Origin of the sequence: Clostridium fessum, assembly GCF_003024715.1 — a bacterium.
In the GTDB taxonomy this organism is placed as follows: Bacteria; Bacillota; Clostridia; order Lachnospirales; family Lachnospiraceae; genus Otoolea; species Otoolea fessa.
The window spans coordinates 115,343-173,013 of sequence record NZ_PYLO01000005.1; the positions used below are offsets into that span (position 1 = coordinate 115,343).

Below are 57,671 nucleotides of genomic sequence, written 5' to 3' on the forward strand. Positions count from 1 at the left end.
GATCTGTCCGCGCTCGTCTGTGTAAACCGTCTGGATACGGTTCCGGGTCGTCTGCGGCTTCTCAGATGTGATCGCGATCTTCTGTCCGATCAGGTGGTTCATCAGCGTGGATTTGCCGACATTCGGACGCCCGATCAGGGTCACAAAGCCAGATTTAAACTCTTTTGTATCTGTATTTGCCATCTTGTTTCCTTTCACTTACATTTTGTTTAGTTAAACAGATTCTTCACCGTCTTAAACAGATCCTGATTTGCCTTGACTTTCTCTGCATTTCCAATCGCACAGATGCTCTGCTCACTGAGCACTGCCCTGATAATCGGCGCCAGCTCCCGGATATCCTCCGGGGTAACTGCCAGGATCTCGTCTCTCTCTTTCTGGATCATCGCATCCGTCACGCCGGTAAACCAGGCCGCGTCGGCGCGAATGCCTTTGTACGGCGGCAGAAGCGGCGCATCAAGGTCGCTGATGGTTCCAATCACGAATTTCGTCATATCACGCTCGTCTGCCTCAAACTGCTCCAGATACGGCACGATGCCCTCGTAAACCTCATTCGTCTCGCGCAGGTTCGGATCGCGGTAGGAAACGAAATAGCTGTCGCCAAACCGTCCGGCTCCATTCATGACGCCGTAAGCGCCGCCCTTGACACGGACATTGATCCACAGATAATCATATCCGAGAATGACTTTCAGCGTCCGCAGCGTGCCCTTGTATGCCAGCCCTTTCTCCACGAAATTGCCGCAGCGCGCCAGATAATTGACCTGGGAGGAGGTCATGAATCCCTCGTTTAAGTTCTCTTTTTTCCACTCAAACGGATAAACGGTTCCATCGCCCTGTGGAAGACGTTCTTTTAAGAGCGGAAGTGCTGCTTCAAGCCCTGCCTGATCGCCAGCTGCTGCCGTGTAGCTTATCAGCATATTTTCTTTCGTAAACAGGCGTGCCGCCGTCTCTTTTAATTTCGCGATCACCTCGCCCTTTTTCTCATCAAAGTGCTTTGCCGTCTCTTCAAGGAACTGGTAAAATCCGATTCCGCCCGTGCAGTCGTCAAATGCCGATTCTGCCGAAAAATAGGAGCTGGCTCTCATCACTGCCGCTGAATGTGCCGCCTGATTTAAACGCATCTGGCTCTTCGATTTCGTCTCCGCCACAATCTCGCCGAGACGTTTCTCATCATCAAGGATTGAATCAAGCAGAATCTCCGCGATCGCTGAAAATCCGAAGTCCAGCTTCTCGCACAGCACCCGGGCACTCGCGGTAAAAATACCGGTAAACGCGCCCTGTTCCCGACTGTCCGCATAGGAGCTGACGCTGAGCGTGATACCGCCGGTATTTAAGTTGATCTCATCCGACAAATCGCTGTATGTGTGTTTCGTCGTATCGACAAATCCAAGCACTGCTTTCAAAAGTCCCACATACGGCAGAGCCCTGGATGGTACACGGTCGGTACGGAACATCACGCGCAGATAACCGATGCCTGAGGTAAAGAGCTCATGTGCCAGCACCTTGGTTCCGCTAATCTCGCGCTCGGTCAGGATAAATTTTTCCGCCTCTTTGCGGATATCTGACCGTTTCAACAGCGGAATCTTCTCTAAATCTTCCTTCGGGGACGGGGTGTCCTGATACTCTTTCAGCTCTTTCGTGCCATCCACGATCGCCTGAATCTCCTCCGCGCCCAGGCTCTTCTTATATGCTTCCAGCTTTTCACGCAGCTTTTCATCCTCGATCGCCGTCAGTCCCCGCTTCGGACTGACCGTGATCACCGCCTCAAACGGGTTATCTAAGAGATATTTGCGGATCAGTTCCTCAAAATATCCCTCTTTTGCCGCTTTTTTGAGGAATGCAAATGTCTCCTCATATTCCAGGTGCATCAGCGGATCGCCGCCGTACAGCCAGCTGTCTAAGCACTGCAAGCCGTACATCAATCCTTTCGGCGCGTTGCCGAAATCTGCCTCGCGGCTGCGGAATTCATAGTAGTTGATGCCCGCCAGCAGGCTCTTCTGGTTGATGCCATCATCTGCCAGCTTCTTAAGCGTTCCCTTGACGGTCTTTAAAAATGCCTCTTTCTGGCTGCCATCCGCATTTTTCGCGATGACGGAAAAATATGGCTGTAAAATACCATTTTCATAGCTTCCCAGGATATCCTGACCAATCCCGGCGCTGATGAGTTCTTTCTTTAAAATGGCGCCCGGCGCGTCCAAAAGCACATACTCCAGGATTTGAAATGCCATGTATAAAATCGGGTCGAGATCGTCGCCCACCACCGTATTAACCGACAGGTAGGTTGCGTGATCCTCCGGCTCATCCTCAGTGATCGGATAGAAGATCTCGCGGTCCTTCGGCGCGTCAAACGGCTTCTGGTAGTGAATTTCAGAATCCACCGGCTGACGGTCATAGTGGCTTAAATACTCACGATCCAGCCAGTCCAGCTTCTCTGCCATATCCATATTTCCGTACAGATAGATAAAGCTGTTGGACGGATGGTAGAATTTGCGGTGGAAATTCAGGAAATCCTCATAGGTCAGCTCCGGGATAACCTCCGGGGCGCCGCCGGACTCATGCGTATAGCAGATATCCGGGTAAAGCGTGTTCTGCGTGTAGCGGTCAAGCACGCCCTCCGGGGAGGAAAATGCACCCTTCATCTCATTGTAAACGACACCGTTTACCGTGATCGGGCTGTCCGCCGACTCCATCTCGTAATGCCAGCCCTCCTGGCGGAAAATCTTCTCTTCTTTATAGATATTCGGATGCAGAACCGCGTCCATATAGACGTCCATCAGGTTCTGGAAATCTTTGTCGTTGCAGCTTGCAACCGGGTATACCGTCTTATCCGGGTAGGTCATCGCGTTTAAGAAGGTATTTAAGGAGCCCTTTACCAGCTCTACAAACGGATCCTTGACTGGAAATTTCGCCGAACCGCACAAAACGCTGTGCTCCATGATATGCGGCACACCCGTGCTGTCAGATGGCGGGGTACGGAATCCGATGCAGAATACCTTGTTCTCATCGTCATTCGAGAGCAGGAACACTCTCGCTCCCGTCTTCTTATGTTCCAGAAGAATCCCATCAGAATTCAGCTCTTTTACGTGTTTTTCATTCAGGATCTGATAGCTCTTCAAATCTTTTACTGTCATGCTGTCTTTCCTTTCTCTGAAACGATTCCACAGTGCATACAGACATCTGTTGAATCGTTACTGTTCACGCATACGTGAACAGTAACGTTGAATCGCACCTTTTTTTCTTTTTTTTACAGTCTTCCCATAAATTTGTCTTTTAGTACGGCAAATGCCTCCCGCAGCCACAGGTGCACCGCCAGCACCGGGTCGCACGCAGCTGCCACGCCGACCGGCTCAATCTCCTGTCTGCGCGCGATCGCCTCCGCCCGGAACACATGGTAATTGCTCGTCAGAATCCCGATCCGGATGGTATCGCCGTCCGGGCGCTCACGGTAAAACTCCATCAGGTGTGCCCGCGCCGCCTGCGCCTTGTTGTATTCCTGCCGGTCGATCACCGTCCGGCTGAACTCGATGTTCTGCACCGTGTCGGAAGACTGGTCTTCAATCAGCAGCTTATCCTCCGGAATCCCGTTGTACTGTAAATATTCGTACATCGCCCGCGCCTCGCTGATCTCCTCGCCCGGACCTTTTCCGCCGGAAAGCACCAGAACCGTGTTCGGATATTCCTCCGAATACTCGATCGCCCGATCCAGACGCTGCTTTAGGGAATTGCTGATCTTGGTGCCGCGCACACGTGCTCCCAGCACGATCACATAGTCCGCCGGCTGTCCCGTCGCCGTAATGGCGCTCCAGCCGATCAAAACCTCCGTGATCACCAGAATCAGAAATCCCGCCGCACATACTGTCCCGACGGAAACGCCGATCCACACGGGGATTCTGCCCTCATGCTGGCTGCCAAACCACCATCCAGCCGCCAGAAGTCCCAAAAAGATCGCCAAGCAGGGCCAGATCAAGGCAAACGAAGTCGAAACACCTGAATAAATAACAATTATGATATAATATAACAGGCACAGGACCGCCGTTCCTCCTAAAAACCAAACCATCTGTCATCCTCCTGATGTCCATCCAGCCGCACCTTTACAAATCCAGCGCTTCGTCCTCACGCCGCAGGATATCCTGCGGCTCCGCTATACCGCCTAAGTCTACCCAGAGCTGCTGCTTCGGGTGCGGTGCGCTCTCCTGCGCGGTTCCATCCTCAGTAAAGATGCCTTTCACTTCCACACGCAGGTTACGTCCGTCCGGCTTCATGATCTCGATCGTCTCTCCCACGCTGAATTTATTCTTCTGCTCCAGATGAACCAGGCCATCCCCGCGCACAGCGCCGACCGTTCCCAGATAGGTGTACGGTTTTACATAAGTATTGCTTCCGTATACCTGCGACTCGGTACCCGGTTTATGGAAATAAAATCCGGTGATGTATTCCCGGTGGGTACATTTGCGGATCTCACTCTTATACCACTCCATCTTGGACTGGTATTTTTCCGGGCTTTCCAGATAATCGTCGATTGCGATTCGGTAGGTTCTCGCCACGGTTGCCACATAGAGTGCTGTCTTCATGCGTCCCTCGATCTTGAAGCTGTCGATTCCTGCTTCGACCATCTCCGGAATGTGCTCAATCATGCACAGGTCGCGGGAGTTGAAAATATAGCTGCCGCGCTCATTTTCATAGACCGGCATCCACTCGCCCGGTCTTGTCTCCTCCGCCACCGCATATTTCCAGCGGCACGGATGAGTACAGGCGCCCTGGTTCGCGTCGCGCCCCGTCAGAAAATTGCTGAGAAGACATCGTCCTGAATAGGAAATGCACATCGCTCCGTGGATGAAGCTCTCGATCTCCATATCCTCCGGAATATGTTCGCGGATCTCGCGAATCTCCTTCAAGGACAGCTCCCGTGCCGTTACCACGCGCTTCGCGCCCTGTTTATACCAGAAAAGGAACGTCCCGTAGTTTGTATTATTTGCCTGTGTGCTGATATGGATCTCCATCTCCGGGAGAATGCGTCTGGCAATCTCAAAAACACCCGGATCGGAAATAATCAGCGCATCCGGCTTGATTTCTTTCAGTTCTGTGAAATATTCTTCCACACCGGCTAAATCATCATTATGTGCAAAAATATTTGCTGTAATATATACTTTGACGCCGCGCTCATGGGCGAACGCAATGCCCTCTTTGATCTCTTCGTTCGTAAAATTCTTCGCCTTTGCCCGCAGACCAAACGCCTCGCCGCCCAGATAGACCGCATCGGCTCCGTAAAGGACCGCCGTCTTGAGGACGTCCAGGCTGCCCGCCGGGATTAAAAGTTCCAGTTTTCTCATGTTTTTCCTTTCTTTTATCGCTTTACACTTAACGCCACGCCATCCCCGATCGGAATGACAGACGTCTCAAATTCTTTCATGTGTGTCAGTTCATATAAATAATCGCGCATCCGCGTGTGGATCGTCCGGTTGCGGCGCTCGACCGCATAGCGGGATTCCACGATATCGCCGTCCTGTAAGACATTGTCCGACAGAAGAACGCCGCCGGACGGCAGCAGACGCAAAATCTGAGGCAGCCAGTGCATATACTGCCCCTTAGCCGCATCCATAAATATAAAATCATAAGGGCCGGAAAGCGTCCCCAGTATCTCTTCCGCATCGCCTTCCAGTAAAGTAATGCACGGCTCTTTTCCTGCCCTTTCAAAATTGCGCTTGGCAATCGGTATTCTTTTTTCGTACTTCTCAATCGTCGTGATCCGGCAGTTTTCCGGCATCACACGGCTCATCAGTAAAGCCGAATAGCCCACAGCCGTTCCTACCTCCAGAATCGACTGCGGGCGCTTGAGAGCAATCAGTGTTTTCAGAAATGCGGAGGTCTCCCTGCGGATGATCGGCACGCAGTCAGCCAGCGCTTCTTCCTCTATCGAGTCGAGCAGCGGTCCGTTTCCCGCGTCCAACGACTGGATATAGGCGGTAATTCTGTCATTTACTATCACTTTTATCCTCCTCCGGGCTGGCGGCAGAAGCTGCCGCCTCATCCATCTCCTTCAGCATCTCCAGAGAAGTCTGGGCGGTGCTGAACTGATAGGTTCCCGGATATATCTTGTATTCATAAATCTTTGCCTGCAGCACAAAGACCACGCGGCTCCTAATCAAACCGACGCGTTCCAGCGCTTCGCCTGCCTCGGAGGTGCTTTCGCTTTCCTCGATGGTAACCGTTCTCATTCTTCCCGGCTCTGCCTCAACTGCGGTCGGGTTAAATATCTCATGCCCCAGCCAGTAACCCTTCGTTGCGCCCTCATAGAGCAGAAACAGTGTCAGTACCAGAAAAACGATCCGGAACACACTGTCCAGAATTGATACTGCGATATGGGGTTCCCCAGATCTCCGGCTCATATTCCACCTCCGTGCTGCTTTTGCAGTCTTCTACACTTCCATGATGATCGGAAGAATCATCGGATTTCTCTTCATCTTCTTCCATAGGAAATCACTCAGGCTGTCGCGGATAATGTTCTTGATCTTGCCCCAGTCGCTCACGTGCTTCTCAAGACAGCCTTGTACGGCTTCATCCACGATTCTCTGTGCCTCTTCCATCAGATCCTCGGACTCACGCACATAGACGAAACCTCGGGACACGATATCCGGTCCCGCTAAGAGCTGGTTGCTGTATTTCTCCAACGTCAGTACCACAATAATGATACCATTCTGTGCCAGGTTCTGGCGGTCGCGCAGAACGATATTTCCGACATCACCGATGCCCAGACCATCGACCAGGATGCCGCCCGCCTGTACATGGTCGGCAACACGGTAGCCTTCGTCCCCGATCTCGATCACATCACCTGAGCGCATCAGGATGACATTTTCCTTCGGAATGCCCATTGAAATTGCCAGGTTGCGCTGCGCCATCAGGTGGCGGTATTCACCGTGTACCGGAATCGAGAATTTCGGACGAACTAAGGAGTACATCAGCTTGATCTCCTCCTGGCAGGCATGTCCGGATACGTGGGTATCCTGGTTGATAACCTCTGCGCCCTTCATCGACAGCTCGTTGATAACTCTTGCAACGGCTTTCTCATTGCCCGGAATCGGGGTGGAACTTAAAATAACCACGTCGCCCGGCATAATCGAAACCTTCTTGTGCAGGTCTGCCGCCATACGGGACAGTGCAGCCAGAGACTCGCCCTGGCTGCCGGTCGTGATAAGGACGGTATCCTCTTTCTTATAATTTTTCAGATGTTCAATGTCGATCAGTGTATTTTCCGGAATATTAATGTATCCAAGTTCGCTCGCCGTGCCGATGACATTGACCATGCTTCGGCCCTCGACCACTACCTTACGTCCATAGTGGTATGCCGTATTGATGATCTGCTGGACACGGTCTACGTTGGAAGCAAACGTCGCAACGATGATCCGGTTGTTCTTGTGCTCTGCAAAAATCGAATCAAAGGTCTTGCCGACGGTGCGCTCCGACATCGTAAATCCCGGACGGATCGCGTTGGTACTGTCGCACATCAGCGCCAGCACGCCTTTCTTTCCAAGCTCGGCAAAACGCTGCAGATCCGCCGGTTCGCCGAATACCGGTGTGTAATCGATCTTGAAGTCGCCGGTGTGGACGATAATGCCAGCCGGGGAGAAGATCGCAAGCGCCGATGCATCTGCGATACTGTGGTTCGTCTTGATGAACTCAATCCGAAAACATCCGAGATTGATGGACTGTCCGTGCTTTACGACCTTGCGGCGGACGGTCTTCATCATATTATGCTCTTTTAATTTATTCTCAATCAGTCCGATCGTCAGTTTAGTGCCGTATACCGGTGCCGGAACATCGCGGAGTACATACGGCAGCGCGCCGATATGGTCCTCATGTCCGTGCGTGATCACAAAGCCCTTGACTTTGTCAATGTTGTTCTTTAAATAGGATACATCCGGGATAACCAGATCGATTCCCAGCATATCGTCGCTCGGGAATGCCATACCGCAGTCTACTACAATAATGCTGTCTTCATATTCGAAGGCAGTCATATTCATACCGATCTGTTCCAGACCACCGAGCGGTATGATCTTTACCTTATTATGATTTGTTTCCTTTTTCAATCAATGCACCTCCAAAAATTCGATTTTTAGATTTTTATTCGATATCAACGCCCAGATCGCTCATCAGCTCCGCAAACACCTTGGACATGTACTCCAGTTCTCCGTCATCGTCCACAAATTCGTAAGCTGCTTCTGCATCCTCCGGCTTTGATGTATCTCTCAACAGATAGCACTCTCCATCGCCGTCCTTCGTATCACTTGCCAGCAGATAGGACTCGCCATTTAACTTTGTCTCTTCCAGGACATACAGCTTCACTTCCTCGCCGTTCTCATCCCTCAGCGTGATGCTGTTTTCCATATTATTCAGTTCATCTAACATTGAATCCAGGTTTCCCATTCTATGATTCTCCTTCTATTCTTTATTTTCAATCATTGATTTTTATCACTGATAATTTATTCTTCCGCTTTTCCTTGTGCCTGTAAATCCAAATATCCCTGCAAAATCAATACTGCCGCAATCTTATCAATCACGCTCTTCCGGTTTTCCCGGCGCACTCCACTCTCGATCAGGATCTGCTCCGCCGCATTCGTCGTCAGGCGCTCGTCCCACATAACGACCGGAAGGTTCGTCCGCCGTTCCAGCATCTCTTTAAATGCCAGCGTCTTTTCAACGCGCTCTCCCAGCGTATTATTCATATTTTTAGGATACCCCAAAACAATCGTCCCAACCTCGTATTCCCGGATCAGCTCTTCAATCCGGACGCAGGTCTGGCGAAGTTTGTTCTCATCCTTCCGTGTGATCGTCTCAATCCCCTGTGCTGTAATGCCTAACGGATCGCTGACTGCCACTCCCGTGGTCTTCGATCCAAAATCAAGCCCCATAATTCTCATATTCTATTTTCTCCATAACAAAACAAGCTGGCAGCCCGTCAGATATTGGACTGTTGTCGCCAGCTGTTTACTCTTCCGCTTTTTAATTGCCGTGCTGCATCCACTCTTTACTGAAGCTTCGTCTCAATATATACCTTCACAAGCTCTTCCAGAATTTCGTCACGCTCTACCTTCATAATCAGGCTTCTGGCACTCTTGTGGCTGGTAATATAAGTCGGATCTCCAGACATAATATATCCTACAATCTGATTGATCGGGTTGTAACCCTTCTCCGTCAGCGCTGTATATACCTGTTCCAGAACCTGGCTTGCCTCCAGCTTCTTCTCTTCCTGTACTGCTCTAAAAAACTGTGTATTGCTGATATCACCCATTTTGTCTTCACGTCCTTTTAAATACCCGCCGCGCTCTGTCACTCTGCAGATCCATGCGTGCAGGTAAACTACTCTTTTTTATTTTACTCTACTTTACCCCATTCGGCAAGTTATTTTTTATCATTATAATCATCCAGGAAATTGTACGTCCAATCGTCCTTGTGGTAACCGATCACAGTCTTTAAGTTGATATTGTGGACACTCTTAAAGATATTTTTCTCGATCACGTCGCTCTCCTTGCGGAAATGGGCGATCAATTCCTTCATCTCATCGCGCTTGGAACCACGTCCGCCTCCGCAGCTCACGCAATTTTCAGTAAAACGGCACGCGCACTGTATAAACTGCAGTCCGTTGTAATCACGCCACGCCTTGACCGCATCTTCCTTGATAAGGTACATCGGGCGGATCAGCTCCATGCCCTCGAAATTCTGGCTGTGCAGCTTCGGCATCATCGTCTCAATCTTGCCGCTGTACAGCATTCCCATGAGGATCGTCTCAATCACATCATCAAAATGATGCCCAAGCGCAATTTTATTGCAGCCCAGCGCTTTCGCCTGTGCATAGAGGTGACCGCGTCGCATTCTGGCACAAAGGTAGCACGGATTCTGTTCGATCGTCGCCACCGTGTCGAAAATATCGCTCTCAAATACCGTCAGCGGAATGCCGAGAAGTTTCGCATTGTCCTGGATGATCTTCCAGTTATCCGCATTGTAGCCCGGATTCATCACTAGAAAAACGGTTTCAAACTGGAATTTTCCATGTTTTTTCAATTCCTGGAAAAGTTTCGCCATCAGCATGGAATCCTTGCCGCCGGAGATACAGACTGCGATCTTGTCGCCCTCCTGAATCAGGTCGTAGGTGTTGAGTGCCCGCGTAAACGCCCGCCAGATCGGCTTGCGGAATTTTTTTATAATACTCTGCTCAATTCTCGCCCGTTTTTCCTCTCGATCCGCCTCGGATTCTCCGCCTACGAAGCGGGACAGGGAAAGGCGCAGCCACGCACGGTAACCACCCTCCACATTGACCGCGTCAAATCCGTCTCCGGTCAGACGACGCACCCACTCCTGGCTCTTCTCGCCGGTATGGCACATCACGTACACTGGATGCATTTTGTCTAACCTGGCTGTTTCTTCCTCATATTGCTCTTCCAGCCGGGACGCCGGGAGGCTTACCGCCCCCGGAAAAGTTCCGCGCATATACTGATCCTGCGGGCGGATGTCCACGATCGTCTTCTCCGCATCCTTTAACGCTTCCAGCTCCTCAATCGTAATCGTTTTCATTGTATATTCTCCTGTATCCGTTATCTGCAAAATCCTCTTTAAGAAAAAAATGTAAAAATGTGCCTACCCGTGTACAGTAACCACAATTCTCATGAAATGAAACAAAAGCACAGGATCCGCGCTGACAGTGCTCTGCCAAACAAACGGGTCCTGTGTTTTTCTGCTGTTTTGTTACCGTTCACGCGCACGTAACCAGTCACTCATTTTCTGTTAATTATAACACTCTCCCTGCATTCTGGGAAGTCCTATTTCTATAATTAGTCTCTTATAATTAGTCTCTTATAATTAGTCTCTTAGTCCTCTGTAAAGAGTGGTGTGGAATAATAGCGGTCACCGCTGTCCGGAAGAATCGCTACGATGGTTTTCCCCTTATTTTCCGGGCGTTTTGCCAGCTCAATCGCACCATGCAGGGCTGCGCCGGAGGAAATACCGACTAAGATGCCCTCTTTGTGTGCCAGCAGTTTTGCTGCCGCAAATGCATCCTCATTCTCCGCCTCGAAAATCTCATCATAAATCTTAGTGTTCAGTACATCCGGCACAAATCCGGCGCCGATACCCTGAATCTTGTGTGCGCCGCCCTTGCCTGTCTTTAATACCGGGGATGAAGCTGGCTCCAGCGCTACGACTTTCACATTCGGGTTCTGGGATTTTAAGTATTCGCCGGTACCTGTCAGAGTTCCGCCGGTACCAACACCTGCGATCAGGATATCAACCTTTCCGTCGGTATCATTCCAGATCTCCGGACCAGTGGTTGCTCTGTGAACCGCCGGATTGACCGGATTGACAAACTGACCGGCTAAGAAGCTGCCCGGTGTCTCTTTTGCCAGCTCTTCTGCCTTCTCGATCGCGCCCTTCATGCCCTTTGCGCCCTCAGTCAGGACAATCTCTGCACCGTACGCTTTCAGAATGTTGCGGCGCTCCACGCTCATCGTCTCCGGCATCGTCAGGATGATGCGATATCCCTTCGCTGCTGCGATAGACGCCAGACCGATACCGGTATTGCCGGAAGTCGGCTCGATGATGACAGAACCCTCTTTCAGGACACCTCTCTTCTCTGCATCCTCAATCATGCCTTTTGCAATACGATCCTTCACGCTTCCAGCCGGGTTTAAATACTCCAATTTTACCAGAACCGTTGCTTCCAGTCCCAGCGCTTTCTCAACATTCACAACCTCAACTAACGGTGTGTTTCCTACCAGCCCCAGTGTTCCCTTATAAATGTTTGCCATGATGATTTCCTCCTAATATCTGTGATGATTTTTATATTTTTTAATTTTTATAGATTTCTATAGATTCTTCTTTTTTCCAGAACTCATTTCCAATTTGAAAAACTCGCTCCAAAAGAAGTTTAAAATGCGAAAAGAGCCCATCCTCTATACACATTTCCCGCCCGTCCAATCCAGCTTTTCTGCCGCCTGTCCTGCTTGTTTTTCTGTGTACGCGGATGCGCTCTTTCTATATCCTTAACCCTTATGAATAAAAAGATTCACGAAACCCGTTTTCCCCGGAAGCCCCGCTTACCGAAGTCCAGCTTTCTGGTTTTCGCGTACACAAATGCGACAACAACATCGATCCATACAGGTACAAACATTGCTGCAACACATCGTATTCATCCAAAAACCATTGACTGCTTTCATGATCTTCACTCCTTTTCTTTTTCCTATCAGCTTAGTAGGCATATTATCACTTTATGCAATATCTGTCAACCTTTTTTTGCCCGTTGTTACTGTTCACGCACGCGTGCCCAGTAACGGAATTTGCCGTGGCTTCGCATTTAAATACGGCAAATTCCTGCTGCCACCACGTTTTCTTACGGCACTTTCGGTTCCAAAAGTGCCCACCCGTGAACAGTAACGATTATTTGCACACTTTGTTACGTTTCTTCATGTCTTTCTTGACAAACGCAGACCGCACCTTTACAATAAAATACCGAACTGATGGGTAAAAAACGTTCAGAAACAGAGCCTGCTATTATTTAGTATAGCACAGTTGTGACTGTGAAGCTACTGACAGAATATATTACAAGGGAGTATCATATGTTAAATTCATTTTCACGAACGGAACTTCTCCTCGGCAGGGATGCCATGGAGCGTTTATCAAAAGCACGCGTTGCCATCTTCGGCATCGGCGGAGTCGGCGGCTATGCGGTGGAGGCCCTCGCGCGCAGCGGCGTCGGCACGCTTGATCTCATCGACGATGACAAGGTCTGCTTAACCAACATCAACCGTCAGATCATCGCAACCACCTCCACCATCGGAAAGTACAAGGTCGATGTCGCTGAGGAACGCATCAAATCCATCAACCCGCATGCGGTTGTCCACACCTACAAGACATTCTACATGCCGGATACCGCGAAGGAATTTGATTTTTCCCAGTATGACTACGTGATCGACGCAATCGACACCGTAACGGGAAAACTGATGCTGGTAGAACAGGCAGAGGCAAGCCACACGCCGATCATCAGCTCGATGGGTGCCGGAAACAAGCTGGATCCGGCTGCCTTTGAGGTAACTGACATTTATAAGACTTCCGTCTGCCCGCTCGCGAAGGTCATGCGGCGTGAGCTAAAAAAACGCGGAATCAAGAAACTGAAAGTGGTTTATTCGAAAGAGAAACCGTTGACTCCGGGCGATGATATGGCAATCTCCTGCCGTTCCCACTGTGTCTGCCCGCCGGGAACCGCACGCAGCTGTACCGCCAGACGGCAGATTCCGGGGAGTATCTCTTTTGTGCCGTCCGTAGTGGGACTGATTATTGCTGGGGAAGTTATTAAGGATCTCGTTGGGGTTCATTGATTGCTTACTGATTAATTTGTTAAGCCGATATATTCTATTTATGTCATTTTTTTTAATTTTATATGTATGTAAAAAACCAATGAATCCCATCTTGGGGGTATCATTGGTTTTTTCGTTTCCTGTCTTTTATTCATTTTCCAGTAAAAGCACCTCTTCATTCAGTGCCTTCGTGAAGATTCCCTTCACCGTCTTATTTTTCAATCCTTCTTCGTATGGCACGGCACCTTTGACATACTGGCGGGTGTGTCCCATCATGTATTTGGTTCCGTCAATCTCGATTGGTTCTTCGAGAAGGATTTCTTCTTCGGTTCCGAGGAAGCGCCCGCGGTATTCTAAGGACTGCTGTTTTTCCAGTGCCAGCAGGATATCGCTGCGGACAGATTTGGTTCCTTCTGGTACCTGATCCGGCATATCGGCGGCGCGGGTGCCTGCGCGGCGGGAATATTTGAATATATGCATCTCGTAGAAATGGATCGTTTTTAAGAAGCGCTCTGTTTCAGCAAATTCTTCTTCGGTCTCACCCGGGAATCCTACGATGACATCGGTCGTGATCGCCGGATTGTCAAATTCTTCCCGCAGAATTTCACAGCACACCTGGTATTCAGCAGCATTGTAGCGGCGGTTCATGCGCTTTAAGGTCGCGTCGCAGCCACTCTGGAGTGACAGATGGAAGTGCGGGCAGATGGTCCGCAGACTCGCCAGCTCTTTGGCAAATTCGCGGGTTACGATACGTGGTTCAAGAGAACCAAGGCGCAGGCGCTCAATGCCCGGAATCTGATCGAGACGTTTGATTAAAGTCAGCAGATTTTCTTTCTGCTCATCCTTGAAATCGACGCCATATGAGCTTAAATGAATACCTGTCAAGACAATTTCCCTGTATCCGGCTTCCGCAATCCCGCGCACCTCGCGCTCGATGTCCTCCGGGCGGCGGCTGCGGACGCGTCCCCTCGTATATGGTATAATACAATAGCTGCAAAACTGGTTGCAGCCGTCCTGTACCTTGATAAAGGCACGCGTATGGTCAGCAATCCGGCGGATATGGAGTTCTTCGTATTCCTGTGAATGTCCGATATCCAGAATCTCACCGCTATTTTCGTGATCTGCAAAATAATCATCCAGAATCTGTACCAGATCTTTTTTCTGGTTATTGCCGACGATCAGATCGACCGCCTCATCTTTTTTTAGCTCCGCGCCTGCTGCCTGCACATAACAGCCGACCGCCACAACAGCCGCCGACGGGTTCATTTTCTTTGCCCGGTGCAGCATCTGGCGCGATTTCCGGTCGGCGACATTTGTCACGGAACACGTGTTGATAATATAAACATCCGCTCCTTCCCGGAACGGCACAATCTCATATCCTGCATCCTCTAAGAGCTGCTGCATGGCTTCCGTCTCATATGAGTTCACTTTGCAGCCCAGATTGTGGAATGCCGCTTTTCTCATTTTTATCTCCTTTAAATTGAATCCTCTCTTGACTTTTGTCAGATTACTTTGTAGTATAAAAGTATTATTGTAGATAGAGGAGGTTTTTTTCATGAAAACAGTTCGTATTTCTTTAAACTCGATCGATAAAGTTAAATCCTTCGTCAACGACTTAGCGAAGTTCGACGTAGATTTTGACCTTGTTTCCGGACGTTATGTGATTGATGCTAAATCCATCATGGGTATCTTCAGTCTGGATCTGTCCAAACCGATTGATTTAAACATCCATTCTGAGAACCAGATTGACGAGATCTTAACGACACTGGCTCCGTACATTGTATAGCAACCATTAGAACGATCGAGATGGTTCTGTTTGAAACGAAAAAAACCGCTGTTAAGCAACGCGCTTTGCAGCGGTTCTTTTTTAGATTTGGAAGAACGGCTCCAGCGGCTTCTCTGGATTATCGTTGTTCCTCCAAATCCTCTATTTTATATGACTAGCACCGGATAACCTCAACCGTATCGATCGCCTCTTTTACCAGCGCATCTATCTTCTCTTCCAGATTGCGCTCGGATTTTTCAATCAGGTGCAGGACCGGCTTGGTAACCGGGTGTTTGGCTACGAAGATGGTGCAGCAATCTTCATACGGCTCGATCGATGTCTCGTATGTACCAATTTTCAGGGAAATATCGACGATATCCTGTTTGTCGAAACCGATCAGCGGGCGGAATACCGGAAGTGTGCAGACTGCATTGGTAACCGCCAGGGAATGAACCGTCTGGGATGCTACCTGACCGATGCTCTCGCCGGTGATGAGTCCGAGACAGTCGTCTTTCTTCGCCAGCTCTTCCGCAATCTTCATCATGTAGCGGCGCATGATAATCGTCAGCTCCTCATGCGGGCACTGCTCGTAAATGTAGAGCTGGATGTCTGTGAAATTGACTACGTTTAACTTGATCGGACCTGCGTATTTTGCTACCTGTTTTGCCAGATCGACTACTTTCTGTTTTGCGCGGTCGCTGGTGTATGGCGGTGCATGGAAATAGGTTGCCTCAATAGTAACGCCGCGTTTTGCGATCATGTATCCGGCTACCGGGCTATCAATGCCGCCGGATAAAAGCAGCATCGCGCGTCCATTGGTTCCGACCGGCATACCGCCCGGTCCCGGAATCACCAGAGAGTATACGTTGATACGTTTTGCACGCAGTTCCACATTTAAAAGAACATCCGGATTGTGTACGTCTACCTTTGTCTCCGGGAATGTATCCAGGATGACCTCACCGAGATCGCGGTTGACTTCCTCGGAGGTATGCGGATACTGTTTGTTTGCACGGCGGGTGTTTACCTTGAACGTAAAGTGTTTATCCGGATATGCTTTGTCCACATACTCAACAATCTTCGCTTTCAGATCGTCGTAACCGTTGTCCTCTAACTGGACCATCGGACAGATCGCCGCAATACCGAATACCTTTTTCAGTGCGTCGATAACCTCATCGTAATCAAATTCTTCCGCTGCGGTCGCATAGATACGCCCTGCCTCCTTGGTTACGGTAAATTTTCCATCGAGACGTTTTAACGAGTGATGGATATGGGACACCAGCGCGTCCTCGAATACATAGCGGTTTTTACCTTTCAGGCCGATCTCCGCATATTTAATCAAAAATGTATGAAACATGGAATTTCCTTTCTACAGCAGGCTGTCATTCCTCTGCTTTCCCGCAAAAAAACTGAACAGCCATTCTTTAAACAGCCATTTTATTTCATCTGGTAACGGCGAAGTACCGGAAGCAGCTCTCCCAGAACGCCGATCGCATAGTCTACTTCTTCCTCAACATTCAGATCGCCCAGACTGAACCGAATCGTCGAATCGAGAAGTTCTTTTTTCACGCCGATTCCCTTTAAAGTACCGCTGATGCCCGGATGATTGGACGAGCAGGCGGAGCCGGACGATACATAAACCCCTTTGTCCTCCAGTGCATGAAGAAGTACCTCGCTGCGGACGCCCTCAAAGCTTGCGCTGACGATCTGCGGCGCGTTGGTGCGGTCCTCACTGCCGTTGATGGTAACGCCGCCGAGCAGTTTCAATCCCGCAATCAGGCGTTCCCGGAGTGTATACAGCTTTTCAATGCGCGCATCAAAATCTTTGTACGCCTCGCGCGCTGCCACGCCGAGTCCGACACACCCCGGCACATTTTCCGTACCGGAACGCATGCCCTTCTGCTGGCCGCCGCCAAACAGAATCGGGCGGATCTTGACACCGTCGCGGATATAGAGGAATCCGACGCCCTTCGGCGCATGGATTTTGTGTCCGCTGACAGAAAGCAGGTCTATTCCCTGTTTTTTCGGACGGATCTTATATTTTCCGTATGCCTGGATCGCATCAACATGGAACAATGTCTTCGGATTTTTCTTCTTAATGCACTGGCTGATCGCCTCGATCGGCTCTACTGCTCCGACCTCGTTATTGACGTACATCACAGATACCAGGATCGTGTCCTCGCGGATAGCTTTTTCCAGATCCTCCAGAGAAATATGTCCCAGATGATCGACCGGAAGATAGGTCACCTCAAAGCCCATCTCCTCCAGAAATGACATCGTATTGTAGATCGACGGATGTTCCACGCCGGTCGTGATAAGGTGTTTTCCGGCTCTGCGGTTTGCCAGCGCCGTGCCGATCAACGCCGTATTGTTCGACTCTGTTCCGCCGGAAGTAAAGAGAATCTCCTTCTCCTGCACTTTCAATGTATCCGCGATCGCCTTCTTTGCCTCGCGAATCAAATTTTCTGCTTCCACACCTTTTCTGTGCTTCGCCGCCGCGTTTCCGTAGTTGACACACATCGCATCAACGACCGCATCCTTCACGCAGTCCAGCACCTTGGTGGTCGCTGAATTATCAAAATAGGCTTCCATTTTTATCTCTATCTCCTTTGTAATTTTCCAATTACACTTCCAACTGCAGCATCAGCGCCGACAACATACACAATCCTGCCGTCTCCGTCCGCAAAATTCTCTTTCCGAGCGTTACGATCTCCGCCCTGTTTTCCCTGGCAAGCTCGACTTCTTCGTCCTCAAAACCGCCCTCTGGACCGATGAAAACGGCGATATCCGTGCCCGGTTTGACCGACGCCAACAGTTCCCGCGTTTTCCGGATGCCGTCCGCCGACTCATACGGCAGAAGAACCATATCGTACCCGGCTGCCTCTTTGACCGCCTCTTTGTAGGTCATAAGCGGCGCCACCTCCGGGATAAGGCTGCGCTTGGACTGCTTCGCGGCGCTCTCAGAAACCGCATTCCATCGTTTTCCCTTCGCATCCGCTTTTTTCGCATCCAGCTTGACAACCGAGCGCTTCATGCTGACCGGAATCACCCGGTACACGCCCAGCTCCACCGCCTTCTGGATGATCAGTTCCATCTTATCGCCCTTCGGAAGTCCCTGGAACAGGTGAATCCGCGCCGGAAGCTCATTGTTTTCCCGTTCTTCCAGAATCTTTGCCGAAACATACTCTGGTTCCAGTTCTTCCACACGGCAGAAATAGTCGCCGCCCTCACGGCTGCTGATCAGGATCTTCTCGCCCGGCTTCATCCGCAGGACATTGCGAATATGGTTGACATCCGCGCCCTCAATCCGGATTTCTTCCGCCCCGATCTGGTGCGGTTCCACAAAAAAATGGTACATGATTATTTCTTCCTCGCTGTGACAGAAACCCACTCGCCCTGATGGGTGATCTCTACAATCTCAAAGGCATCGTTCGCCTCAAATGCCGCCTTGACTGCCTCTTCCTTCATATCAATGATACCCGATGTGATGAAGATACCATTTTTCTTAATATGAACCGGGATCTCTTTCTGCAGCATGATGATAACGTCTGCCAGGATGTTGGCAACCGCAATGTCGTAATACTCGTATTTTACCTCGTCCTGCACTGCCTTATCGTCGATGATGTTGCCCTGTACGACCTTAAACTGCTCCGGTGCGATTCCGTTTGCTTCCAGATTCTCGCCAACGGCTGTGATCGCATTTTCATCCAGATCCGTTCCAAATACGTGTTTTGCGCCCAGTTTTAACGCCGTGATACCTAAGATACCGCTTCCGGTTCCGACATCAAGCACCTCTGAATCCGGTGTCACGTATTTCTCGAGCTGGCGGATGCAAAGCTGCGTTGTCTCATGCATGCCCGTACCAAACGCCGTACCCGGATCGATCTGAATCAGCAGCTTGTCTTTGTGCTCCTCCGGCACTGTCTCCCAGGTCGGCTTGATAAGGATGTGATCGACCGTAAACGGTTTGAAATACTGTTTCCAGTTGTTGATCCAGTCCTTATCCTCCGTCTCGGATTCTGCAAACGTGCAGGCGCCCAGATCGGTAAACGGCTTCAATTCTTCCAGCGCCTCTTTGACTTTCGCCATCATCGCCGGGATATCATCATCCTCATCGAGATAAAAACTTACCTTCGCCACGCCCTCATCCGGCGGAAGCTCCGGCAGAATGTCGATGAACATTCCCTTCGTCTCTTTCTCGGTCAGCGGGATATTGTCCTCAATCTCAATGCCCTCGATGCCGAGTTCATCCAATGTGTAGCTGATGAGATCCACCGCCTCTGTGGTGGTCGTCAGCGTAAATTTCTTCCATTTCATGTTCGTTACCTCTCTTTATTGAAACGACTTATCATCCAAACATTCACATTTCATCACGCAGCTATTTTTGCATCATTTTCACTGTAAATGTGTCAAACGTTACTGTTCACAGGTAGGCACTTTTGGAACCGAAAGTGCCGTAAGAAAACGTGGTGGCAGCAGGAATTTGCCGTATTTAAATGCGAAGCCACGGCAAATTCCGTTACTGGGCACGTATGCGTGAACAGTAACTGTCAAACGAATGAATCCGCCTAATCGTTCTAATTTTCTTTTCTAATTTCCCAATAAAATCTTCACAAACAGGATCGCCAGCACCACCAGAATCAGCGGGCGCACGATCTTCTGTCCATTTCCCAATACCAGGCCGGAACCGATATAATTTCCTAAAATACTGCAGATCGCCGCAGCCAGTCCCAGCGTGTAAATGATCTTGCCGTGAATCACAAATGTGACAAACGCCGCCACATTAGACGAAAGATTGATCGCCTTTGTCGTACCCGCCGCCTCTTTCATCGTATAGCGCGCCGCTCCTGTGAGCACCAGCAGCAGGAAAGTTCCGGTTCCCGGTCCGTAAAAACCATCATAAATACCGATGATCAGCGCGGATGCCAGCGCAATCAGGAATGATTTCCGCTCCGGCAGGGTGCCCGCCAGCGAATCATCGCCCATTTTCTTATTCCGCATAACATAAAATGCAACAATCGGAAGAATCACGATCATCATATACTGTAAAATCTTATCGCTGACTAACAGAGTCAGGTTCGAACCGATCGAAGAACCGATCAGCGCCGCCACGATAAACCAGACCACCTTCTTAAACTGTATGTAACCGTTTTTGGCAAACCGCCCGGTCGCGATTGCCGTTCCCATCATGGAACTCATTTTGTTGGTTCCGAGCGCCATATGGGTCGGAACCCCGGCGATCAGGTACGCCGGAAGTGAAATCAATCCGCCTCCCCCTGCGATCGCATCCACAAAGCCTGCCAGAAATACCATCGGGCAGACGATTATAAACTGCAGTATCGTGCAATCCATGCTACATCCTCCAAAATTTTCATGCACGCCCAAATTCCTCCTGCCGTCGCAAAACAGAAATCAAAAAGCACTCCGGGCATACATTTCTATTCTTATTGCAAAAACTCCGCCAGTGCATAGGTACTGACATCCAAGCCATATTCAGTCAGGCGGATATGGCTATCTGTCTGGACCGCTGCTTCCAACAATCCTTCTTTCAAAAGCCTCTCGATCACCTCACCGTACACCGCTTCCATCGCCACGCCAAACCGGCGTTCAAACTCTGCCGTCCGGACGCCGCCGGTCAGCCGCAGCCCCAGAAACATAAATTCTTCCATCCGCTCCTGACGGCTCAATTCGTGTATTTCCTCATACTGCGCGCCCGCTGCCAGCTCTTCTTTCGTAAACACCAGATAACGGTTCAAATCCGCCGTCACCTGAAAGCGTTTCCCGCCCACCAGCGAGGATGCCCCCAGACCAAGCCCCAGATACTCCACACCGGTCCAGTAACCGATGTTGTGGCGGCAGGCATAGCCCGGTCTGGCATAATTGGAAATCTCATACCGCTCATAGCCCAGCTTCGCCAGCGTTGTTTTCGTGTGGTGGTACATATTCCGGTCTGTCTCCTCATCCGGCAGACATTTGCAGCCTTCATACTTCGTCTGTAAACGCTTTGGCATAGAGGCATAATCGCCGTATTTCTCCAGATCCGCGCACATCTCCCCGTACTCTTCATATAACGGCGTGCCTTCTTCCACAATCAGGCTGTATGCGGAAATATGTTCCGGTTCAAGGTCGCAGACGAACCGCAGAGTCTCCTGCCAGCTCTCCTCCGACTGTCCCGGAAGCGCCGACATCAGATCGACATTGATATTGTCAAATCCAGCGTCCCGCGCAGCACGAAAACTCTGTAAAAACTGCTCCCGCGTATGAATCCGCCCTAAAAGCCGCAATTCCTCCTCCGAAGCCGACTGCAGCCCCAGACTCAGGCGGTTGACCCCTGCATTCCGGTAACCGGCTGCCGAATCCGGCGTCAATGTCCCCGGATTCGCCTCCATCGTGATCTCCGCATCCGGCTCTACCCGAAAGACCTGCCGGACGGCTGCCAGAATCCGCTCAATCGCCGATGGTGGAAGCAGGGACGGCGTTCCGCCGCCGATAAAGATCGTCTCCACCGTCCGCCCTGTCAGGTTTAGCCGCGGCGCCGCATTTTCAGGGCACTGCCCTGCATCCTCTTCCAGAATGCTTTCAATCTCCCGGATCAGCTGATCCACATATTTTTCCCGCACGCACGCATCGGACGCAAACGAAAGAAAATCACAGTAACGGCATTTGCGGACGCAGAACGGGATGTGTATATATAATTCCATTATTCCTCGTCCAGCTTCAGGACGCTCATAAATGCCTTCTGCGGAATCTCTACGTTTCCGATCTGACGCATACGTTTCTTTCCTTCCTTCTGCTTCTCCAGAAGTTTTCTCTTTCGGGAAATATCGCCGCCGTAGCATTTTGCCAGAACGTCCTTCCGCATTGCCTTGACCGTCTCGCGGGCAATGATCTTTCCACCGACCGCCGCCTGGATTGGAATTTCAAATAAATGACGCGGAATCTCATCCTTGAGCTTCTCGCACATTTTTCTGCCGCGCTCATATGCCGAACCTTCGAATACGATGAAAGAGAGCGCGTCCACTTCCTCGCGGTTGACGAGAATATCCAGTTTTACCAGCTTGGATTCCTCGTAGCCCTTTAACTCATAATCAAACGACGCGTAACCGCGGGAGCGCGATTTCAATGCATCGAAGAAATCATAAATAATCTCATTTAACGGAAGTTCATATTTCAGCAGCGCACGGCTCGCCTCAATATACTCCATTCCCAGGTAAACGCCGCGGCGCTCCTGGCACAGCGTCATGATCGCACCGACAAACTCGGTCGTAACCATGATCTCCGCCGACACGATCGGCTCTTCCATATAGGCAATCTCGGACGGATCCGGCAGGTTTGACGGGTTCGTCAGCTCAATCATATCGCCGTTCGTCTTGTGCACCCGGTATACAACGCCCGGCGCCGTTGTCACAAGATCCAGATTGTACTCGCGTTCCAAGCGTTCCTGGATAATATCCAGATGGAGAAGCCCCAGGAAACCACACCGGAAACCAAAGCCCAGCGCTACCGATGTCTCTGGCTCAAAATAGAGCGCTGCATCGTTGAGCTGCAATTTTTCCAGTGCGTCCCGCAGATCCGGATATTTCGCACCATCCGCCGGATAAAGACCGCAGTATACCATCGGCGTTACCTTCTTGTAACCCGGAAGCGGCTCTGCACATGGGTTGTCCAGATCGGTGATCGTATCGCCCACGCGGGTATCCTGCACATTTTTAATACTGGCAGTCACATAGCCAACCATACCGGCTGAAAGCTCTTCGCACGGAATAAACTGACCTGCGCCAAAATATCCGACCTCCACAACCTCGGCAGCCGCTCCGGTCGCCATCATTTTCATGCGTGTGCCTTTTTTGATCGTACCGTTCTTCACACGGCAGAATACGATAACGCCCTTGTAAGAATCATACAGAGAGTCGAAAATAAGCGCCTGCAGCGATGCCTCCGGATCGCCCGCCGGTGCCGGGATCTTCTGCACGATCTCCTCCAGAACTGCCTCGACATTTAAGCCGGTCTTCGCAGAAATGCGCGGTGCATCTGACGCCTCCAGACCGATCACATCCTCGATCTCCGCTGCCACGCGCTCCGGATCCGCACTCGGCAGATCGATCTTATTTAACACCGGAATGACCTCCAGATCATGATCCAGCGCCAGATATACATTCGCCAGCGTCTGCGCCTCGATTCCCTGTGCCGCATCCACAACCAGAATCGCGCCGTCGCACGCCGCCAGGCTTCGGGAAACCTCGTAGTTAAAGTCCACATGTCCAGGCGTGTCGATTAGATTAAAAATGTACTCCTGACCGTCTTTCGCCTTATATACCGTGCGGACTGCCTGCGACTTGATGGTAATACCTCTCTCCCGCTCCAGATCCATGTTATCAAGCACCTGCGCCTGCATCTCACGGCTCGTTAAAAGTCCCGTCATCTCAATAATACGATCTGCCAACGTTGATTTGCCGTGATCGATATGTGCAATGATGCAGAAATTTCTGATTTTGCTCTGATCTATAATTGCCATCCGTTCATTCCTCTCTCTGTATCACTTTGTTTGGCAGCAAAATGTTTGCTGCGATATCTTATTTTTTATTTAAAATCATCTTTTATAATAAATAACACCTGATCTAAATGAATATACCATTTTTTCAGGTACGCCGCAAGTCCTGAAATAGAAAAAGCCTTGACTAAAAGCCTTGCCATTAGCCTGTCAGCACCTGATCCAGAAGCTGCGCCAGCGGATCCATCGCATTGACCGCCTCTTCATATGTATTCGTCTGTGCCCCGACCTCAATCAACGCCGAGCGCGGGCGTAGATGTAGATTGTAACGAAGCCCCTTTAAATAAATCGTCCGCGTAAACCCAGGATATATCTGATCGGCATTCCACTTCATCTGAAAACTGAACGCCAGATTTTCCTTCCGGCAGGGATTTGCCAGATACTCGATCGGTCCGTCCGGCGTCTCGCTGGTACCGTTGAAAAACATGATCTGTGCCGTTGGTTTCCCTTCTATCTGCGTGACTAGATGCGTCTGCTCGCTGACACCGTCCCGGTGCACATCTAAAATCACCTGAATCGACGGGTATTTCTGCAAAAGGTTCGTGACACCCTCGCAGGCATATGTATAGGCACGGCTCCGGTCGAGATGCCCCGACTTCATATCATAGGCAGTTGTATCGTGCCAGACCTGATATCCTTTCGCCCGCAGCCGTTTTGCCAGCTCTTCCCCCAGAGACACTACCGCGCCCTTTCCGTCGCTTCCCGCATAATCTCTATAATTTTCCTGCGAATGGGTATGATAAATCAAGATCTGTGGTCCGTCCGCCTCGTCCTTCCTGATTGTCAGATCCATCGACAAAAATGTCTCTGCGTTCATCAGGCTCCGGTCAATCGACGCCGTCGGGTGGATTGTAAAAAAATGCTGGATCAGATAATCATAATCTTCCAGCTTTTTCCGCAGACGCGGGCTGTCCACCAGTGCGGCAGGATTTGCCCTCTCTGTCTTTTCTCCATTCTTTCCAACACTATACAGCCTCTCTTCGTCCGTCTCTCCGCCGCCCTGTCTCCCACTTTCATGAACAAGCCCGTTCCATTTTCCAAGTAAAGTTCCATCCACCAGCCTACTCCCGGAAAACTGTGCCAGGAAATCCATATACTCCTGCCGGACTTCCTGTTCTTCCAGATATTTATAATAGGACGGATCGGCTTCTCCCTGCGTCTGTTTCTTCCACCCGGCAAGTCTATGCCTTTTCCCCTCCTCCGAATCTGGTATATCCCGCAAATTAGTCCCCCAGACCGGATACCAGGACCTTACCACCGCATTCTGCACAGCTGTCCAGATGAATGCACGCATCTTCCAGCCGACTGTCAGCAAAAACAGAACCATCAGGAGCCCGGCTGCCCTCTGCCACCACCGCACCGCATTCATCTCCCTTCTTTCCTGTTCTATCCTATGCGATTAGCAAAGTGTAGTTTCCTGTTTGGTTCTGTTTTTCAATCTGGCATTTTTTTCAGTGTTATCTTTCTTCCTCCAGCCGTTCCACTGCCCGCCGGATCCCCTCGGCGATTGCTGCGCTCAGCTTGCAGATACGCTCGTCCATGTCCTGCGGGGTCACAAACATCGCTCCAAATTCAGGTTCCAGAAGTTCCCGGATCAGCTCATACTGGCTGTCCGAATCCAGTTCCCGGATGTATTCACCGAACCGGCTGCCCTCTTTTGAGGCGGTTAGTGTCCGCACTAACGCATTGACCGTCCCGTGAACGATCGCCGCCGCGCCCACAACCGTCGGAACGCCGATCGCGATTACCGGCACGCCGAGATTTTCCCGCGTCATTCCCCGGCGGTGGTTGCCGACGCCGGAACCCGGATGAATTCCTGTATCCGTCAGCTGAATGGTGCTTGCCAGACGGTGGACGTTTCGCGCCGCCAGCGCGTCGACCGCGATCACCAGATCCGGGCGGCTCTCCCGCACGACGCCGCGGACAATTTCTGCCGTCTCCATCCCTGTCTGTGCCATCACCCCCGGATGGATACCGCTGAGAACCGGATGCACCGTCCGCCCCGCTTTCTCAGCCGTATAGAGGTATGTGCCATTTCTTCTGCCTGGCTCCGTCCGCAGATGGCGGTTCATCGAAAGCCCATCCACCACGCGCGGTCCCAGCGAATCCGGCGTCACCTGCCGGTTTCCCAGTCCCGCTACCAGAATCGAAAGTCCGGCCATGGTTGAAGCACAGTTTTTCCGGATCAGGGACGCCAGCTGCCGTCCTAACTCCCCGGCAGCCGCCTCACAGTATACATCCTCTGTCTCCGACAGACCCGGATCTTCCATCGTCAGGTAGGTTCCCATCGGCTTTCCCATTGATTCCGCACCTTTTTCGTTCAAAATCGAGACTTCCGTCATCCGGATCGAACTGCCATGACAGCGCCATTCCCGCAGCGCCACACCGCCGATTTCGCCCCCATTCCCCTCAAAACTTTCTCTCTCCTCCAACGCCAGATCCGTCCGATTTTCAAACATGGCTGCTCCCTTCTATCTCACAACTCAATCACAACCCGCACCACCATAAGGCTTAAATTCCATCCTATCACTTTTTACTTCAAGATAGCCTTATTATTTTTCTCAATTCGTAACTGTTCAGTACCTTCACAGTCACGCGCAAAAATCCATTAAAACGCAGTAAATGCGCAGACCTACTGAACAGTTACCTCAATTTTTATATTTTCCAGAAATATATATTTTATTCTCTCAAAAAAACCTAACGCTTTTTTGTTTCATAGGACGCAATTTCCTGTGAAACAAAAAACTGCGCCACCCAGCCCAGATATTTGACATCGCCCGCAAGGATAGGCGCCGCCTGATATCCGGTCAGATACCGCAGTTTATACGTTTATTTTTCGAATTTTTCTAAAACTCTATTCTATTTCTCGCCGTCCGCACTCTCCACCGGCGTTACTGTTCACACACGTGTGCTCAGCAACGGGATTTTGCCGATGCTACGCATTCCAAATCGGCAAAATCTGCTGCCGGAACTGTATCGTACGGAATTTTCAGTTCAGAAAATTCCTACCTGTGAACAGTTACCCACCGACATCTATTCCCCCGGATGTTCCACCTTCCAGATCTCCGTCTCCAGATAGTTCCAGATCTCTTCTCTGCCCTGTTTTGTCTCGGCGGAGAACGGAATCATCATCACTTCGGTGCCGACTCCCAGACCTGTTCTGAGAATCTTTAACTGTTTCTGGAGCTGGCTGCGCTTGATCTTGTCAGCCTTGGTCGCAATCAGGATCGGCTGGAAGCCCTGGGAAACGATCCAGTCGTACATGAGTTTGTCGTTTGAAGACGGCTCATGACGGATATCAATCAGCAGGAAGACGCAGCGAAGCATCTGCGATTTGTGCAGATAATTCTCAATCATCTTGCCCCACTTTGCCTTGACCTCAACGCTCGCGCGCGCGTAGCCGTACCCTGGCAGATCGACGTAGTAAAACGCGTCGTTGATATGGTAAAAATTGATCGTCTGGGTCTTGCCCGGCTGCGAGGATGTTCTCGCATAGGATCGGCGGTTCATCAGCGCATTGATCAGGGACGATTTGCCGACGTTTGATTTGCCTGCAAACGCGAATTCAGGCTGTGTATTTGCCGGCAGCTTACTGGTGATACCGCAGACGGTTTCCAGATTTACATCTTTTATAATCATATTTTTTCTCCTACTAAACCGCTATTTCTCCGGTACAAATGCCTCTCGGATGACTTCGTTCATCTCCTTGATGTATACGATCTCCATTCCTTTCGTGATTTCCTTCGAAAGTTCCTTGACATCCGGCTGATTTTTCGCCGGTACCAGTACCTTTTCCACCTGCGCCATGCGGGCTGCGAGCAGTTTTTCTTTCAGACCGCCGATCATCAGCACATGACCGCGCAGCGTTACCTCGCCGGTCATCGCCACACGCGGCAGTACCTTCCGTCCTGTCACCGCCGACAGCATCGCCGTTGCCATCGTGATTCCGGCCGATGGACCATCCTTCGGCACCGCGCCCTCCGGGATATGCAGGTGAATATCGTGTTTCTCGAAATAGTTCTCCTTCACGCCGTAATCAGATGCAACCGAACGCACATAGGTCAGTGCAATCTGCGCCGACTCCTTCATAACATCGCCCATCTGACCCGTCATCTGCAGCACGCCTTTGCCCGGCATGACATTGACCTCGATCTGCAGTGTATCGCCGCCGACGCTCGTCCACGCCAGACCGCGCACGATACCGACCTGTGCCTCATTTCCGGCTGCATCGAAGAAGACTTTCTCGCGTCCCAGATAATGATCCAGATTCCGCTCTGTCACGCGGATCGACGGTTTCTTCTTCTCCAGCACCTCTCTGGCTGCCTTGCGGCAGATATCGCCAACCCGGCGCTCCAGATTCCTGACTCCAGCTTCCCTGGTGTAGCTGTGAATCATTTTCTCCAGCGCCGGACCCGTGATATTTAACTGTTCCTTCGAAAGACCATTCTTCTCCAGCTGTTTCGGAATCAGATAGTCTTTTGCAATGTGATATTTTTCATTTTCCGTGTAACTATTGACTTCAATCAGCTCCATACGGTCCAGCAGCGGTCCAGGGATCGTCTGCGTTGTATTCGCCGTCGCGATAAATAATACCTCCGACAGGTCAATCGGGATCTCCACATAATGGTCGCGGAATTTCACATTCTGCTCGCTGTCCAGCACCTCTAAGAGCGCCGAGGATGTATCTCCCTTATAATCGCTGCTGACTTTGTCGATCTCATCCAGCAGCATCAGCGGATTGGCAACCCCTGCCTGCTTGAGCCCTTCCACGATGCGTCCCGGCATCGCGCCGACGTAGGTCTTTCTGTGACCGCGGATCTCCGCCTCGTCGCGCACGCCGCCTAGGCTGATGCGGACATATTTGCGTCCCATCGCCTTCGCAATCGAGCGGGCGATCGAAGTTTTACCGGTTCCAGGCGGTCCCACCAGGCAAAGGATCGGGCTGGTGCCCTTCTTCGTCAGGATGCGGACTGCCAGGTATTCCAGCACGCGCTCTTTGACCTTTTCCAGACCATAATGGTCGGCTTCCAGAATCTCTTCCGCATGCTTCAGGCTCGCGTTATCCTTCGTCATTTTGTTCCACGGCAGTTCCAGCACCGTTTCCAGATATGTCCGGATCACATTCGCATCCTGGCTGCCAGCCGGCATATTCTGGAAACGGTTGATCTCCTTGCGGATCCGCTCCTTTACTTCCACGCTGGCTTTGATCTTCTTCAACTGTTCCTTCATCTCATCCGCATCAGAAACCGGATTTTCCTCTCCCAGCTCCTCCCGGATCACACGCAGCTGTTCCCGCAGAATATAATCACGCTGATTTTTATCCAGCGCCGCCTTTACCTTCGTCTGAAACTCGCGTTTCACGCGGTAAACCTCTAATTCCGTCAGCAGAAGCTGCAGCTCTGTCTCATACATCTCCGTCAGCGTCCGGCATTCCAGCACCGACTGGCGCGCTTCATAGTTCCACGGGAACTGGGCTGATATCTGATTCATTAATTCGGTCAGATCTGGCTGTGCGATCAACGGACTTAATACTTCACGTCCCGCTGCCACATTTAATTTTCCGTATTCTTCCAGCTTTTCTTTCAGAATCCGGAGCATCGCCTCTTTCTGAATCGTGTCCAGATCGTCCTCGACCGGATCCAGAATCTCCACGATCGCAGTGCAGCATGCCTCGCCCTTCTCCATCTCCAGAAGCTCGGCTCTCTCCTGCCCTTCCACCGTGACGCGCACCATGCCGCCCGGCATCTTGACAAGCTGTTTCACGTAGCCAATCGTTCCTACCTGAAAAATCCCGTCAATATCCGGGATCACCTCATCCGGCTGCTTCTGCGTCGCCAGAAATACTCGCTGATCGCCCACCATCGCCTGCTCCACCGCCGCGATGGATTTATCCCGGATGATATCGAAATTTACCGTCATCTGCGGCAGCACGGTCAGTCCGCGCAGCGCGATCATCGGCATTGTCAGTTTCTTATCTTCCATAACACCTTTATCTTTCTTAATCAAATGTATCGTTATTTCCTGTGAAAGAAAAACAGGGGTCTGCCTATGGCAGTTCGCCATCTCACAGACCCCATTAACAGCCGCCATTCTCAAGCTGCTGCATTTATTTTCCTTTACATTTACGCAATCTCGCCGGTTCTGTCTTTCTTAGAACGTCCTGTAAAAGACTTGCGGGGCACCGTATTGTCGCGATATACCAGCTCCGGCGCACTCTTTCCCTCGACTACGTCTTTGGTAATCGTGCAGATGCCGATCGTGGAATCGGACGGAATCTCATACATGGTATCCATCATCAGGGACTCCATGATAGAACGAAGTCCTCTGGCTCCCGTCTTTCTCTCGACTGCCATGTGGGCGATCGCCATCAGCGCATCATCCGTGAACTCCAGCTTCACGCCGTCCAGATCGAGAAGCGCCTGATACTGCTTGATCAGTGCATTCTTCGGCTCTCTTAAAATGCGGACCAGCGCCTCCTCATTGAGCGTCTGGAGCGATACCGTGATTGGCACACGACCGATAAACTCCGGAATCAGACCAAACTTCGTCAGATCCTGCGGCATTACCTGTTTCAGAAGCTCATCGATATCCTGATGCTTGCGATCCACAATATCGGAGTTAAATCCGATGGAACCGGCACCTAAACGGCTGTCGATGATCTTCTCCAGACCGTCAAATGCACCGCCGCAGATGAACAGGATGTTGGTCGTATCGATCTGAATCAGTTCCTGCTGCGGATGCTTTCTGCCGCCCTGCGGCGGAACACTGGCAATGGTTCCTTCCAGAATCTTTAAAAGCGCCTGCTGTACACCCTCGCCCGATACATCGCGGGTGATAGATACATTTTCAGACTTCTTCGTAATTTTATCAATCTCATCAATATAAATGATGCCGTACTCTGCCTTGCTGACGTCGTAATCAGCCGCCTGGATGATCTTCAAGAGAATGTTCTCTACATCCTCGCCGACATATCCAGCCTCGGTCAGAGTGGTCGCATCCGCGATGGCAAACGGTACATTTAAGAGCTTCGCCAGCGTCTGCGCCAGGTATGTCTTACCGGAACCGGTCGGTCCGAGCATCAGGATGTTGCTCTTCTGAAGCTCTACATCCTGCGTGGACTTGGACATAACTCTCTTGTAATGGTTATAAACCGCTACGGAGAGCACCTTCTTGGCGTCGTCCTGTCCGATGACATACTCATCGAGAAATTCTTTGATTTCCTTCGGCTTCAGCAGGTTGATTCCGCTGAAATCCGGTCCTTTTTCCTGATCGGCAAATTCCTCTTCCAGAATCTCCGAGCAGAGTTCGATACAGTCATCGCAGATATATACATTATCTGTGCCAGCGATCAGTTTTCTAACCTGATCCTGTGTCTTGCCGCAAAATGAGCAGCGTATTTTGTCGTCTGTTCTGCCTGGCATACTTCCACCTTGTTCCTTTCTATTATTCCATCCAGAAATCTAATTAGTGGTTGGTAATGACACAATCAATCAGACCATACTCTTTCGCCTGCTCTGCTGTCATGTAATTATCACGCTCTGTATCACGCACGATCACGTCATACGGCTGGCCTGTATTGGCTGCCAGAATCTCGTTTAATTTCTTCTTGGTACGAAGAATATTCTCCGCTACGATCTGGATCTCGGTTGCCTGTCCTCTCGCGCCGCCGGATGGCTGGTGAATCATCACTTCTGCGTTCGGAAGTGCATATCTCTTTCCTTTGGTACCGCCGGAAAGCAGGAATGCGCCCATGCTGGCTGCCATACCCAGACAGATGGTAGATACATCACATTTGATATAATTCATCGTGTCATAGATCGCCATACCTGCGGTAACAGAACCGCCCGGGCTGTTGATATATAAGCTGATATCCTTATTCGGATCCTCTGCCTCCAGGAACAGAAGCTGTGCTACAACCAGGCTGGCTGTCACATCATTTACTTCCTCTCCCAGGAAAATGATACGATCTTTAAGCAAACGGGAGTAAATGTCATACGTCCGCTCGCCGCGGCTGGTGGATTCAAGGACATAAGGTACTAAACTCATGATTCTTCCTCCTATAATTGAGAATGAATGTTTATGGCAAAAATTGTTACAGTTCACACGCGTGCAAACTGTAACAGGATTTTGCTGATGCTTCGCATTACAAATCAGCAAAATCTGCTGCCACTATGTTATCGCACGGCACTTTCGGTTCCAAAAGTGCCTGCCTGTGAACAGTAATACAAAATTCTATGATGCCTTAGGACACCATAGAATTCTGCCGTATTTCAGTATTCGCTTTTATCGGTTTGATTAAGCAAGCTTTGCCTGCTCTACCAGTAAATCGATCGCTGCCTGAACTTTCAGGTCCTCACGGATCTGCTCTTTCTCGCGCTCACCCATCATTTCTTTCAGCTTAGCGCCTTCCAGTTTATAGGATGCTGCGATCTCGTTGATCTGCTCGTCAAGCTTCTCATCGGAAACTTCTACGTTCTCAACTTCAACTACTTTCTCAAGAACCAGTCTGGTCTTGATTCTCTTCTCTGCTTCCGGACGCATCTGCTCCATCAGCTTCTCCGGTGTCATGCCGGTATATTTCATGTAATCGTTGATGTTTAAGCCCTGGCTCTGCAGACGGCGAGCGTAGTTCTCTACCATCTCTCTTGCCTGAGTGTCAACCATCGGCTGCGGCAGTTCCATCTGAGCGTTCTCAACTACTTTTTCGATTACGTTGTTCTCGTTCTCTACTTTAGCGTCCTGCTCTTTCTTCTCCTGCAGTTTCTTGCGGATGTCTGCTTTGTACTCATCCAGAGTATCGAAATCAGATACTTCGCTTGCGAACTCATCGTTCAGCTCCGGAAGCTCGTTTCTCTTAACTTCTTTGATGGTTACAACGAACTTAGCCGGTTTGCCAGCCAGCTCATCTGCATGGTACTCAGCCGGGAAAGTAACGTTTACGTCACAGGTCTCGCCTTTTTTCTTGCCGATTAACTGATCCTCAAAGCCCTCGATGAAGGAATGGGAACCGATTACCAGCGGATAATCTGTACCAGCGCCGCCGTCAAATGTCTTGTCATCAATGTAGCCGGTGAAGTCGATGATAGTGTTGTCGCCGTCCTCGATTGCGCCGTCTTCTACGTCGATCAGTCTGCCGTTTTTCTTACGTGCTGCAGTCAGCTCGTTCTCTACATCCTCGTCTGTCACAACAGCTTCTGCCTTCTTAACTTCTACGCCTTTGTACTCGCCCAGAGTTACTTCCGGTTTCAGAGCTACGGTTGCCTCGTAGATGAATGCCTTACCTTTTTCGATCTGAGTCACTTTGATCTCCGGAGTGGATACGATCTCTTCCTTGCTCTCCTCTGCTGCCTTCGGATAAGATGCGTCGATCACTTCGTTTGCTGCATCCTCATAGAAAATGCCAGCGCCATACATCTTCTCCAGCATAGCTAACGGTGCTTTACCTTTACGGAATCCCGGGATGCTGAATTTGTTTTTGTTCTTGTTGTACGCATTTTTGATTGCTGCATCAAACTCTTCAGCCGGAACTTCGATGGTCAGCTTTGCCATGTTCTTCTCTAATTTTTCTACCTGTAAACTCATTTTAAGGGGTCCTCCTTGCTTCTATATGTGAACCGCCATTCTACCGGGCGTTACACTTCAAGATAGCATTATAGCATATCTGCGTGCTAAATACTAGCGGAAAATATAATTTTGCGTTCACTTTTTGCGGGTTTATGAGTGGTTTTAGGTGGGTTTTATGCCATTTTTGATGTATTTTCTGTGTGTTTTTTAGTTGAAACTACACCTGGTCATACTGAATTGAATCTTTGACCTGTAATGCTACCGGGCGATCGACTAAGAGCGATGCCAGCTCAATTCCCAGATCCAGCGCATATCCAAGTCCACGCGCCGTTGTGATATTGCCGTCCGTCACAACGCCCGCACCCGTCAGCTTCGCACCGGTCAGGGCATCCTCAAAGCCCGGATAGCAGGTTGCCTTCTTGTCCTTCAAAAGCCCCAGCTGCCCCAGAATGCTCGGAGCCGCACAGATCGCTGCCAGGCGTTTTCCAGCAGCATCTGCCTGCACCAGTGCATCGCAGAGCGGTTTGCACGCCATCAGATTTTTCGTTCCCGGCATACCGCCCGGAAGGAACAGAAGATCCGCTTTCATCGGATCAATCTCATGCAGCAGGGTGTCTGCATGAATGCCAAATCCATGTGCGCCCTTCACCTCTTTTTTACCCGTAATCGAAACCAGTTTTACCTTCACACCCGCGCGGATCAGCACGTCCGCCGTTGCCAGACATTCCACTTCTTCCAGTCCATCTGCTAAAAATGCGTATACTACAGCCATGATTATTTCCTCCTGTTCTTTGTTTTTATAACACTTTTTATATTAATTTTTTTATTTTCCACAAAGCAATCATTTTTTCTTTTTAGATATCAGAAAATCATTGCAACTGTTCAATTCGTTCACTTTTTTATTCTTCATGAACCGCATTCGTTGTTTTTCCAGCTTTTCCTTTTGAAAATGCCTTTACTAGCACCCAGATATTTGCTGCCTCGTCAAGAATCAGGCTCAAAATCCAGCCACAAAGCACATCGACCAGCGAATGCTGTTTGATGAACATGGTTGAAAGACAAATCAGAATCGTGACAATCCACGAAAGTGTACGGATCGGTTTCTTGTTCCGCACACTTGCCGCGTGGCAGATCGTCAGATGCACCGCCACAGTGCTCGATACATGGATCGACGGGCAGACATTGTTCGGCGGATCCACCCTCCGCAGAAACCGCACAATCTGCGCGCAGAAATTCTGTGATGTGATCTCCTGCCGCAGATTTAAACCGTTTGGTGCCAGCAGGTAGACAAATAAGCAAAAGGTTGCTCCTGCAAACATCACAAAACAAAGCCGCAGATACGCCTCCCGGTCCCGAATCATAAAATAAAGCATAAACACCGGCACCCACGCGTACCACAGAAAATACGGCAGTACGAACCATTCATTAAACGGTATCAGGTCATCGACCGCACAGTGTATAATATGAACATCCGATGGTTCATGCAGCTCCAGCAGAAAAAATCCTGACAGAAACACCAGCATATAGAGTCCTACCAGACAGTAGCGGTGCGTTTTGATCCAATTCATTACTTGTTTTATCATTAATAATATACCTTTGTATTGTTCTTTCGTTTTTATTCTTTCGTTTTTAATACCAGTTTTTCCGCCAGCGCCAGACGGCTGTTCTGGTACTCGCCCGTAAACGTCACCTCGCGCCCGAACCATTCCGGCGGCACAAAGGCATGTGCGGCTTCCTCACTTGGAAATTCAACCTCCGCCAGCTTCAATCCCTCATATTCACCTAAAAAAATGTCCAGCTCAATCGTGTACTCCGTTCCTTCCATCGGAATCAGATAACGCTTTTTCGTCAGAATCCTGCCGTCAGCCTTCGAACGGAGATGCTCATAGGATTCCTTCGTCAGCGGCAGATTGTATTCCTCCCGCGCCATCAGTCCTTTGGATTTGTAGGTCAGATAATAGGTGTCATCCTCCTGACGGACACGCACAACCGGGGCAGTGCTTAGATATGCCTGCTCGATCTGGTGGAAGGGGTATCCGGCTATATCAAATGGAATGTGACTAATTAAATATTTGCGTTCGATTTCCATAAAATTAGTTGTCCTTTTTATATTTCTTAAAAAGTCTTAACAAAAGTACCGTATTTCTCCAAAATGAGAAAGCCATTTTTCTATAATTTCTTCACTGTTGGCCTCTATCACCCGAATCATACTGTTCAAAATTTGGGCTGATATTTTGGAAGAATTGTGGCTGAGCAATGCCTTGCCCGTACTGGTTATCCACACTTTTGTCGCATTTGAAGTTGCTCTTCCCTCTGCAATATGGACATGCACCGGTTCCAGCGGCTCATTTTCATTCGACCAAAAATATACAATATATGGTCCAATCCTAAAAATTTGCGGCACTCAGAATTCCTCCCTCTTGTGAAAACTCCATAATCAAGTGTGCATTTTCCCGAATCAGTTTCTTGAAATAACTCATTTCCATATCTGAATAACCATTTATATTCTCCCACTTGTAATCTGGCAAATAGCATATCGCATTGTGAAATCCATCTTTTTCATCGGGTGTTTCTATATAAACTTTAACCCTGCCATCTGCCCGCATTTCAGAATGGGTAATTTCCGTATCATCATTTAAGGTCATAAATGGGTACATCATCTTTCTTCCTCCTCTCATTTATCCTCAAAACAGTTTTAACCACGGCTGCTTTCTACTTATTCAGCATCCCCATCACCACAACCACCACAAACAGTACCACCATCACGCCGATAAAAATATCCATCGTCCGCACAGAGACATGCACATGGTCATAGATGCGCTCTTTGATGGTCTTTTCTTTCATGAGTTCCAGCTCCCGGCGGAGCTTTTCATTCTCCGCTTCCAGTTCCTCCAGAGTTTTATCTGCCGTCTCCTCTGCCGCTTCTTTCGCCGTCTCCAGTTTTTCGCTCACTGTTTCTTTTATCGTCTCATTCTTTTCCAGCATTTCGTTTTCGCTCATCCTTGTTCCTTTCAGAATATGGCTTGTTTTCTCTGCTGCTCACTCTGAAACAGCCTCTTCTCTTATTATATCCATAAAAATAAGTTCAGGCAATCCAAAAATATTTTTCCGTCACTGTCAAAGCAAGCGCTGGCACGCCATCTCGTCCACCATCCCCCTGCCGATTACAACTTTTCAGATTTATACAAGAAAAATCCTGCCCGTCAGGGCTGTTTATATAATAGGAGATTCCAACGGATTCTCCCATTATATAAAAAACTCCCCCGCCATGCATCCATGGAGAGGGAGTTTTGGATTTGTTTTCAATATTTATGTACGGTTCCCGACGACTTTTCATATGGTACATACATTCTCGTCAGAACACAGTTAATCTTATTACTTCTTCGCAATGTACTTACGGATATCCAGTGCAATCGCAACAACGATAACGATACCCTGTGCGATATACTGGTAGTTCGGGTCGATGCCAAGGAACTGCAGACAGGTCTTTAAGAACTCGAATACAAGTACACCGATGATAACACCGGAGATACGTCCGATACCACCGTTTACAGATACACCACCGATGGTACAAGCTGCAATAGCCTCCAGCTCGTAACCGTTACCGGTATTTACACCGGCACCACCAGATTTAGCTCCCAGAAGGAAACCTGCGATAGCATACAGTGCAGTAGCTGTTACATAGATGATGATCTTGGTTTTCTTAACATTTACACCAGCAACCTCTGCTGCTGCCTCGTTGCCGCCGATTGCATACATATATTTACCATGGCGGGTGTAGTTAAATACGAACCACATGATCGCGCCGATGACAAATGCAATGATGAACAGGTACGGAATACCGAAGAAGTTACCATTTGCAATGATGGTATACTCCTGACGATAACCGCCTAACGGAACGGATTTTGTGTAAACCAGGTTGATACCGTATACGATCATCTGCATACCCAGGGTACCGATGAAAGCCGGTACATTCAGGTAAGCAACTACGATACCATTGATAAGACCAAATACACAGCAGATAGCAATACAGATAAGGAGAATCAGCCATACGTTCTGCTCGCCAAATCCTTTGGTAAGTTCAAAATGTCCGCTGTAATCACTCTTCTGGAGCAGAGTACCTGCCAGGCAGGCAGAAAGTCCAACCAGACGTCCTGCAGAAAGGTCGGTACCTTTCGTAATCAGACAGCCGGATACGCCGACTGCGATGATGAAACGGCATGCTACGTTGATGGAAATGTTGCTAAAGTTGCTTCTGCTGAAGAAGTTCTGTTTTGTCACACCAACAAAGAGAACCATCAACAGGATCAGAATAACGATACCGTTATTGATCAATATATCTTTTACATTCAGTTGTTTCTTATCCATTCTCTCTTCCTCCTTTAGAACTTAGTCGCGTAGCTCATGATACGCTCCTGAGTTGCTTCCTCACCCTGTACCTCACCGGTAATGTGACCATTACACATGACAAGGATACGGTTCGACATACCAATCAGCTCCGGCATCTCAGATGAAATCATGATGATACCTTTGCCCTGCTTTGCCAGGTCAATCATGATCTGGTAGATCTCGTACTTGGCACCAACGTCGATACCACGGGTCGGCTCATCCATGATGAGGATATCCGGGTTGTTGGCCAGCCAGCGGGAAATCAGAACCTTCTGCTGGTTACCGCCTGAAAGTGACTGAATCAGTGTCTTACTGCTCGGCGTCTTGATTGAAAGCTTTGCCACGTTATCCTTGACAAGCTGCTCAATCTTCTTCTTATTCAGTTTGATACCATAGTGTAAATACTGATCCAGGGAGGAAATTGATACATTATCTGCAATGGACAGACATCCCAGAATACCAGTTCCGCGTCGGTCCTCGGTAATCATACCGATACCGCCCCGGATTGCATCCTGCGGACGCTTAATGTTCATTTTCTTACCCTTAATATAAACTTCTCCGGATTTAATATGACGCATACCGAAGATACCTTCCATCAGTTCCGTTCTCTGAGCACCTACCAGGCCGCCGAATCCAAGAATCTCGCCTCTTCTAAGGGTGAAGGAGCAATCCTGGAAGGAACGATCATGGATACTGGAATATCCTCTGACATCCAGCAGTACCTCGCCGGCTTTTGTATCATTCTTCGGAGGATAGATATTGGTCAGCTCACGACCAACCATCTGTTTGACGATCTCATCATCCGAAATCTCGTCCATATGCCAGGAACCAACATAGGTGCCGTCTCGCATGATGGTAATATCATCACAAATCTCACGAATCTCCGCCATCTTATGGGAAATATAGATGAGGGATACGCCTCGTGATTTCAGGTCACGGACAATGCGGAAAAGCGCCTCTACCTCATTATCCGTCAAGGAGGAAGTCGGCTCGTCCAGAATTACAACTCTGGCATTTAAGGATACAGCCTTGGCAATCTCGACAGACTGCATCTGGGCGATGGACATGGTTCCCAGTTTTGCCTTCGGGTTATACGGCATCTTAACATCGTCCAGCCATTTTGCTGTCTCTTCAAACATCTTTTTATGGTCGATGACCTGAATCGGACCAAATTTCTTGGTTGGATAACGACCGGTGTACATATTCTCTGCTACCGTTCTCTCAGGTATCGGCTGCAGCTCCTGATGTACCATGGCCAGTCCTCTGTGAAGGGCTTCATCCGGATTGTGGATCTCCACTTTTTCTCCATCCAGATATACCTCACCTTCATCCATATGATAAATACCAAAGAGACATTTCATCAAGGTGGATTTACCAGCGCCGTTTTCTCCCATCAGTGCATGGACGGTGCCGGGACGTACTTTGAGGTTTATCTTGTCCAGAGCTTTTACGCCAGGGAAGCTTTTCGATACCCCGCGCATCTCCAATCTGTACTCTGCCATCCCATTCTCTCCTTTCATAAAATCGGGTGTGCCATCTGCACACCCGACACTTTATTCACTCCCCTGCAGGGGAGTGATATGTTCATAACCGTCCTTCTCTGAACAGCTACAATTATTTAATCATTTCCAGAATATCGCCAGCGTTCTCAGTTGTAACCTTTACATAGTCTACCATGTATACGTTGTCAACATCTTTGCCGTTTACGAAATCAAGAGCTTTGTCAGCTGCTGTATGAGCCTGTCCGAAGTAATCGTTGAATACGGTACCGGTCATCTTGTCGTTCATAACGTTCTCAACAACCTCAACCAGAGCATCAACACCTACCAGGTAGATATCTTTGTTTACAGTTCTTCCAGCTGCCTCGATAGCCTGCAGAGCACCAAGAGCCATAGCATCGTTGTTGCAGAATACAACATCGATCTTGTCGCCGTACTGGGACAGAGCGTTAGCAGTGATCTCCTGACCCTTTGTCTGATCCCAATCACCACGCTGCTTGGTCAGCTCTTCAACCTCTACGCCAGCTGCCTTTAAAGCCTCAACGGATTTCTCAGTTCTGTACTGAGCATCTACGTTCTCCGGATCTCCCTGAACCATGATGTAACGAACAACGCCGTCGCCGTCTGCATCACCCTTGTTCTCAAGCTCAGCGATCTCTTCACCCTGATATGTACCGGACTGTCTAGCATCAGCACCTACATAAGTAGCTTTGATGCCGTCGTCAACCCAAGCCTGCTCTCTCTCAGCATCCGGCTCACGGTTGATGTAAACAACCGGGATACCTGCTTCGTTGCAGATGTTGGTTACATCCGGCTCAGAAGAAGCCTGAACCAGGTTGATGATCATAACATCAAATCCCTGGGTAACGAAGTTACGGATCTGGTTCATCTGCTCGGACTGGTCATTCTTACCATCCATGATGGAGATGTTCTCTGCCTTTAAGCCAAGCTCATCTACTAAATATTTCTGAAGTTCGTTTCTATACAGTGTCATGAAGTTATCAGCGAACTGGTAAATAGAAATACCAACTTTAACTTCTGCCGGATCTTTTCCTTCGATTGCTTCTTTAACAGTCTCTGCTGCGTCAGCTGCTGCTGTTGTCTCTTCTGCCGCTGCAGTTGTCTCTGCCGGTTTGCTGGAGCAAGCAGTTACGGAAAATGCCATTGCAGTTGCCAAACCAAGTGCTGCTACTTTTTTCAGTTTCATAATGTTTGTCCTCCCTTAAACTTGCGTATCCGTTTGCGCTGTCCGGATCCACCGAACAGTTAAATTTTCCGCATACACACATTATACAGTTTCGCCGATTCGTCATTTTTTCTTATCGACACCATTATTATACGGATCGTTTGTACACTTTTCCATATAATTTTCTTGGTTCTTATATAAAATTTTTTTAGATCCTTTGTGATTTTATTCACATATTCTTGTTTTTCCGGTGTGAAACTGTGTGATTTTATGGTAAATCAGCAACAGTCAACGCTTTCTGACTGCATTGATAATAGGTTCCTTCCTCTAATTCGACCTTTTCCTGTACATTTTGACCAAGTGCCTCAGAGGCAGCTATCTCAAAAATCACTTCTGCATACTCGTCGCTGTCACACTGGACTGTTCCATACAGTTTTCCGCTCTTAAGCCCCTCGATTCCCTGCGGGGTTCCGTCGATGCCGACCACCTTGACGCCCCTTGTGTCACCGGCGCGTTCAAGCGCCTCGGCAGCTCCGAGCGCCATCTCATCGTTGTTGCCGATCACCACCTCGATCGCATCCCCGAACTGGCGGATCCACTGTTCCATCAGCGCCGCCGCCTGGCTCCGATCCCAGTTTGCCGAACCACCGGTCAGTTTTTCCAGCGGAATATCTCCGTCGCGCATCGTCTGCACCGACCACTCTGTCCGGATCAGCGAATCCTGATGGCTGCGCTCGCCCTCCAACATCACATATCCCACGGTTCCATCCCCATTTAAATCAAGACTGCCCGGATTTTCCTGATACGCATCCACCAGAAGCTCTCCCTGCAGAACCGCCGATTCCCGCGCGTCCTCCCCTACATAATAGAGGTGCTCCCACCGTTTCATGTCCTCCTCGACCGGTTCGCGGTTGAAAAATACGACCGGCGTCCCGGCATCCATCGCCTTGTTGATGACATACGATGCTGCTGAGCGATCCACCATATTGACGCAGATCGCATCGTATTCCAGGGAAAGGAAACGATCTACCTGGCTGTTCTGCGTATTTTGGTTTCCCTTCGGATCCATGATTTCCAGATTGACCTTAATGCCCGTCTGCTGCTCATATTCCTTCGCCTTTTCCTCCAGGCTGGAACGGATATTGTTGATAAAGGCATCCTCGCCCCGGTACAGCGTTACACCGATACGGATGCTCTTTTTTTCTGCCGGTTTTGCCGCGCTGCATCCATTTAAAAGAAGTGTGCCCACTGCCAGAAGTGCCAGCGCCATCTGAATGCTTTTTCCGTTTTTTTTCATCTTTCTATACTCCCTCCCGGATTTTTAATCAATCGGGTACAGCATCTTCTCATATTTCTTCGAGCGCAGCTCATCCTTCTCTATATAGTAGGATTCCAATGAAAGCTGGCTTCTCTCCTGCTCTTTTTCAATCGCCTGCACTGCTTTTTTGACCGCAAAATAGCCCGCGTCAAACTGGTTTGTCACCACCAGCCCCCGGATTGTCCCCTTGTCAAGCTGATCCAGTAGGGACGGCATCATCCCGACGCCGTATAGCCCGGAAATGTATTTTCCGTACACGCTGCTTCCGCCGACAATCTCCGCCGCCTCCGCTGTGCTGGCGAAATCCAGTGCCGCCACCACCGCCGTGCCGCTGCCCGGATAAACTGTTTTTTCAATGACGGAACGGTAAGTATCATCGGTGCCGCGCGGCACAATGGTATAGGAAAAGCCCTGTTTTTCCAGCACCTCCGTCAGCCCCTGCTTCATCTCCCCCGCCTTGCCGATATATGGGTTATCTGCAAAGATCCAAACAGGAAGATCGGGGCTCTGTTCCGCCGTAATCGCCTCGCCCAGCTTTCTCCCGGCTGCCGTCCAGTCCATATGAACCGCCCCCTTGACCTCCTCATCCGGTGATAATTCACCCAGCAGGATAATCGGCGTTCCATATGTATTTTCTTCCAGATATTGGCGGCATTCCAGCTCATCAACCGGCTCCAGTATCACTGCCCCGGCACCGTCTGCCGCTTCCCGGCGCACCAGCTCCATCTGCTGTGCCAGATTATCCTTTTCATACAGGGTAATAAAGCTGACATCTACATTATACTCAACCGCCGCCTGATCCACGCCCTTGCGGAAGTTGACGTAATCATCATCCGAAGTATCGCTGATAATCAGGGACACCGGGTAGACCTCCACCTCTTTTTCCTTGATGATCCAATCCGTGGAGGAAAGGAGATACAGCAAAATAAGTCCCACACACAGGATTCCCCAGAGCACCAGCTCCTTTTTTTTTCTCACTCCATATCGCATTGATCTGTCGCCCCCACTTTTACACTTTCTTCTCTTCCAGCACTTTCTCGTAAGGCACTGCCGGAAGATGAATCTTCACCGCGGTTCCCTCATCCGGCTCCGACTCGATCGAAAGACCATATTCCGCGCCGAAATACAGCTTGATTCGCTCGTTGACATTGCGTACCCCGATGCCGGATCCGCGCTTGGATGCCACGTGCGCCGTATCGGTAAAGAGGCTCTCGACCTGTTCCTCCGTCATGCCAAGCCCATTGTCCCGCACCTCCAGATACAGCTCTTTTTCCTCCTGCCAGGCGCGCACGAAGATCTCACCGTCGCCGTCCATATATTCCATGCCATGGTAGATCGCATTCTCCACCAGCGGCTGCAGCATCAGTTTTAAACTTGCAAGTTCCAAAACCTCATCATCTGACTCGATCGTATAGGTAAACTTATTTTTAAACCGCATCTGTTGGATCATCAGGTAATTCCGGACATGTTCCAGCTCATCCTTCACAGTAATTAAGCTCTTGCCGCGGCTTAAACTGATACGGAAGAACCGCGCCAGCGCCGTCACCACCTTGACCGCCTCCGTTTTCTGCTCATTTTCAATCATCCAGACAATGATATCGAGCGTATTATAGAGGAAATGCGGATTGATCTGCGACTGCAGCGTATCAAACTCCTGCTTGCGTTTCGCCTCATGCTCACGCACAATATCCTGCATCAGGAGGCGGATCTGACCCGCCATATCACTGATCGATTTTCCCAGATGGCGGATCTCATACGAACCGCCGATGTACACCGGTGCGCTTAAATTGCCCGCCTCCAGGACGCCGACCGATTTTTCCAGCTCACGGATCGGATTCGTGATCCTCGATGAAATATAAGAGTTAATCAGAGCCAGAATGCACAAAATGAGGGCAATGACAAATACGATAAAAAGCCGGGTTTTGATCGTGTTGAGCGACACGGCATTTTCCGGCGTCACCCCGACCACCTTCCAGCCTGTGTAGCCGATCGTCTTGACCGTCGCCATCCGCTTTTTTCCGGCAAATATCTCCTCATGATTTCCGTCCGAATAGCCGGCTGCCTGTCCATTGTTCTCCTGCACCCAGCCGGAATCCAGAAGCTGCATCTGCGGGTGGTAAAGAATCTCGCCATTTCCGCTGATCATATAGAAATAACCACCGCGCCCCGTCGTGATGCCGCCAAAGAGCTGTTCCAGGCTCGAATAGCGGATATCGACCAGAAGGACGCCCTGCGAGGTCGAGGTTCCGTGTGTCAGTTCGACCGCCCGCGATAGCGAAATGACCCATCGGTATTGATTTTCCGCATTGTCAAACACATACTGTACGTGCGGCAGGGAAAAATGCTGGTTTTCCGTCCGGTTTAAGGCGCTCCGGAACCATTCTTCCTGCGTCACATCCACCTCATTTTTCAGACGCACCGCCGGGACTGCCTCCAGAAGCGCCCCATCCTCCGAAAACAGGGCAATATTCTCCACATTATCCTTATTATTATCGTAGAGAAGCGTAAATTCACTTCCAAGCGACTGGCTCGACAGATCGGCATTCTTGATCGTGCCATAATAAAGCGAGTCGGACAGCTTCATGATCGTGCGGAGGTACGACTCCACAGAGCGCCCCACCTGCGCGATCAGGTTCTGGCTCTCCTCCTGTACTACTTCCGTGACCTGCCGTGACATTCTCTGGTACAGCGACAGGGAGATCAGCACGCTCGCCGCCAGCGCCGTGATCGTAAAATAGATAAAGATCATAGACCGGATGCTGGCGTCGTCAAAAAGCTTTTTCTTCCAGATCGTCCTTTTTTTACCCATTATGCCTCCCCGCTCCGGTGTGCCGTGCGGTACCGCGTCGGGGAAACACCGAATTTTTTCTTAAATACGTAACTGAAATAGTTCTGCTCCGGGTAGCCGACCTTTTCCGCGATGATATACGTCTTGTCGTCAGTTGCCATCAGAAGCTCGACCGCGCGCCCCAGCCGGACATCGGTCAGATAGGCGATGTACGCCTGTCCCGTCTCCTTCTTAAACATCGTTGAAAAATACGCCGGGCTCATATGCAGATGGCGGCAGATCTTCTCCACCGACAGATCCGGATCTTGAAAATTGTCCTGAATGTACTGCTTCGCCTCGCGGATCACGTTTTTTGTCGTATTGCTCCGCTCTTCTTCCATTCCGGCATTCATCTTGAGCGCCACCTCGGTCAGGTACGGGCGGACATTCTCCATCTTCTGGACGCGCCCCAGAATCTCGAAATAATCATTTTCCACGCCAAACATCTCGCTGATCCGCAGATCATACTGCTGGGAGAGCTGTGTCAGCACATTGATGATCGCAAGCACATACGCCTGATACTGGCGGTAATGCACCCGCGCATCCTCCATCCGGCTCACAATCCCGTCTATCACGGAACGGATCTTTTCCTTCGGTCCAAACTTGACTGCCGCTATAAGCTCCGACTCCATCCGGCTGTCGAACCGGAGTTTTTCATGCCCGGACGGCTCCATATCGCCGATGCAGATCACGCCGCCGGAACCCGTGATCGCACGGTAACCGAGTGCATTGAGTGCCGTGTGGCACGGGCGGCTTAAATCCGTCAGCGAACTGCAGCTCTCGCCCACGCCGATCGTAACCGATACCTCCAGAATTTTCTTCGTCTCCTTGCAGATATCGCCCAGCAGGGCAATCAGCCCGGTCTGTGTATTGTCTTTGTCGATCGCCACCAGAAGGATCGTCTCAAAGGAAGAATGGAATACAATAAAACGGTACTGCCCTTCCAGTTTTTCCTCAATCAGATTGCGGACGGAGATCGGAATCAGCTCCCGCTGCTGATGCAGCGAAACTGCCTTGTCCACCTTCTCATCCGGTTCCAGATGGATCGCCGCAATCACCCATTTGACCGCACCCGCAACGTCGATCGCATATTCGTTCAGTTTTTCCTCAATCTGCGCTTCCTCCATGCCGCCGTGAATCAGATCATTCAAAAAATGTTCCCGGATCGCCGGAAGACTCTTGATATAACTTTCCCGAAGCAGGGTAACATTCCGCTTCTGCTCGATCTCCTCATCGAGATTTTTCTTGATTTTCTTTAAAATCGCCGTCAGCTCTTCGACATTGACCGGCTTTAAAATATATTCGATCACATTGAGCTTGATCGCCTTTTTGGCGTACTCAAATTCATCAAAACCAGAAAAAATCACGATCTTGATGGACGGATATCTCTGCCGTATATTCTCCGCCATCTCCAGCCCGTCCATATATGGCATCCGGATGTCTGTCAGCACAACATCCGGCTCATTCTGCTCGATCTTTTCCAGCGCTTCCTTCCCGTTCTCCGCATCCCCGATCACCTCGAATCCGGCATCCTGCCAGTCGATTTTGCGTATGATGCTTGTCCGTACTTCCTCCTCGTCATCTACCAGCATGATTTTATATGGGTTCATATGGATTCGTCCTTTCAGTTCCTAATGCAATGTTGTTGTGAGCCAGTTTGTCTTAGGACTCTGGAGCTCTGCTACGGTATCCCCATTCCAGCTTTCCCTGACACCTCATGAGGAAGTGGCTGGGCAGGCTGGAATGAGGGGAATTTCTTTCTTTACATTATACCACATCTTTCTTTATTTGTGAGTTTGTGATTTTTCACTGGCAGGTTCCAATTTCTGTAAAGGCGTGCTTCGTCCCCGGGTGCGGGAACCCGGTTCCACACAGCGTCTGCATCCAGTCCGCCGTCCGCGGCAGGCGAGACAGTCTTCATCTATTTCATAAACGGCATTTCCATCAATGATCAGCCGGGTGTTCATAGCTCTGAATCCTTTTCTTTCTTATTTTTTATAATATACTATATGTGGTTTTTCCTGTCCCGGAGCTTTTTTTCTTTAAACATTCCCGTTCTTTTTCGATTCCAAAAGTGCCTACCCGTGAACCAAAACGTCTTTTTTTCCTCTCATCTGCATATATTGAGACAAAGATTTGGGAGGTTTTTTTCGTGAACCAAGATGTTTCTCTCAAAATGACCGAGTTAGACCGCTTGACCTCACTCCCACATATGCAGCTTGTCAAGGCGGCGCTTCCCTATATTCACATCCCGGAACAGCGTTTTTTCTCCCTGTTTGTGAAATTCCGCGAACTAGAAAAGACGATGCAGCTATTTGCTGATCCGGCCGACGGTGAGATCGGAATCTGCTCGGTGGGCGAACGCGACAAGGATTCGCCGGTTGATATGCTGAAAGCGATCAAGCCGTATGGCACAGAGGAAGAGCAAAGTTCGATCGATCTGGTCTTAAATTTTATCGAAGGTTCCCGCCTCTATGAATCCTACTGGCAAAATATGCCGCAGACAGCATCCTTTCCGACTTCGCAAGATATCCAGAATGATTCACCCAATTCTGATGCAGTTCCGGCATCTGTCCTTTACCCGCAAGCCGAATATTCCCGCAGACAGAAAAAAACCACAGACCGTGCATCTGGCACATCCACTTCAAACAGACAGGAGGCACACACTATGGAATTTCAAAACTGGAAACAGGATCCGAGACTCCGCTCCATGGATCCAGACAAAATAAAACAGATGGAACAGTTAGCCGATCAGGCAAGAAACACGCCGCAAGACAAGCTTCTGCCGCTTCTCATGAGTCTCCGGGGCAGCAACGGTTCCCCGCAATTCTCAACCTCAGAAATGGACACTCTTTTTTCGATCCTGACAGACCAAATGCCCCCAGCGCAGAAACGGCAGGCGGAAATGCTGCGGATGCTGAGCCGGCAGATGGGCGGGGCAAATAAATCATAAAACCAGAGTTGCCACTGCTATTTTTCCAAATCATGCTACAATTCATTTCGATAATGGGAAGCTTGTGATGCAGGCTGAGAGGAAACCAAAAGTTCCGACCCAAAACCTGATTTGGATAATGCCAACGTAGGGACAGATATTTTGAGACACCTGAGCGCCGGATATTGTCCGGCGTTTTTGGGTTTCATTAGGAAATTATGTCCTATGAAACAAAAAAACTCATCTGGGGGTTCCTATCTGCTTCCAGATAAAAATCCCCAAATGAGATCTGACTCTCACAGCCTATCTAATTAGTAATTTGCTAAATCGCTCTCATCCTGCACCACCACAATCTTCGTCCCGGTATCCACCTGGCACACAACCTTTTTCATATCTTCCTCCGGAATACTGATGCATCCGGAAGTTCCCGTATTATTCCAGCTCTTCGGGCAATGCAGGAAGATCGCCGATCCCTTTCCCGGTGTGCACTCCGAATTATAATCCAGCACCAGACCGTAATTATACTGCGGTGCCTGCGCCATCAGATCCTCCGCCGAATTCCAGTCCTTCTGCACCTGTTTCGTATTTGCCAACTGGTTATAATACCGGCTGTTTCCATCATCCACATAATAATCGCCGTCCACAATCTGGTGATACGGCAGAATCGTTCCCGGATTTGCCTTCAGGCCAAATGCCATCGTAAAGCGGTACACACCCGCCGGAGTTTTTTTATCGCCCTCCTGCTTCTGCGTTGTAATGCCGTTCATGCCGCTGACCGCCTCTTTTGACATTACCTGCACCAGTTTTCCATCTGTATCGCGTTTATACCAGTCCAGACGGCTCTTCGCCGGATCCTGGCGGTTGCCAATCACCACAATCAGCTGCGTTGCATCCTTCGCCGCCTCCAGTGTATTTACATCCCCGTTGTAGCTTGCCGTAAGCGCCGGTCCTGTCGCTTTCTCCGCCGCCATCGCAGCCGCCGGAGCTGCCGCACTCATCAACATGCCTGCTGCCAATACTACCATTGCTTTCCGCTTCATTCTCAATTTCATCTTATTTATCTCCTATTATTTTATGTATCTGAATTTCATTCAAAAATCGGCTGCTTTTATCTTTCGCACACCTCTCCTATACGCAGTAAAAACACATTTCCTCTTTTCTATATGAAACATTCTTTTCCACACACTCTGTCAGTTCCTGCCACTTTCCAGTCCAGCCGCCTGCAGCATCGCCTTTCCAAAAATATGATGAAACAGCGCAATCACGCGCCCCACCAGCATGACAGCACAGACCGTTCCAATGCCGATTCCCACCGGTTTTCCCGCAAACAAAAGTCCCATAATCAGTGACAGAACAATGCAAAACGCATCCACACAGTTCTTCATCAGACCCGTGCCGATTCCAAAGGTGTCTGCAAGCACCTGCACCAGACCATCGCCCGGATTTGGCACCAGCCGCATTGACAGGGACATCGCCGCGCCGATGCCTGTAAAAATCAGGGCAAGCATCAGCACTCCCAGGCGTCCTAAAAGTCCAGACGCCGCCGTTCCGCATTCTTCTAACGACGGTATGCACACTGAAAATACATTCAGAAATCTTGTAAATACAATACTCAATGGAAACTGCAGTGCATCTTTCATAAGCAGGCTGCGTCCGGCTTTTCCCTTCTCCCGCAGATGAATCGCCGCCTGAATCAAGACAAAGATACCATACAGGACAAAGGTCATATCACCAAAATTCCGGTTCCAGATCACGGATGCCGCATACGAAAGTGAAATAATCGGCGACACTCCGAGTCCAGCTTTCGTATTGAGCGTAAGCCCCATCGCCAGAATCAGAAGCCCCATCAGATAAAAGCCCCACCGTGCTGCCCCGCTTCCCGTCGGTTTCTCCGTCATTTCCATGTTGTGATTCAAGATTTCCTCATCTCTTTTTCTTAATATTCGTTAAATCGTAACTGTTCAGTCCCCTCACAGTCACGCGCAAAAATCCATTAAAAATTGCCTATGGCAATGGGATTTTTGCCTGCTGGCCCATGTTTTCGTACGGTCAGCGCAGTAAATGCGCAGACCTGCTGAACAGTTACATTAAATCTATTCTATTATAGATCCTTCTCTTTCCACTTGACAAGCGCTTTCCGTTCTCTTTACTTTTTCCATCCTCTATGCTACACTAAACTCATGATTTTAGCTGTATCAAAGGAGTTTTATACATATGAAAAAAGATATGACCGAAGGGCGGGAATGGTCCTCCATCCTGCTCTTTTCCCTGCCTATCATGGGGGCAAACCTGCTGCAGGTTTTGTACAACCTCGCTGACAGCGTGATCGTCGGAAACCTCATCAGCGCAACCGCCCTTGGAGCCGTCGGACTAACCAGCTCCATGATCTGGCTTCTGACCGCCATCTGCACCTCCATCGGTGCCGGTGTCAACATCGCAGTCGCCCAGTATTTCGGTGCCAAAAAAGAGACAGACATACAGGAATCCATCTCCGTCTCCTATCTGATTGCCGTGGTCGTAAGTATATTTTTAACCGCCGCCTGCTTTCTGGCAGCCCGTCCAGTTATTTTCGGCTTTTTGCAGGCACCGGAAGAAATGCGTTTCGACAGTATGGCATACTTTCTGATCTACAGCGGTGGAATTATTTTCCAGCTGCTCTACAATGTCACCTATGGCATCCTGCGGGCACACGGTGATTCGCGCGGCGCACTCATTTTCCTGATGATCTCCGCCGCCCTGAACATTGTGCTGGACTGTGTGTTTATCTCCATCTTTCATATGGGCGTCTCTGGCGCGGCTGCCGCGACCGTGATCGCACAGGCTGGTTCTGCCATCGCCAGTTTCCTGTACCTGCGGCATATTTTCCCGGACTTGCTGCCAAAACGGCGTTATCTCTACGCCTGGAAAGGACAGGGGGCGCTGCTGATGCGCCTGAGTATTCCGATCATGCTGCAGACGGGCGTCAATTCGATTGGTTTCCTCATCCTGCAGCGTCTCATCAACTCCTTCGGCGCTCCCAGCATCGAGGGCTACGCTGCCATGCTGAAGGTCGAACAACTCGCACACATTCCGTCCCAGAGCTTTAACGTCGCCATCTCCAGCTTCGCCGGACAGAATATCGGCGCCGAAAAGCTGGACCGTGCCCGCCGCGGTTACCGCACGACCATCCTGATGGGTGTCCTGATCAGTATCTCCATCAGTATCGTGGTTCTGCTTTTTGACCGGCCGCTTCTCCAGATCTTCAACATCACCGGAGAGTCCCTGCGGCGCGCAAAGGAACATCTCGACATCCTGATGTTCTTCATCTGGACCAGCACGATCACCAACATCACCTGCGGTTTCCTGCAGGGAGCCGGCGATGTCAAGATCCCGGCAGCTTCCGGTTTCATCAACCTGGGCATCCGCCTCACGCTCTCCTTTCTTCTGGCGCTCACCCCGGTTGGCTTCCGCTGCTACTATGTGAGCATGCCGCCCGCATGGCTGATCGCCTGCTTCGTAGTTGTGATGCGCTACCGGAGTGGAAAATGGAGGGAGTTTCGGATTGTAAAAGAGTAAAGAAAAGGGATGGAAGAATTCACTTTGGAGGGTGATTTCTTCCATCCTTATTTCGTTTAGAGCTCTTTTTCGCGTTTTACCCTCTCCTAAAATTTTAGCACACTACTATCTATAAAACACAAACTCCATTTTTACCATGCACATTCCACTCCACGCGCACACCGCTGCTGCCAGTGCCCGGTATGTAAACACGATATGGATATAAGAATATTGGATCTTCATTCTGGTAATCTGGTCGGTAGGCTGCAGCAACGCAGTTCAGGGCACTGACATCTTCTTTTTGATAACAGGCATTTCCAATCATAAGCGCATCCGTCCAGTTATCCAGCGGATCCGCATATGTATAACCAACCGCCGCACCTATTCCTTAAACTTTTCCAAAATATGCCTAACTTCATCCACATCTATCTTCATCTGTTCTGCAATCTGGTTTTCTGTATATTTATCTCGATATAATCTATAAATTTCAAACACCCGTTCTTCACCCTGTTTCTGCCCTTCCTTCAATCCATCCTTCTTACCTTCCGCATACTCTGCCTTCCGAATCAATTCCTTTTCCCGTTTCTCATCATATTCGAAAATACACACCTCTATCGCCTCCGTTCGATTCTTTCTCAGGAAATCAGCCAGTATATTTTCCTCAATACATTCCGTCACAGCCTGCTCTGCCGCCCGGTTTATGTCCTTATACTCTGCCACATATTTACGAATCTTGTCAACCAGAAGCATATACTCTTTCAACAGGCAGCAAGTTTCCAAAATCCTCTGTTTTTTATCCAGATTAATATTCAATACCTTCACTATCAATTCCAGCTCTGGTTCATCCGCCTTCTGGCAGAATGAATGTGACAGTTTCAGAACACTTTCCGCTTCCCGCTCCTCTTCTCCATTGTAAAATACAACAAAGTGTGGGGTCGGCAATTCTACCAGCGTTGACGCATACAGCGTTTGATTCCGAATGAGCATCTGGTATTCTTTCGTCACATAAATCAGAAAACGCAGCGGCATATTCGGATTCCAAGTTGACTGATGTTCATACAAATTCAACTGCATATCCAGCAAAAATGCCTGGTCATTTTTCATATTCATATAAACTGCATTTTCCAGCGTCACGATCTCCAACTCTTTTGCATCCGTATAATGTGAATGATTTACCGCATTATACAGACTCAACAGGTTCTCCCTTGTACTGAAAATCATCCGAAACAACGTATCCTTGTGATCCCGCCTTACTTTTACAGAATTCATATTTCTCATTCATTCTCCCTTCTGGCAGGAGAATTTCCACTTTTCTTTTAACCCTTTGAAAATCTCCTGCTCTTCAATTGTTGTTGACTTGGATAAGCATAAGATTTCTCAGATTAAAATTAGAATATTAGATACCGCTTAAATTGCTGATAAAGAAAAATATATGCTTGATAAGATAAATGTAGCATATCCGCATATAGGATGCAAGAAGAATTTATTTCTTTTATATTCCTATTTTATGCCCCAGATTACTGTTCACACATGAGTGAACAGTAACTGCCCCAGAACATTCCCAGATACCTTTTCCGCATTTCCATATCCAACGGTGCATCTGTCATAACTTTCGTATTCAAATAAGGAGTGCCCTCCCTCCGAAAGACACTCCCGTCTAAGCTAAAAATCATTTAAATCGTTCCAAAATTTTCCGTACTTCTTCTACATTCATCCCCAGCTTCTCTTTAATCTGGTTTTCCGTGTAGTTCGCGCGAAATAATTGATAAATTTTAAATATCCGTTCGGCTTCTTCTTTCTTTCCAGCTTCCCGTCCAATCCTTTCTCCCTCTTTCATACCTTCCGAATACTCCGCCTTCCGGATCAGCTCCTTCTCCCGCTTATCATCATATTCAAAAATACACATGTGAACATCACATGGCTAAAGTCACGTGCTTCTCAGCCGTTTTAAACGGCAAGACTAAATATCGGCGGATACGCCAGTAACTTAGAATTCGTGCGGATACGCACTTTTCCCTTGCCGGATACGGCTGGTTTCCACATTACAGGTAGTCCGCTGTATATCTGCCTGCGTTTATGCCGCTTTTAAATTGTTTACTTCTACATAAAGCTTTCTTAAATCTGCATAAACACATGAGGTTCTACGCTTCACTGCAGGTACTTTTGCCTCCAGTGAAGACCTTCCCGTTTCCGGCAAGGATTTTAAAAGTTCCCGTATAAAATATCTCGCTCCAATATTATAGGATGCTGACAGGTCGCAGTTGTACTGTTTTCCTGTCCGGAAGGTACATAGGCTATGGTTCTCCTGATTTCTTACTACCGCTCCGCTTCCGTCACAGGCCAGCCTGCTGGTGTTCCGGGCACTGACCCTGGACACACGAATTCTGTTCCGATGTGCCTGATGTTCACACAGTTTCTGAATATCCCGCTTTCTCCATAAATGAAGCTTTTGTTTCTTTTTTCCGGATATTTTTCCCTGCATTTCCAGATACTCAAAAACAATTACATCTGCCTGATACTCTGCAGCATATTTCGTGATCTCCGCAGCTATTTTGCGGGACAGCTCCATATTCAGCCTTTTTGCATAATCCCATCGGCTTTGGACCTGTCTGGAGGAATGTTCTCTCTGAAAACGGCGGATTCTGCCAAGCACATGATACAAATGGTCTTTATCACTGGAGAAATTTATAAATTTACGTCCCAGGATAGTGCCATCTGCACGCATGATGCTGCAGACCGCATCCGTATTGATCCCTAAATCAACGCTGCATATCACCTGCTCTTTTACATCTGTTTTTGATAAGCTTACTTCCTCCGTGTATGAAAACCGAAGGAAATATTTATGATGTTTCCTTTCCAAAGTAGGGGCAGATGCCTTTTTACCACTCCATTTTTTTCGCAGATATTCCATATCGGTATGAAGTAATTTTACCTGAAACCACTTCCACTCACGCCCATCAAACAGCTTTAAATGTGCCGCATCTTCTCCCGGTTCTGCTTCCTTATACATGACATCCCGATAGAATACCGGCATCGCATGATTCTCACAGACCAGCTTCGGTCTTCCCCTCAGTTCTCCCTTTTTCCACAAACTAAGGCGTGTCTGATAGGAGGACACCGCTCCAAGTGCGTGTTGAATCGCCGCTCTCCTCAGATAAGATGACATCTTAGGGAAATGACGGTCAAACAGAAATCTGGCATGATTCTTTTTTGTCTCATGTACCAGATGTTCCGCTTCATTAAAGCGTTTTTGTGGATTTCTGATTTCGGAAAGTTCTTCCCAGGTCTCTGCATACACCGGAATCAGATAGGAAACTGCCTTCCGAAAAATATCCAGCGTAGCGCGGAGCGGTATATTCTTTTTTTTAATTTCTACTCCATAGCTGGATACAATCTGCATAAAGTTTCCTACTTTCTTTTTTCCTTCTCTTTTTGTCCCTCAATGTATGCCATTACCTGATCCCTGCTTCGGTCACTTACGGTGACTGCACAATACGATGGATTCCACAAATGTCCTCCCCACAGCTCCTGTTTTAATTCCGGATGCGAAAGAAACAACTGACGTGCCAGATTCCCCTTCATAATCTTTATCATGCCTGATATAAAAAATTGCGGTTTGCAATCCAGAAGTAAATGAATATGATCTGGCATAACCTCCATCGCCAGAATCCTAAATTTGTATTCCTCCGCAAGCTCATACAACATTTTTTTACATTCCGCGTCTATCCCATTTTTCAGGACCTGTTTTCGATATTTCGTGCACCAGACAAGATGATATTGCAAAGAATACACATATCCTCTACCATATGAAAGTGAATTTTCCTTAATAGTAAATATATCTTTTTCCATGTTTATATTATACCATATGCCCCCGCATTTAGCAAACACTAGTTCTGTATCTTGATAAAAAATTTGGCACACCTAACTCGTCACTAAAGTAACGAGAATGCGGTGTGCCGTTTTTCAAGGAAGTTAACCATTTTCCCCGTTGCCAGGAAAAATACCAGTGGAATTCCAAGTGCTGCCGCAGGATAAGTCAGTAAATCCAGATAAGCAGTTATCATGCCATTTATCAAAAACAGATACAGATAGCGCCCGTCCTGTTCCATTTGATTCCGACAGACCAAAATCAAAAACAGGCTGAATATCATCACATAATACACACTTGAAAACTGGATCGAAAACGCAATCGCCAACGGTCTCAAAAACAATGCCGTACATAAAAATGGAAGTATCAAACAGTAGCGTTTCTGCCTAATCAATGTTCCTGTTATAAGCAGCAGAGTAAACACAACTCCCAAATTTATAAGTGCCCGAATTCCCCGATAATCCATAAAAAAGAGTAGTGGGCGCAGGAATACCAAATAACCATGCCAATAACGTGCATACGAAGTTATTTCCATCCCATCATCTATCCCTTTCACATCCATTCGAAATGATGTAATTGGATCTGCATCCTGATAAACCGGTCGATAGGCAGCGACTGCACACTCTAAAGCAGACGCATCTTCTTTTTGATAACAGGCTGTATGGAGCATGAGCGAATCCGTCCAGTTATCCAGTTCTTCCGCCGGCGTATTTCCAACAAACGGGTAGAGTCCTTCACCGGTAAAGATTTCCACTGACTCTGCACTATGTTCATAAATCAACTTATCCGGTATAAGAAAGGCAAGCCACAAAAAAATGATTCCCGCCAAAATACCTGAAATCAAAATGGCAGGCATACGAATGAGGTATTTCAAATTCATGTCCTTCTTCCCTTCTTCCCAGACATTCCCGCCATCACAATAACAAACCAGAAAAACGGCTGCCTGCAGTTCATCAGCGTAAAGCTCTCTGCCAGAAGTGCCAGCACCGCCGCCCTCTGCGCCTTCTCACACCGGACCACATTTTTCACAATCCAATACACCAGAAATGTGGTAGGAATCAGCCCATACGAAAACCACACATCAAAAAAGCTGGAATGAATCTCATTGACATGAAATACATCAAACACACCCGGACTCAAAAGTTTTTCAAATCCATCATACGGAATAAAACGTTCAAAAAAGCCCTCTCCCGCTCCATAAAACAGATACTGAGGCGTCAATACCAGCCGCTCCGCACTTCTGTCATATAGCAGATCATAGAGATTTCCATTTGCCAGTTTCCATATTTTCTGCTGGATTCTGGAAAGAAGCGTATAATCCGTCTGCGAAACATCAAAATCTGCCCCTGGCCAGATTAGATAGACGCCCAGCGCCAGCATCACTACAACAGCTGCCCCGCCGAACCACCAGAGTTTTTTATACTTTGAGTGCGTGCATCTTTCCCAGAAAAACTGCCATGCCAGTATTACAAAAAAGGCAAGCAGTCCCACAAACATACCGGTTGATTTTGCTTTTCCAATCAGAAAAACTCCCCAAAAAAACATTCCCCAGCACGCAATCCGTGTCTTGACTGTATACTCTGCCTTCCGCCGGTATTCCATAAAAAGCACCAGAATCATCGTAAAGATGAAAAAAGCAAACTGGTTCGGATCATTAAACGTTCCCATAAACCGAGAACCGCCCCAGCTCTCATGAAAATAGCGTCCTCGTCCGGAAATCAAAACAATTGTCTGAAACACCAGATTGATCCGACATATCCAGCAAAGTCCCCGCATAAACGAATCCGAATAAAGTGTCCGGAACGTCCAGATCAGGAATGCAGAATAAATCCAATAAAGCGTATGTAACGGAAAACTTCCTTTTCCTGTCCGAACAAAATAAATGCCATTAATGACAGCTGCAAATATCAGGAAGACCACCCAGGGAAAATCTTCCTGATACCAGATTTTCTTACCACTTCTCCACGCCATGATAAGCGCCAGGGCACCGGACAAGGCGAAAAACAGATCCGCGATGCCGATGCTGCCGCTGGGGAGAAGGTAGAATTGTTTGGTGAAGACGGCTGTGTAAAATAAAACTTCAACCATCCTGTTTCTCTCTAATTTCATTTGTTCTTACTTTATCCTAATCCCACAAATTTTCCGGATATAATCCACTCTCTATCATCTGTCGGAATCCCTCCTGCGCCGGTTCTATATCTTCTTTATAAGTAATTCCAATCCATCTGTCCGGCGTATTCAAAACTTTTACGGAAGCTAACTTCTTTTCAAGCAATTCCGCCACAATATTTGGGAGAAGATACTCCTTCTTCTCCGGATTTTCCCCTAATGCATCAAGGAATCTGGCAAATCCTTCATCTATGTACCGCAAAAAATCCGGATATCCGGCCCACATATTCATGGATACCATCGTATCCGGTGTGATCCATTTGCTTACCTTCGCATTATCACACTGGATTTTTCCATCTACACACTGAATTCCCGTCGTTTCAACGACCTCTTTCAAGAATCCCGCCTCATCTGCCACGCAGACACCTCTGGTAACCGCTCCGTTTTCACTCAGCGTATTCTTTAAAGAAAAGCCTGCCATTGCCAGATTTATCTTATCCGCATCTGTATTTCCAGAAAGCAGGAACTCATGAAGCTTCGAAAAAGCTTCTTTCCCATAATAATCATCTGCATTGATGATCACAAATGGTTCTTTCACAACATCTTTACAAGCCAGAATTGCCTGCCCGGTTCCCCATGGTTTTACTCGTCCTTCTGGAACATGATAGCCTTCAGGCAAGTCTTCTAACTCTTGATAGACATATTCCACAGGCATAACCTTAGATAAGCGATTTCCAATCACTTCTTTAAATTCTTTCTCAATGGCTTTCCGAATTACAAATACAACTTTTGTAA

Annotated in this window: 55 protein-coding genes and 1 riboswitch (2 of these 56 running past the window's edge); of the genes, 4 read left to right on the forward strand and 51 right to left on the reverse strand. The window is 49.0% G+C overall.

Translation table 11 applies throughout. The features are described 5' to 3' along the window. The 12 genes from era to cysK all read right to left on the reverse strand — a co-directional run. On the reverse strand, nt 1-183 hold the 5' end (the start) of the coding sequence (era, locus tag C7U56_RS13100) for a GTPase Era (protein ID WP_022359739.1). It extends 735 nt beyond the left edge of the window; the window shows 183 of its 918 coding nt (coding positions 1-183); its start codon is at nt 181-183; its stop codon lies off the left edge, out of view. Between the two features lie 26 nt (nt 184-209). Then, nucleotides 210-3,128 carry an insulinase family protein gene (locus C7U56_RS13105; RefSeq protein ID WP_107001588.1) on the reverse strand — a complete coding sequence of 973 codons (2,919 nt, stop codon included), beginning with the start codon at nt 3,126-3,128 and terminating at the stop codon, nt 210-212. Nucleotides 3,129-3,241: 113 nt separating this feature from the next. Then, on the reverse strand, nt 3,242-4,054 hold the full coding sequence (locus C7U56_RS13110) for a YdcF family protein (RefSeq protein WP_107001589.1): 813 nt from the start codon (nt 4,052-4,054) through the stop codon (nt 3,242-3,244). A gap of 34 nt (nt 4,055-4,088) precedes the next feature. Then, nucleotides 4,089-5,327 (reverse strand): peptidase U32 family protein, encoded by a 1,239-nt coding sequence (locus tag C7U56_RS13115; protein WP_107001590.1) that lies wholly within the window; start codon nt 5,325-5,327, stop codon nt 4,089-4,091. A 14-nt stretch (nt 5,328-5,341) separates the two neighbouring features. Further along, entirely contained in the window at nt 5,342-5,983 is a 642-nt protein-coding gene (locus C7U56_RS13120) for an O-methyltransferase (RefSeq protein WP_022359735.1), read from the reverse strand. Next, complete coding sequence (locus C7U56_RS13125; RefSeq protein ID WP_107001591.1) at nt 5,970-6,383, reverse strand: MltG/YceG/YrrL family protein; 414 nt, start codon at nt 6,381-6,383, stop codon at nt 5,970-5,972. Before C7U56_RS13125 ends, C7U56_RS13120 begins: the two co-directional genes overlap by 14 nt. A gap of 30 nt (nt 6,384-6,413) precedes the next feature. Beyond that, nucleotides 6,414-8,081 carry a ribonuclease J gene (locus C7U56_RS13130; protein ID WP_022359733.1) on the reverse strand — a complete coding sequence of 556 codons (1,668 nt, stop codon included), beginning with the start codon at nt 8,079-8,081 and terminating at the stop codon, nt 6,414-6,416. Nucleotides 8,082-8,115: 34 nt separating this feature from the next. After that, a complete protein-coding gene (locus tag C7U56_RS13135) occupies nt 8,116-8,418 on the reverse strand; it encodes a DUF1292 domain-containing protein (protein WP_107001592.1) in 303 nt (100 codons plus the stop codon). 56 nt (nt 8,419-8,474) lie between these two features. Continuing rightward, nucleotides 8,475-8,912, reverse strand: a complete 438-nt coding sequence (ruvX, locus tag C7U56_RS13140) for a Holliday junction resolvase RuvX (RefSeq protein ID WP_107001593.1) — start codon at nt 8,910-8,912, stop codon at nt 8,475-8,477. A 107-nt stretch (nt 8,913-9,019) separates the two neighbouring features. Next, on the reverse strand, nt 9,020-9,283 hold the full coding sequence (locus tag C7U56_RS13145; RefSeq protein ID WP_022359731.1) for an IreB family regulatory phosphoprotein: 264 nt from the start codon (nt 9,281-9,283) through the stop codon (nt 9,020-9,022). A gap of 110 nt (nt 9,284-9,393) precedes the next feature. Continuing rightward, complete coding sequence (locus tag C7U56_RS13150) at nt 9,394-10,563, reverse strand: PP-loop family protein (protein ID WP_107001594.1); 1,170 nt, start codon at nt 10,561-10,563, stop codon at nt 9,394-9,396. A 293-nt stretch (nt 10,564-10,856) separates the two neighbouring features. Then, a complete protein-coding gene (cysK, locus tag C7U56_RS13155) occupies nt 10,857-11,792 on the reverse strand; it encodes a cysteine synthase A (protein ID WP_107001595.1) in 936 nt (311 codons plus the stop codon). Nucleotides 11,793-12,599: 807 nt separating this feature from the next. Between cysK and C7U56_RS13160 the strand changes: the two genes are divergently transcribed. Beyond that, on the forward strand, nt 12,600-13,358 hold the full coding sequence (locus C7U56_RS13160; protein ID WP_107001596.1) for a tRNA threonylcarbamoyladenosine dehydratase: 759 nt from the start codon (nt 12,600-12,602) through the stop codon (nt 13,356-13,358). 126 nt (nt 13,359-13,484) lie between these two features. Here the strand turns inward: C7U56_RS13160 and mtaB are convergent, their stop codons facing one another. Continuing rightward, nucleotides 13,485-14,801, reverse strand: coding sequence for a tRNA (N(6)-L-threonylcarbamoyladenosine(37)-C(2))-methylthiotransferase MtaB (gene mtaB / locus C7U56_RS13165; protein ID WP_107001597.1), 1,317 nt, complete (start codon nt 14,799-14,801; stop codon nt 13,485-13,487). 91 nt (nt 14,802-14,892) lie between these two features. On the opposite strand from mtaB, the gene C7U56_RS13170 reads away from it, so the two are divergent. Further along, nucleotides 14,893-15,123 (forward strand): HPr family phosphocarrier protein, encoded by a 231-nt coding sequence (locus C7U56_RS13170; protein ID WP_022359725.1) that lies wholly within the window; start codon nt 14,893-14,895, stop codon nt 15,121-15,123. A 154-nt stretch (nt 15,124-15,277) separates the two neighbouring features. Here the strand turns inward: C7U56_RS13170 and thiI are convergent, their stop codons facing one another. The 28 genes from thiI to C7U56_RS13310 all read right to left on the reverse strand — a co-directional run bounded on the left by thiI (nt 15,278) and on the right by C7U56_RS13310 (nt 46,400). Then, nucleotides 15,278-16,456, reverse strand: a complete 1,179-nt coding sequence (gene thiI / locus C7U56_RS13175; protein WP_107001598.1) for a tRNA uracil 4-sulfurtransferase ThiI — start codon at nt 16,454-16,456, stop codon at nt 15,278-15,280. 80 nt (nt 16,457-16,536) lie between these two features. Beyond that, nucleotides 16,537-17,691, reverse strand: a complete 1,155-nt coding sequence (locus C7U56_RS13180; protein WP_107001599.1) for a cysteine desulfurase family protein — start codon at nt 17,689-17,691, stop codon at nt 16,537-16,539. A 31-nt stretch (nt 17,692-17,722) separates the two neighbouring features. Continuing rightward, complete coding sequence (locus C7U56_RS13185; protein WP_107001600.1) at nt 17,723-18,457, reverse strand: 16S rRNA (uracil(1498)-N(3))-methyltransferase; 735 nt, start codon at nt 18,455-18,457, stop codon at nt 17,723-17,725. 2 nt (nt 18,458-18,459) lie between these two features. Then, nucleotides 18,460-19,416, reverse strand: a complete 957-nt coding sequence (gene prmA, locus C7U56_RS13190) for a 50S ribosomal protein L11 methyltransferase (RefSeq protein WP_107001601.1) — start codon at nt 19,414-19,416, stop codon at nt 18,460-18,462. A 273-nt stretch (nt 19,417-19,689) separates the two neighbouring features. Further along, nucleotides 19,690-20,451, reverse strand: coding sequence for a sulfite exporter TauE/SafE family protein (locus C7U56_RS13195; RefSeq protein WP_107001602.1), 762 nt, complete (start codon nt 20,449-20,451; stop codon nt 19,690-19,692). A gap of 92 nt (nt 20,452-20,543) precedes the next feature. Next, nucleotides 20,544-21,800, reverse strand: coding sequence for a radical SAM family heme chaperone HemW (gene hemW / locus C7U56_RS13200; RefSeq protein WP_107001603.1), 1,257 nt, complete (start codon nt 21,798-21,800; stop codon nt 20,544-20,546). Further along, nucleotides 21,800-23,614: a translation elongation factor 4 gene (gene lepA / locus C7U56_RS13205; RefSeq protein ID WP_022359720.1), complete on the reverse strand. Its 1,815-nt coding sequence runs from the start codon at nt 23,612-23,614 to the stop codon at nt 21,800-21,802. Before lepA ends, hemW begins: the two co-directional genes overlap by 1 nt. A 178-nt stretch (nt 23,615-23,792) precedes the next feature. Continuing rightward, nucleotides 23,793-25,019, reverse strand: a complete 1,227-nt coding sequence (gene spoIIP / locus C7U56_RS13210) for a stage II sporulation protein P (RefSeq protein WP_107001604.1) — start codon at nt 25,017-25,019, stop codon at nt 23,793-23,795. Nucleotides 25,020-25,107: 88 nt separating this feature from the next. Then, nucleotides 25,108-26,109: a GPR endopeptidase gene (gene gpr, locus C7U56_RS13215; RefSeq protein ID WP_107001605.1), complete on the reverse strand. Its 1,002-nt coding sequence runs from the start codon at nt 26,107-26,109 to the stop codon at nt 25,108-25,110. 574 nt (nt 26,110-26,683) lie between these two features. Further along, entirely contained in the window at nt 26,684-27,289 is a 606-nt protein-coding gene (yihA, locus tag C7U56_RS13220; protein WP_107001606.1) for a ribosome biogenesis GTP-binding protein YihA/YsxC, read from the reverse strand. 21 nt (nt 27,290-27,310) lie between these two features. Then, nucleotides 27,311-29,656: an endopeptidase La gene (lon, locus tag C7U56_RS13225; RefSeq protein ID WP_463668915.1), complete on the reverse strand. Its 2,346-nt coding sequence runs from the start codon at nt 29,654-29,656 to the stop codon at nt 27,311-27,313. 116 nt (nt 29,657-29,772) lie between these two features. Next, nucleotides 29,773-31,071 carry an ATP-dependent Clp protease ATP-binding subunit ClpX gene (clpX, locus tag C7U56_RS13230; protein ID WP_107001607.1) on the reverse strand — a complete coding sequence of 433 codons (1,299 nt, stop codon included), beginning with the start codon at nt 31,069-31,071 and terminating at the stop codon, nt 29,773-29,775. A 43-nt stretch (nt 31,072-31,114) separates the two neighbouring features. Then, nucleotides 31,115-31,696 carry an ATP-dependent Clp endopeptidase proteolytic subunit ClpP gene (clpP, locus tag C7U56_RS13235; protein ID WP_022359226.1) on the reverse strand — a complete coding sequence of 194 codons (582 nt, stop codon included), beginning with the start codon at nt 31,694-31,696 and terminating at the stop codon, nt 31,115-31,117. 249 nt (nt 31,697-31,945) lie between these two features. Beyond that, the gene (tig, locus tag C7U56_RS13240) at nt 31,946-33,232 is read right to left on the reverse strand and encodes a trigger factor (protein WP_022359227.1); all 1,287 of its coding nucleotides are present in this window, start codon (nt 33,230-33,232) and stop codon (nt 31,946-31,948) included. A 199-nt stretch (nt 33,233-33,431) separates the two neighbouring features. Beyond that, nucleotides 33,432-33,986, reverse strand: coding sequence for a DJ-1 family glyoxalase III (locus C7U56_RS13245; RefSeq protein WP_022359228.1), 555 nt, complete (start codon nt 33,984-33,986; stop codon nt 33,432-33,434). 127 nt (nt 33,987-34,113) lie between these two features. Beyond that, a complete protein-coding gene (locus C7U56_RS13250; protein ID WP_181357249.1) occupies nt 34,114-34,782 on the reverse strand; it encodes a phosphatase PAP2 family protein in 669 nt (222 codons plus the stop codon). A 47-nt stretch (nt 34,783-34,829) separates the two neighbouring features. Further along, nucleotides 34,830-35,303, reverse strand: a complete 474-nt coding sequence (locus C7U56_RS13255; protein WP_107001609.1) for a CYTH domain-containing protein — start codon at nt 35,301-35,303, stop codon at nt 34,830-34,832. 36 nt (nt 35,304-35,339) lie between these two features. After that, nucleotides 35,340-35,618, reverse strand: coding sequence for a DUF4160 domain-containing protein (locus C7U56_RS13260; RefSeq protein WP_107001610.1), 279 nt, complete (start codon nt 35,616-35,618; stop codon nt 35,340-35,342). After that, complete coding sequence (locus C7U56_RS13265; protein WP_107001611.1) at nt 35,602-35,874, reverse strand: hypothetical protein; 273 nt, start codon at nt 35,872-35,874, stop codon at nt 35,602-35,604. The genes C7U56_RS13260 and C7U56_RS13265 overlap by 17 nt, the downstream gene beginning before the upstream one ends. Before the next feature lie 52 nt (nt 35,875-35,926). Then, nucleotides 35,927-36,214 (reverse strand): hypothetical protein, encoded by a 288-nt coding sequence (locus tag C7U56_RS13270; protein WP_227589388.1) that lies wholly within the window; start codon nt 36,212-36,214, stop codon nt 35,927-35,929. 375 nt (nt 36,215-36,589) lie between these two features. Continuing rightward, a complete protein-coding gene (locus C7U56_RS13275; protein ID WP_107001612.1) occupies nt 36,590-37,582 on the reverse strand; it encodes a galactose/methyl galactoside ABC transporter permease MglC in 993 nt (330 codons plus the stop codon). A gap of 14 nt (nt 37,583-37,596) precedes the next feature. Next, nucleotides 37,597-39,105 (reverse strand): sugar ABC transporter ATP-binding protein, encoded by a 1,509-nt coding sequence (locus tag C7U56_RS13280; RefSeq protein ID WP_107001613.1) that lies wholly within the window; start codon nt 39,103-39,105, stop codon nt 37,597-37,599. Between the two features lie 112 nt (nt 39,106-39,217). Further along, nucleotides 39,218-40,309, reverse strand: coding sequence for a substrate-binding domain-containing protein (locus C7U56_RS13285; protein ID WP_181357250.1), 1,092 nt, complete (start codon nt 40,307-40,309; stop codon nt 39,218-39,220). A 247-nt stretch (nt 40,310-40,556) separates the two neighbouring features. Then, on the reverse strand, nt 40,557-41,585 hold the full coding sequence (locus tag C7U56_RS13290; RefSeq protein ID WP_107001615.1) for a galactose ABC transporter substrate-binding protein: 1,029 nt from the start codon (nt 41,583-41,585) through the stop codon (nt 40,557-40,559). 24 nt (nt 41,586-41,609) lie between these two features. Beyond that, complete coding sequence (locus C7U56_RS13295) at nt 41,610-42,584, reverse strand: substrate-binding domain-containing protein (RefSeq protein WP_107001676.1); 975 nt, start codon at nt 42,582-42,584, stop codon at nt 41,610-41,612. A gap of 31 nt (nt 42,585-42,615) precedes the next feature. Then, the gene (locus tag C7U56_RS13300) at nt 42,616-44,415 is read right to left on the reverse strand and encodes a sensor histidine kinase (protein ID WP_107001616.1); all 1,800 of its coding nucleotides are present in this window, start codon (nt 44,413-44,415) and stop codon (nt 42,616-42,618) included. After that, nucleotides 44,415-46,043 carry a response regulator transcription factor gene (locus tag C7U56_RS13305; RefSeq protein WP_107001617.1) on the reverse strand — a complete coding sequence of 543 codons (1,629 nt, stop codon included), beginning with the start codon at nt 46,041-46,043 and terminating at the stop codon, nt 44,415-44,417. Before C7U56_RS13305 ends, C7U56_RS13300 begins: the two co-directional genes overlap by 1 nt. Nucleotides 46,044-46,217: 174 nt before the next feature. Then, a complete protein-coding gene (locus C7U56_RS13310) occupies nt 46,218-46,400 on the reverse strand; it encodes a hypothetical protein (RefSeq protein WP_107001618.1) in 183 nt (60 codons plus the stop codon). Nucleotides 46,401-46,585: 185 nt separating this feature from the next. Here C7U56_RS13310 and C7U56_RS16070 point away from each other — a divergent pair, with 185 nt between their 5' ends. Then, entirely contained in the window at nt 46,586-47,386 is an 801-nt protein-coding gene (locus C7U56_RS16070; RefSeq protein ID WP_233430273.1) for a hypothetical protein, read from the forward strand. A gap of 44 nt (nt 47,387-47,430) precedes the next feature. Beyond that, a riboswitch (TPP riboswitch) is annotated at nt 47,431-47,536 on the forward strand. A 140-nt stretch (nt 47,537-47,676) separates the two neighbouring features. Here C7U56_RS16070 and C7U56_RS13320 read toward each other — a convergent pair. After that, nucleotides 47,677-48,417 (reverse strand): L,D-transpeptidase family protein, encoded by a 741-nt coding sequence (locus tag C7U56_RS13320; RefSeq protein WP_107001619.1) that lies wholly within the window; start codon nt 48,415-48,417, stop codon nt 47,677-47,679. A 138-nt stretch (nt 48,418-48,555) separates the two neighbouring features. Beyond that, nucleotides 48,556-49,281 carry a YczE/YyaS/YitT family protein gene (locus C7U56_RS13325; RefSeq protein ID WP_233430274.1) on the reverse strand — a complete coding sequence of 242 codons (726 nt, stop codon included), beginning with the start codon at nt 49,279-49,281 and terminating at the stop codon, nt 48,556-48,558. A gap of 298 nt (nt 49,282-49,579) precedes the next feature. Here C7U56_RS13325 and C7U56_RS13330 point away from each other — a divergent pair, with 298 nt between their 5' ends. Then, the gene (locus tag C7U56_RS13330) at nt 49,580-50,920 is read left to right on the forward strand and encodes an MATE family efflux transporter (RefSeq protein WP_107001620.1); all 1,341 of its coding nucleotides are present in this window, start codon (nt 49,580-49,582) and stop codon (nt 50,918-50,920) included. Between the two features lie 109 nt (nt 50,921-51,029). On the opposite strand, the gene C7U56_RS15475 is transcribed toward C7U56_RS13330, so the two are convergent. The 8 genes from C7U56_RS15475 to C7U56_RS13365 form a co-directional block, all read right to left on the reverse strand. After that, nucleotides 51,030-51,224 carry a hypothetical protein gene (locus C7U56_RS15475; RefSeq protein WP_146143927.1) on the reverse strand — a complete coding sequence of 65 codons (195 nt, stop codon included), beginning with the start codon at nt 51,222-51,224 and terminating at the stop codon, nt 51,030-51,032. A gap of 56 nt (nt 51,225-51,280) precedes the next feature. Continuing rightward, the gene (locus C7U56_RS13335; protein ID WP_107001621.1) at nt 51,281-52,177 is read right to left on the reverse strand and encodes a transposase; all 897 of its coding nucleotides are present in this window, start codon (nt 52,175-52,177) and stop codon (nt 51,281-51,283) included. 391 nt (nt 52,178-52,568) lie between these two features. Continuing rightward, on the reverse strand, nt 52,569-52,805 hold the full coding sequence (locus C7U56_RS13340; protein ID WP_107001622.1) for a hypothetical protein: 237 nt from the start codon (nt 52,803-52,805) through the stop codon (nt 52,569-52,571). 168 nt (nt 52,806-52,973) lie between these two features. After that, complete coding sequence (locus tag C7U56_RS13345; RefSeq protein WP_107001623.1) at nt 52,974-54,299, reverse strand: IS200/IS605 family element transposase accessory protein TnpB; 1,326 nt, start codon at nt 54,297-54,299, stop codon at nt 52,974-52,976. 8 nt (nt 54,300-54,307) lie between these two features. Beyond that, a complete protein-coding gene (gene tnpA / locus C7U56_RS13350) occupies nt 54,308-54,787 on the reverse strand; it encodes an IS200/IS605 family transposase (protein WP_477100010.1) in 480 nt (159 codons plus the stop codon). Nucleotides 54,788-54,831: 44 nt separating this feature from the next. Then, entirely contained in the window at nt 54,832-55,647 is an 816-nt protein-coding gene (locus tag C7U56_RS13355) for a hypothetical protein (protein ID WP_107001625.1), read from the reverse strand. Continuing rightward, the gene (locus C7U56_RS13360) at nt 55,644-56,855 is read right to left on the reverse strand and encodes a hypothetical protein (RefSeq protein ID WP_233430275.1); all 1,212 of its coding nucleotides are present in this window, start codon (nt 56,853-56,855) and stop codon (nt 55,644-55,646) included. Before C7U56_RS13360 ends, C7U56_RS13355 begins: the two co-directional genes overlap by 4 nt. Nucleotides 56,856-56,892: 37 nt before the next feature. Further along, nucleotides 56,893-57,671, reverse strand: the 3' portion of a protein-coding gene (locus C7U56_RS13365) for a nucleotidyltransferase family protein (RefSeq protein ID WP_107001627.1). The gene runs 136 nt beyond the window's last position; 779 of the gene's 915 nt are visible here — the last part of the coding sequence; its start codon lies beyond the right edge, outside the window; its stop codon occupies nt 56,893-56,895.

Bases quoted from the DNA above. Each gene is read 5' to 3' on its own strand.
- C7U56_RS13105 (WP_107001588.1), bottom strand. From the start codon at position 3,128: ATGACAGTAAAAGATTTGAAGAGCTATCAGATCCTGAATGAAAAACAC.
- C7U56_RS13110 (WP_107001589.1), bottom strand. From the start codon at position 4,054: ATGGTTTGGTTTTTAGGAGGAACGGCGGTCCTGTGCCTGTTATATTAT.
- C7U56_RS13115 (WP_107001590.1), bottom strand. From the start codon at position 5,327: ATGAGAAAACTGGAACTTTTAATCCCGGCGGGCAGCCTGGACGTCCTC.
- C7U56_RS13125 (WP_107001591.1), bottom strand. From the start codon at position 6,383: ATGAGCCGGAGATCTGGGGAACCCCATATCGCAGTATCAATTCTGGAC.
- C7U56_RS13135 (WP_107001592.1), bottom strand. From the start codon at position 8,418: ATGGGAAACCTGGATTCAATGTTAGATGAACTGAATAATATGGAAAAC.
- ruvX (WP_107001593.1), bottom strand. From the start codon at position 8,912: ATGAGAATTATGGGGCTTGATTTTGGATCGAAGACCACGGGAGTGGCA.
- C7U56_RS13145 (WP_022359731.1), bottom strand. From the start codon at position 9,283: ATGGGTGATATCAGCAATACACAGTTTTTTAGAGCAGTACAGGAAGAG.
- C7U56_RS13150 (WP_107001594.1), bottom strand. From the start codon at position 10,563: ATGAAAACGATTACGATTGAGGAGCTGGAAGCGTTAAAGGATGCGGAG.
- cysK (WP_107001595.1), bottom strand. From the start codon at position 11,792: ATGGCAAACATTTATAAGGGAACACTGGGGCTGGTAGGAAACACACCG.
- C7U56_RS13160 (WP_107001596.1), top strand. From the start codon at position 12,600: ATGTTAAATTCATTTTCACGAACGGAACTTCTCCTCGGCAGGGATGCC.
- mtaB (WP_107001597.1), bottom strand. From the start codon at position 14,801: ATGAGAAAAGCGGCATTCCACAATCTGGGCTGCAAAGTGAACTCATAT.
- C7U56_RS13170 (WP_022359725.1), top strand. From the start codon at position 14,893: ATGAAAACAGTTCGTATTTCTTTAAACTCGATCGATAAAGTTAAATCC.
- thiI (WP_107001598.1), bottom strand. From the start codon at position 16,456: ATGTTTCATACATTTTTGATTAAATATGCGGAGATCGGCCTGAAAGGT.
- C7U56_RS13180 (WP_107001599.1), bottom strand. From the start codon at position 17,691: ATGGAAGCCTATTTTGATAATTCAGCGACCACCAAGGTGCTGGACTGC.
- C7U56_RS13185 (WP_107001600.1), bottom strand. From the start codon at position 18,457: ATGTACCATTTTTTTGTGGAACCGCACCAGATCGGGGCGGAAGAAATC.
- prmA (WP_107001601.1), bottom strand. From the start codon at position 19,416: ATGAAATGGAAGAAATTTACGCTGACGACCACCACAGAGGCGGTGGAT.
- C7U56_RS13195 (WP_107001602.1), bottom strand. From the start codon at position 20,451: ATGGATTGCACGATACTGCAGTTTATAATCGTCTGCCCGATGGTATTT.
- hemW (WP_107001603.1), bottom strand. From the start codon at position 21,800: ATGGAATTATATATACACATCCCGTTCTGCGTCCGCAAATGCCGTTAC.
- lepA (WP_022359720.1), bottom strand. From the start codon at position 23,614: ATGGCAATTATAGATCAGAGCAAAATCAGAAATTTCTGCATCATTGCA.
- spoIIP (WP_107001604.1), bottom strand. From the start codon at position 25,019: ATGAATGCGGTGCGGTGGTGGCAGAGGGCAGCCGGGCTCCTGATGGTT.
- gpr (WP_107001605.1), bottom strand. From the start codon at position 26,109: ATGTTTGAAAATCGGACGGATCTGGCGTTGGAGGAGAGAGAAAGTTTT.
- yihA (WP_107001606.1), bottom strand. From the start codon at position 27,289: ATGATTATAAAAGATGTAAATCTGGAAACCGTCTGCGGTATCACCAGT.
- clpX (WP_107001607.1), bottom strand. From the start codon at position 31,071: ATGCCAGGCAGAACAGACGACAAAATACGCTGCTCATTTTGCGGCAAG.
- clpP (WP_022359226.1), bottom strand. From the start codon at position 31,696: ATGAGTTTAGTACCTTATGTCCTTGAATCCACCAGCCGCGGCGAGCGG.
- tig (WP_022359227.1), bottom strand. From the start codon at position 33,232: ATGAGTTTACAGGTAGAAAAATTAGAGAAGAACATGGCAAAGCTGACC.
- C7U56_RS13245 (WP_022359228.1), bottom strand. From the start codon at position 33,986: ATGGCTGTAGTATACGCATTTTTAGCAGATGGACTGGAAGAAGTGGAA.
- C7U56_RS13250 (WP_181357249.1), bottom strand. From the start codon at position 34,782: ATGAATTGGATCAAAACGCACCGCTACTGTCTGGTAGGACTCTATATG.
- C7U56_RS13255 (WP_107001609.1), bottom strand. From the start codon at position 35,303: ATGGAAATCGAACGCAAATATTTAATTAGTCACATTCCATTTGATATA.
- C7U56_RS13265 (WP_107001611.1), bottom strand. From the start codon at position 35,874: ATGATGTACCCATTTATGACCTTAAATGATGATACGGAAATTACCCAT.
- C7U56_RS13270 (WP_227589388.1), bottom strand. From the start codon at position 36,214: ATGAGCGAAAACGAAATGCTGGAAAAGAATGAGACGATAAAAGAAACA.
- C7U56_RS13275 (WP_107001612.1), bottom strand. From the start codon at position 37,582: ATGGATAAGAAACAACTGAATGTAAAAGATATATTGATCAATAACGGT.
- C7U56_RS13280 (WP_107001613.1), bottom strand. From the start codon at position 39,105: ATGGCAGAGTACAGATTGGAGATGCGCGGGGTATCGAAAAGCTTCCCT.
- C7U56_RS13285 (WP_181357250.1), bottom strand. From the start codon at position 40,309: ATGAAACTGAAAAAAGTAGCAGCACTTGGTTTGGCAACTGCAATGGCA.
- C7U56_RS13290 (WP_107001615.1), bottom strand. From the start codon at position 41,585: ATGAAAAAAAACGGAAAAAGCATTCAGATGGCGCTGGCACTTCTGGCA.
- C7U56_RS13300 (WP_107001616.1), bottom strand. From the start codon at position 44,415: ATGGGTAAAAAAAGGACGATCTGGAAGAAAAAGCTTTTTGACGACGCC.
- C7U56_RS13305 (WP_107001617.1), bottom strand. From the start codon at position 46,043: ATGAACCCATATAAAATCATGCTGGTAGATGACGAGGAGGAAGTACGG.
- C7U56_RS13310 (WP_107001618.1), bottom strand. From the start codon at position 46,400: ATGAACACCCGGCTGATCATTGATGGAAATGCCGTTTATGAAATAGAT.
- C7U56_RS13320 (WP_107001619.1), bottom strand. From the start codon at position 48,417: ATGAAATTGAGAATGAAGCGGAAAGCAATGGTAGTATTGGCAGCAGGC.
- C7U56_RS13330 (WP_107001620.1), top strand. From the start codon at position 49,580: ATGAAAAAAGATATGACCGAAGGGCGGGAATGGTCCTCCATCCTGCTC.
- C7U56_RS15475 (WP_146143927.1), bottom strand. From the start codon at position 51,224: ATGATTGGAAATGCCTGTTATCAAAAAGAAGATGTCAGTGCCCTGAAC.
- C7U56_RS13335 (WP_107001621.1), bottom strand. From the start codon at position 52,177: ATGAGAAATATGAATTCTGTAAAAGTAAGGCGGGATCACAAGGATACG.
- C7U56_RS13340 (WP_107001622.1), bottom strand. From the start codon at position 52,805: ATGTGTATTTTTGAATATGATGATAAGCGGGAGAAGGAGCTGATCCGG.
- C7U56_RS13345 (WP_107001623.1), bottom strand. From the start codon at position 54,299: ATGCAGATTGTATCCAGCTATGGAGTAGAAATTAAAAAAAAGAATATA.
- C7U56_RS13355 (WP_107001625.1), bottom strand. From the start codon at position 55,647: ATGAATTTGAAATACCTCATTCGTATGCCTGCCATTTTGATTTCAGGT.
- C7U56_RS13360 (WP_233430275.1), bottom strand. From the start codon at position 56,855: ATGGTTGAAGTTTTATTTTACACAGCCGTCTTCACCAAACAATTCTAC.